Genomic DNA, 54,931 nt, shown 5'->3' on the forward strand with positions numbered 1-54,931 from the left:
AGACCAGCACGCCGCCCGCCAGCGCCGCCGCGACATAACCGGGCCACCGGTTGCCACCCTTGCGCGCGCGCCGTTCCCAGATCAGCTCGACATCCGGCAGAGGCGGCTGCTCGGGCGCACCGCCGCGCGGCGGGAAGCGCTCCTCCAGCCGCCGGATCAGCGCGGGCACACGCAGCAGCGTGTCGGTATCCTGCCTGATGCGGTCGGCAATCGCGCTTTCCGGGCCAAGCTCGTCACGGATCCAGTCGCGGACATAGGGCGCGGCCACGTCCCACATGTTGATCTGCGGGTCGAGCTGGGTGGCGATCCCCTCGACCATCACCATGGTCTTTTGCAGCAGCAGCAGGTGCGGCTGGGTCTGCATGTCGAAATCGCGGGTAATCGCGAACAGCCCGTCGAGCATCTGCCCGACGCTGAGTTCGCTCACCGGCTTGCCGCGCATCGGCTCGCCCACGGCGCGCAGCGCGGTCGCGAACTCGTCGACCGAGTGATAGCTCGGCACATACTGCGCCTCGAAATGGATCTCGGCCACGCGTTTATAATTGCCGGTGGTGAGGCCATAGAGGATCTCGGCCAGCCACTGCCGCGCGCGCCGGTCGATCCTTCCCATGATCCCGAAGTCGATCGCGACGATGGTGCCATCGGCGCGCACGAACAGGTTGCCCTGATGCATGTCGGCATGGAAATAGCCCGCGCTGATCGCCTGGGTGAGGAAAGCCAGCACCAGCCGCCGCGCGAGATCGGGCAGGTCGTGCCCGTCCGCAATCAGCCTGTCGGTCTGCGAAATCTTGATCCCGTCGATCCACTCGATGGTCAGCACCCGGCCATTGGTGCGGTCCCAGTCGATGGCAGGCACTTCATAACGGTCGATGGCGACCATCGCCTCGGCCAGCTCGGAGGCCGAGGCGGCCTCGCGGCGCAGGTCCAGTTCGCGGTTGGTCCAGCGCTTGAAGTTGGCGATGGTGAGCCGCGGACGCAGCCGGTGCGCCTCGCCGCCCATCGCTTCAAGGTGCGCAGCGGCCCATTCGTAGGTGGCGATATCGCGCTCGAACTTCTCGCGGATGCCGGGGCGCAACACCTTGATCGCCACAGTGCGCCCGTCGGTGGTGACGCCCTTGTGAACCTGCGCGATGGAGGCCGCCCCCACCGGCACCGGATCGACCTCGGCGAAGATGTCCTCCAGCCTCCGCTCGAACCCGCGCTCGATCTGTTCGCGGATCTTTTCGAAGGGGACCGGTGGCAGGCTGTCCTGCAAGCTGAGCAGGTTGCGCGCCGCATCCTCGCCCACGAGATCGGGCCGGGTGGCAAGCGTCTGCCCGAGCTTGATCGCGGCCGGGCCGATGGCCTGAAAGGCGGCGGCATAGTCGGGCTCGCGCGGTTGCACCGTGCCGAAGCGGGCGAGGCGGCACAAACGCTTGACCGGCGCAGGCGTGTTGGGATCGGCCTCGATCCCGCGCAGCGCGCCATGCCGCGCGAGCGTGCGGCCCCACTTGAGCAGGCGCCAGATATGCGTGGCGGGTTTGGTCATGCCGCGCACTCCCCTCCCGCTTGCGGGAGGGGCAGCGAGACTTGGCGAACCGCAGGTGAGCCTGGTCGCAGCGGGGTGGGCTCTGGCGAGCCCATGCCCACCCCCGGCCCCTCCCGCAGGCGGGAGGGGAGAACGGTCTCAACCATCACACCTTCCACCCCGAATGGATGTTCACCGCCCCGCCGAGAATCGTCTCGACCCGTGTGCGCACGAAGCCTGCCGCCTTGATCATCGCCTCGAACTCGGCCGGACGGGGGAAGCGACGGATCGATTCGGCGAGGTAGCGGTAGCTTTCCTCGTCATCGGCGATCAGCTTGCCCATCAGCGGCATCAGCCGGTGCGAATAGAGGTCGTAAACCTCCTTGAAGCCGGGCCAGTCGGTGCTGGAGAACTCCATGCAATAGAAGCGCCCGCCGTATTTGAGCACGCGGTGCGCCTCGGCCAGCGCCTTGTCGATATGGGTCACGTTACGAATGCCGAACACGATGGTGTAGGCATCGAACTGACGGTTGGAGAAGGTCAGCTCCTCGGCGTTCTGGCACGACCACACGAGGCCATCGATGCCGCGTTCCATCGCCCGTTCCACGCCCACGTCGAGCATGTCCTGGTTGATGTCGGAGACGATCACGTCGGCGCCGCAATCGGCCATGCGGAAGGCGATGTCGCCGGTGCCGCCGGCCATGTCGAGGATATGCTCGCCCGGCTGCGGCTTCACCCGCTTCACAAAGCGGTCCTTCCACAAACGGTGCATGCCGCCAGACATCGCATCGTTCATGATGTCGTACTTCTTCGCCACGCTGGAGAAGACCGCGCCGACGCGCTTGGTCTTTTCTGCGGGATCGACGTCTTCGTAGCCGAAGGATACCTGCTCGCTCATGCCTTGCCCTCTAGCGGTGCCGGACGCGGTGCGCCACCGGCTTGTTGCCGCCTCAGCGCCGCAAGGCCCAGCGCGATCCCGAGGCCGATCAGCGCGATGCCCACTGCATGATACCAGTGCAGCACCTCGCCCAGCAGCAGCGCCGAGAGAAAGGCCCCGAACACCGGCAGCATGGTGATCGACTGCCCGGCCCGCGCCGCACCGAGATGCGCGGCCGCATAGTTGTAGATGAAGTAGCTCACCAGCGAGGGGAACAGCGCCACATAGACCAGCGCCAGAACGGTGCCGGTGTTCCAGACGATGCGCAGCCCCTCGTGCCATTCCCATAGCGCCATCGGTGCATTCGCCAGCGCGCCGATGGCAAAAGTTACTGCCACAAAGCTCACCGGGGCGACCTGCGGGCGAAGCTTCAGGAACACCGTGTACAGCGACCAGACCAGCACCGAGACGAGCACCAGCGTATCGCCCCTGCCCAGATGCAGCGCCAGCGCACGCACCGGATCGCCCTCGAACACGATGAACACAACGCCCACCATCGTGGCCAGCGTGCCGACGATCTGCACCGCCCCGCTGCGCAGGCCGAACAGCAGCCGGTCAAGCACCAGCACCACGCCGGGCACCGCCGCCTGCAACAGCAGCGCGTTTGTCGCCGTGGTGAACTGAAGCCCGGAATAGAGCAGCGAGTTGAAAACGCCGATACCGAGCAGGCCCAGCAGCAGCACCGGCTTCCAGGCCCGTTTCAGTTCCGGCCAGTCGCGCCGCAGCGGCTTCACGGCAAACGGCGCGAGCAGCAGCAGCGCGCCGGTCCAGCGGATGAAGGCCAGGGTCAGCGGCGGGATCTGCCCGGCCACCGCCCGCCCGACAATCGAGTTGCCCGCCCAGAACACCATGACCAGCGCCAGCAGCGCCATCGCGCGATAGTTCGAATTGGATGCCATGGCGCTCTGTTTGGGGCTCGCCGGTAACGCTAGCAAGGCTTGGCGATGACAGAATGGCTTGGCCGCAGTAAATCAATACCATGCCCGAACTGCCCGAAGTCGAAACCACCGTGCGCGGCCTCGCCCGCTTCCTCGAAGGCGCGCGAATCGAGAGCGTGCGTCTCAACCGCCCCGATATGCGGTTCCCGTTTCCGCCCGATCTGGTGCAGATGCTGACCGGGGCGACCGTCTCATCGCTCGGGCGGCGGGCGAAATATGGCCTGCTCCACACCGACCGCGATTCGACCATGGTCTTCCACCTCGGCATGAGCGGGCGTTGGCGAATCGACCCCGAGACCGACGAGAAGCACGATCACCTCGTGCTCGAAACGCCGGGACACCGCTTTGCCCTCAACGATCCGCGCCGATTCGGCTTCGTCGATCTGGTGCAGACCGACCGGCTCGAAGGCTGGCGCGCCTTTGCCGCGATGGGACCCGAACCGCTCGGCAGCGAGCTGACCGCTGCCCACCTCAAGGCCGCGCTGGCGGGGCGCAAACAGGCAATCAAGCTGTGCCTGCTCGATCAGGCGATCGTGGCCGGGCTCGGCAATATCTATGTCTGCGAAGCGCTGTTCCGGGCGCGAATCGATCCGCGCAAAGCCGGCGGCACGGTTGCGAAGGCGGCGCTCGAACGGCTCGTCCCGGCCATCCGCGAGGTGCTCGAACAGAGCATTGCCGACGGTGGCTCCTCCTTGCGTGACTATGCCGCGCCAAACGGCGAACTGGGCTATTTCGCCACCCGTTTTGCCGTCTATGGCCGCGAGGGCGAGCCGTGTCTGCGCGAGGACGGCGGCACCATCGTGCGGATCGTCCAGGGCGGGCGCAGCACATGGTATTGCCCGAGGTGCCAGCGATAGGCGCTCGGGTTAGCGCCTTTGCTTGACCGAATCTCTCCATAGAGCTATGGGCCGCGCTTTCCAGCGGGCAGCCGCCTGCTTCCGCACGTTTACAACAAGAGACATCCGGGCGCGCTCCAGCGTTCGTGGAGACGAAGGACAGACATGGCCAATTCGCCGCAAGCCAAAAAGCGCATCCGTCGCAACAACAAGCGCGCCGAGATCAACGGCGCGCGCATGAGCCGCATCCGCAGCTTCGTGAAGAAGGTCGAACTGGCCTGCACCGAAGGTGACAAGGAAGCCGCTTCGACCGCCCTCAAGGCCGCCCAGCCCGAGCTGGCGCGCGGCGTTGCTCGCGGCGTGCTGCACAAGAACACTGCCTCGCGCAAGCTGAGCCGTCTGACCAAGCGCGTCTCGGCACTCTGATTCGCATTTCCGGCGGCGATGATTCGCTGTCGAAACGCATCAAAATCAGAACAAATTTGGAACGGGCCGGTGATCCTTTCACCGGCCTTTTTTTGTGCCTAGGGCTTTGCACTTATTGGCACTCGACAAAAGAGCGCGATTCCAACGATTCGCATTCCTGTCATATAACTATTGTTTGATATCAATATCTTAGACGGACGCCTGCGGGACCCCAAGGTGTCAAGCCAGTATATTTAGGATTTTTTACAGGCCCGCACTTGCCCCTCCCGCCAAGTCGTCCAATAGTCCTTTTGCGGTCAGCGCGGGGTCACCCCGGGCCGCTTACAGATCCAAATGCAACACGACCGGCGGCGCAGCATACGTCCGCGCCGTGCGGGGAGGTCGTGCCTGCGTATGGGGCAGCATCTGTCGGTTGGGCATTTTGAACAGGAATGACATGACAATGATACGGATGGGGCCACAGGCAGGACGCGTGCGCAAAGACAAGAACGGGAACAACGTGGAAAATATCGAGGAGAGCGAAGCCCTGGACCTCGCGGCGGACTGGGCTGACATCAGCCAGGGCCTGCGCAAGGACCTCGGCCACCAGCTCCACCAGCAGTGGATCAAGCCGATCCAGCTCGGCAAGCTCGACAAGGCCACCGGCACACTCGAGCTGTTCCTGCCGAGCGAATTTCTCGCCAACTGGGTGCGCAAGAACTATCTCGACCGCCTCTCGCTCGCCTGGAAGATCATCCGCGGCGGCGTGCGTCAGGTCGAGGTGAAGGTGCACCCCGGCCGTCGGCGGATGTCGGACATCAGCCTCAAGAGCCAGGACCACTTCGGCAATGTCGCCGCCAACGATCCGTCGCTGGCGATGGAATCGATCGGCGACGATGGCTTCACCTCCAGCGTCGGCCTCGACCCGACCCAGACCTTCGCCGCCTTCGTCACCGGCACCGGCAACGTGCTGGCCAAGAACGCTGCCGAGCGTATGGCGCAGGCCGAAAAGCCGCAGTTCTCGCCGCTTTACCTCAAGGCCGCCACCGGCCAGGGCAAGACGCATCTGCTGCACGCCATCGGCCACCAGTATCTGCGCACCTTCCCGCGCGCCCGCATTTTCTACTGCTCGGCCGAGCGCTTCATGGTCGAGTTCGTGCAGGCGCTGAAGTCGAACGAGATGATCGAGTTCAAGGGCCGTCTGCGGGGCTTCGACCTGCTGCTGGTCGACGACATCCAGTTCATCATCGGCAAGGCCAGCGCGCAGGAAGAGTTGCTTTACACCATCGACGCGCTGCTTAACGAGGGCAAGCGGCTGGTCTTCGCCGCCGACCGCGCGCCGCAGGCGCTCGACGGGGTCGAGCCGCGCCTGCTCAGCCGCCTGTCGATGGGTCTGGTCGCCGATATCCAGCCAGCCGACATCGAACTGCGCCGCTCGATTCTCGAATCGAAGCTGACCAAGTTCGCCCCGCTCGCGGTGCCCGAGGACGTGATCGACTTCCTTGCCCGCACCGTCAGCCGCAATGTGCGCGAGCTGGTCGGCGGGCTCAACAAGCTGATCGCCTATGCCCAGCTTACGGGTCAGGAAGTGTCGCTTCAGCTTGCCGAGGAGCAGCTGACCGACATTCTCTCGGCCAACCGCAAGCGCATCACGATCGACGAGATCCAGCGCACCGTCTGCCAGTTCTACCGCATCGACCGCGCGGAAATGAGCAGCAAGCGCCGCGCCCGCGCGGTGGTGCGTCCGCGGCAGGTGGCGATGTATCTCTCGAAGGTGCTGACCCCGCGCAGCTATCCCGAGATCGGACGCAAGTTCGGCGGCCGCGATCACTCGACCGTGATCCACGCCGTGCGCCTGATCGAAGACCTGCGCACCCGCGACGCCGATATGGACGGCGACGTGCGCAGCCTGCTGCGCCAGCTGGAGAGCTGATCCAGCCACAAACGCCCGTTCAGGCAGGCTGAGCCCCTCCCCCGCTCGTCCTGAGCCTGTCGAAGGACAGCCACCGCATCAGCCCAACTGTGGGGCGAACCTTGGTGCCTAGCCTTCGACAGGCTCAGGCTGAGCGGAAGGGCGGTTATTCCACCGCCTTTCCCGCGCTTCCCCACAAGCTTGCCCACAGCCGCGCCGCTCCGGTTTTCCCGGCGCGGTGCACAGGTTTGCCCACAAGCCATCCACAGAGCTACCCACAGCGCGCAAAGGTGACGGAGTTGACACCCCGTCACCCGCGCCGCGCCCACGCAAACCCCCAGAAATACGCGCCTTTCGAACGCATAGGCAAAGTTGACAGTGCCGCGCACTGAAACGCAACGCGCACCGTTATCCACACTATCAAAGATCGAGCACGCCTCCTGCCATTATCCACCAGCTGTAGGAAAGCTCTTCCCCGCCTTCTCCCGGCCACCTAGGGATGCGCCCATGAACTTCGATGCCGCCCGTCTCGACCGGTTTGCCCGCCATATCGTCCTGCCCGAACTGGGCGGCACCGGGCAGGTGCTGCTCAATCAGGCCCATGTGCTGGTGATGGGGCTCGGCGGGATCGGCTCGCCCGCGCTGCAATATCTCGCCGGGGCCGGGATCGGCACGCTGACGCTGGTCGACGACGACGATGTCGACATGTCGAACCTCCAGCGCCAGACCATTTACACCGAGCGCGACGTGGGCCACGGCAAGGCCGTTTCCGCGCGGCGCTGGGTGGCCAATTTCGACAAGGAGCTGGCGGTCACCATCTCCGACCGCCGGATCACGCCCGAGAATGCCCCCGCCATTCTCGAAGGGGTCGACCTCGTGCTCGACGGGACCGACAACTTCGCCACCCGCCTTGCCGTGTCCGACGCCTGCGTGGCCGCCGGGGTGCCGCTGCTCGCCGCTGCCGTGGGCCGGTTTCAGGGGCAGGTCGGGGCCTTTGCCGGGCATTTGGAAGGCGAGGCCTGCTACCGCTGCTTCGTCGGCGATGCCTTCGACGCCGAGGATTGCGACACCTGCGCCGAGGATGGCATGCTTGGCGCGATGGCGGGCTGGGCCGGCACCTTCGCCGCCATGCAGGCGATCCGCGTGCTGGTCGCGCCGCAGATGGGCGAACCGCTGTGGAGCAAGCTGCACCTGATGGACGGCCTCGCCCCCTCGCTGCGCACCCTCACCATCGCCAAGGACCCGGCCTGCAAGGGCTGTTCGGCCACGAGAGACTGATATGACCACCCTTCCCGCCAGCCACACCCCGCCTGCCCCCGCATGGACGCTCGTGATCCACGGCGGCGCGGGCACGATTCTGCGCCCCGACCTCACGCCCGAGCGCGAGGAGCGCACCCGCGCCGCACTCACCCGCGCGCTGGCCGATGGCAGCGCTATTCTCGAACAAGGCGGCAGCGCGCTCGATGCGGTGCAGGCCGCGGTGCAGGCGCTGGAGAACGACCCCGCCTTCAATGCGGGCCACGGCGCGGTGTTCACCGCCGAGGGCGAAATCGAACTCGATTCGGCCATCATGGAGGGCACCCAGCGCCGCGCCGGGGCCGTTTGCGGCGTGACCCGCACGCGCAGTCCGGTGTCGCTTGCGCGCAAGGTGCTCGACGATGGCCGCTACGTGCTGCTGGCAAGCGCCGGGGCGGACCGGTTCTCGCGCGAACAGGGCCTCGAACAGGCCGAGCCCGCCTATTTCGCCACCGATCGCGCGCGGGCACAGCTGGCCCGCTGGCACGAGCGCGAGGCGGCAGGCCTGCCCCATATCAACGACGAGAAGCACGGCACCGTCGGCGCGGTGGCGCGTGACCGGAGCGGCGCGCTCGCCGCCGCCACCTCGACCGGCGGCCACCCCGGCAAGCGCTTTGGCCGCGTGGGCGACAGCCCGCTGATCGGCGCAGGCACCTATGCCGACGATCGCGCCTGCGCGGTCTCGGCCACCGGCGCGGGCGAGTTCTATATCCGCGAAGGCCTCGCGCACGAGATCGCCGCGCGGATGCGCTTCCTCGGCGAGAACGCGCAGGAAGCCGCCGACACGGTGCAGGCCGAAACGCTGGCGCTCGGCGGCACGGGCGGCGTGATCGTGGTCGGGGCCGATGGCACCCCCGCATGGAGCTTCAACACCGAGGGCATGTATCGCGGCGTGGCCGCTGCCGGGGCCGAGCCGGTCGTGGCACTTTTTGGCGACGAATAGCAGGTTCCTGTCACCTGCCGGGTGACAATGCACGTGGGAGTTCCCAAATAGAGGCGAGCGCCCTCTCGCGCTCCCCTGCCTCTTCGTGCAATAATCGGATCACATGCCTAACGTCTTGACGCTTCTCACATGGCTTTCCCCATTGCTCGCCTGGGCGATGCTCGCGCTTGGCGCTCTGTTTCCCGTTCCTGTTACGCTGGTGGTGCTGGTGCTGGGTGCATCGGTGATCGCAGCGGTGCACCACGCCGAGGTTATCGCCCACCGCATCGGCGAGCCTTACGGCACCCTCACCCTCGCGCTTGCCGTCACCTTTATCGAAGTCGGCCTGATCGTCTCGCTGATGGCGGGCGCGGGTGAAGAAGCGGCCACGCTGGCGCGCGATACCGTGATCGCGGCGGTGATGATCATCTTGAACGGTATAGTGGGCATCTGCCTCCTGATCGGCGGCCTGCGCCATCACGAGCAGACATTCCAGCAATCGGGTGTGAGCGCCGCGCTGGCCACACTGTCGAGCCTGACCGTGCTCAGCCTCGTGCTCCCCAACTTCACCGTGACCGAGCCGGGCCCGGTCTATTCCTCGGGCCAGCTGGCCTTCGTCGCGATCACCTCGCTGCTGCTTTATGGCACCTTCGTCACCGTGCAGACCGTGCGGCACCGCGAATATTTCCTCACGCCGTCGGGCTCGGGGGATAGCGATGGCCCGGCGTCGATCCACGATACGCGGCCCTCGAAGCGGCAGGCACTGATCTCGGCGGGGCTGTTGGTGGCCTCGCTCGGTGCGGTGGTGCTGCTGGCGAAAGACCTGTCGGAGCCGGTCAGCGAACTGGTGGCGAGCCTCGGCGCTCCGCGCGCCACGGTCGGCGTGGTGATCGCGGCGCTGGTGCTGCTGCCCGAAAGCGTTGCCGCCGTGCGCGCGGCGCTCGCCAACCGGGTGCAGACCAGCCTCAACCTCGCGATGGGCTCGGCGCTGGCGACCATCGGCCTCACCATCCCGACCGTCGCCGCACTGTCGCTGATTGTCGATCTGCCGATCATGCTCGGCCTGTCGAGCAAGGGCATCGTGTTGCTGCTGCTGAGCCTGCTGGTGGCGACGCAATCGCTCGGCACGGGCCGGACCACGATCCTGCAGGGGATGGTGCATCTGGTCATCTTCGGCGTCTATCTGTTCACCACGGTTGTTCCCTGAGCAATCACCCGCCTGCGAACACCGGAAGGATCTGACACATGGCGCGCAAACGCCGCGACGACTGGGACATCGACGAGCCCGAAGAACAGGCCCCGCCGCCGACCTGCTGGCTGTGCGGCCGGCCCACGGGTGCTACGCTGGTCTGGCACCACCCCGTGCCCAAGAGCCGCGGCGGGCGCGAAACCGTGCCGATGCACGCGATCTGCCAGAACGCGCTGATGACGAACTTCACCAATTCGCAGCTTGAGCGGATCGGGATGGATGTCGATCAGCTGCTGGCTGAGCCGGTGATCGACAAGTTCGTGAAATGGGTGGCGAAGAAAGACCCCGACTTCCACGCGGCACCGGCCAAGAAGGGTCGCTAGGGCGCAGGGCGGAACGGGCAGCCTTGCGGAGCGTAGGAAGGATAGACCTTTCCAGCGCAGGATGCCCCCATGAGCAAGAACACCAACCGCCCCACCACCACCGATGCCGGCATTCCGGTGCAGAGCGACGAGCATTCGCTGACGCTCGGCCGCGATGGCCCCATCGTGCTCAACGATCATTACCTGATCGAGCAGATGGCCAACTTCAACCGCGAGCGCATTCCCGAGCGCCAGCCCCATGCCAAGGGCTCGGGCGCTTTCGGCCATTTCGAGACCACCGCCGATGTCTCGAAATACACGAAGGCCAAGGTTTTCCAGCAGGGCGCGAAGACCGATGTGGCGATGCGCTTTTCCACCGTGGCCGGCGAGCGCGGCAGCCCCGACACCTGGCGCGATCCGCGCGGCTTCTCGGTCAAGTTCTACACCGAGGATGGCAATTTCGACATGGTCGGCAACAACACGCCGATCTTCTTCATCCGCGATCCGCTGAAGTTCCAGCACTTCATCCGCAGCCAGAAGCGCCGCGCCGACAACGGCCTGCGCGATCACGATATGCAGTGGGACTTCTGGACCCTCTCGCCCGAAAGCGCGCATCAGGTCACCTATCTGATGGGCGACCGCGGCGTGCCGAAAAACTGGCGCGAGATGAACGGATACGGCAGCCACACCTACATGCTGATCAACGAGGCGGGCGAGAAGTTCTGGGTGAAGTTCCACTTCCACACCGACCTTGGCGACGGCAACGCTCACTTCACGCAGGACGAAGCCGACACCATGGCCGGGCAGGACGGCGACTATCACCGCCGCGACCTGTTCGACGCGATCGATCAGGGCAATTTCCCCAGCTGGACACTCAAGTGGCAGATCATGCCTTACGAGGATGCCAGGACCTACCGCATCAACCCGTTCGACCTGACCAAGACGTGGCCGCACGCCGATTACCCGCTGATCGAAGTGGGCAAGCTGGTGCTGAACGAGAACCCGGTCGACTGGGATACCCAGATCGAGCAGCTCGCTTTCGAGCCCAACAACATGGTGCCCGGCATCGGCCTGTCGCCCGACAAGATGCTGCTGGCGCGCGGTTTCTCCTATGCCGATGCGCACCGCCACCGGCTTGGCGTCAACTACAAGCAGATCCCGGTCAATTCGGCGCGCAATGCCGAGGTTCACTCCTACTCGCGCGCCGGGGCCATGCGCACGGTGAATGCGGTCGACCCGGTCTATGCGCCCAATTCCTACGGCGGGCCCTCGGCCCAGCCGCAGGTCGGCGGCGAGGCGACATGGTATGCCGATGGCGACATGGTGCGCGAGGCCTATACCCTGCGCGAAGACGATAACGACTGGAGCCAGGCCCGCGCTCTCGTAACCGAGGTGATGGACGATGCTGCGCGCGACCGTTTCGTCAGCAACGTCGCTGGCCATCTGTGCGATGGCGTCAGCGAAAAGGTCCTGTTGCGCGCGTTCGTCTACTGGAAGAACGTGGATACCGAGATCGGCGAGCGGATCGAAAAGGCCGTGCGCGACAAGCTCGGCGGCAAGTCGAAAGCTCCCGGCATGGCCTCGGCCAGGTCGACGACGGACGAACAGATCAGCCTGTCCGAAGCCGCCGAATAGGCGAGCAGGATCAGTTGCACCTGACGATGCGACTGCCCCGCCCGTTCACCCCGCTGCCACCTCCCGTGTAGCTCTCTGTGCAGGTCTGCTGGCGTGGCGGCGGCGTGTAGGTGCTGCTGCGGCTGCTCGAACTGGTGCTGCTGGGCCAGCTGGAGCTGTTCGAGCGCGAATTGCCCTGCGCATATTGGCGCGCGCGTCGGTCCATTTCCGAGCGCGCCGCCCGCGCAGCAGATGTGTTGCCCAGCATCCTGACGATCACCGGCAGGTCCTGCTGGCGGATATCGGCCATCCGCCCGGCGTCGGCTAGTCGGCCAACCGTGTAGTCGACCACGCTGGCAGTGCGTGCGTCTTCCAGCGCGTACATCACCGAGCCGCCCCAGTTACCCTCGGCGAGCCCGTTGTCGACCACCAGCATGTGCATGGCGGTGGCGGCACCGAAACGCCCGGCGCGCTCCTGCATGAGGCGGGCACGCGGCACCTCGCTGCAGGCGCGCGTTTCGCCGAGGCGGCAAGCGCGATCGAACGAAAGCAGATACTCGTCCGCATAGGTGCCAAGGGCAGGTTCGGGCAGTTCCTGCACGGCCGACATCAGATGAAAACAGGCGTAGATCACATCGCCCTCGCAAGCCGCGCGCGAGAACGGGATCGAGCTGGCGAGATTCCGATAGGGCGAGGCGGTATTCGCAAGCAACTGCGACATCGAATAGCAGGAGAACAGGTCCCCCTGCGCACAGCCGCGGCGTCCGGGCCCATTCACACTGCCCCAGTCGGTGTAGTCGGTGGCAAGGTCGGACGAACCGGATGCCACCAGTGCGGCATGCCCGCACATCCTGGCACCATCTGGCTCGACGCAGGCCGCGCTCATGATGCGGACAAAGCGCGCAGCGTCATAGCCTGGCCGACCCGGTGTCAGGATCGCCTTCTCCACCACGTCGCAGGCCGCCTCGTTGGCGCGCCGGCACAGCGGCTCGGCAATCTGCATGGCCCCGGCTGGGTCGTTGCGGTCCAGCAGGGCCTGAGCCTGCGCGACATCCTGCGCTTGTCCCGCCTGAGGCAAGGCCGTCAGGCCGATGGCAATAACCAGAAGGCGTGCAAATCTCATCGCGATATCCCCCGAACAGCGGCGTCCCGACACCTCACGCCCCAAATTCGCGCGTCGGCAGCAGGCTGAAGCATAGGCCTGACGGATAGGTCCAAGCCTGAGGCTCGGGCAAGCTCACGGCTCCGGAAGTCAGATTTCTTCAGGCAGCCAACGCCCGCTCTGCGCCCTTAGGCGCCGAGCACCTCGCCAACCCATTGCGGAACAAGCGTGCTGGCCGTGCCGAGCCGCGTCTCGTCGAACCAGTGTGACCCCGCGCTGCGCTCCAGATTGAGTTCGAGCGTACGCGCGCCGTGGTCGGCGGCTTGCTGCACGAAGCCCGCCGCCGGATAGACCGCGCCGCTGGTGCCGATGCTCACGAACAGGTCCGCCTCGGCCAGCGCTGCGAAGATGCGCTCCATCTGATAGGGCATCTCGCCGAACCACACGATATCGGGCCGCATGGCCGCCTCCCCGCAAGTGGGGCAGGCAGGCCCGTCGCGCAGCGTGCCCTGCCAGAGGTGCCGCGCGTCGCAGGCCCGGCACCATGCGCTCAGGGCCTCGCCATGCATATGCAACACGCTTGAGGCCCCGCCGCGTTCGTGCAGGTCGTCGATGTTCTGGGTGACGAGCAGCAGCTCGCCAGTGAACTCCCGCTCCAGCCGCCCGAGCGCCCGATGCGCGGCGTTGGGCTCGGCCGCCAGCACCTGCGCGCGGCGCTCGTCGTAGAAGCGCTGCACGAGGTCGGGATCACGCGCGAAACCTTCGGGGGTGGCGACCTCCTCGACCGGGTGGTCTTCCCACAATCCATCGTCGGCGCGAAAGGTGCGCAGGCCCGATTCGGCGCTGATCCCCGCGCCGGTGAGGATCACGATGTTGCGATAAACTGCCATCGCGCCACTATGAACCATCGCATCATGCAGGCAAAGGCAGCGCGACAGGAACGGGACGCACGATGACAGATACGCAAACAGCCCGGCTCACCACCCGCTGGGCCACAATGGACGACCTGCCCGCGCTCAAGGCGGTGATGCAGCGCGCCATCGACAGCCTTCAATCCGATGTCCTGACGCCCGAACAGGTTATCGCCAGCCATGCGGTGATGGGCCTAGATACGCAGCTGATCCGCGATGGCACCTACCTGATCGCCGAGCGCAAAGGAGAGATCGCCGGCTGCGGCGGCTGGAGCAACCGCGCCACGCTGTTCGGCGGCGATCACAGCACCGACCTCCGCAACCCCGAGCTGCTCGATCCCGCGCGCGATCCGGCCAAGATCCGGGCCATGTACACCGACCCGGCGCATGTGCGGCAGGGCGTGGGCAAGCTGGTGCTAAAGACCTGCGAAGAGGCCGCTGCCGCCGCCGGGTTCACCAGCGTCGAGATGATGGCCACGCTGGCGGGCGAGCGGCTCTATGCGGTGGCGGGCTATCACGCGATCGAGCGGGTCGAGGTGATGGCGGGCGAGGTTGCGCTGCCCTTGGTGCGGATGCGCAAGGCGTTGTGAGCCTTGTCGAAGGGCTGTCCTTCCTTCTAGACGGGCGCTGAAGGAAAAGCAGTCCTTCGACAGGCTCAGGACAATCGGGGTGCGTGTGGCAAGAATTGGAATCATCGGCAGCGCCGGACGCATGGGGCAGGCAATCGCTGCCGTGCTTGCGGCAAGCACGGAGCATGAGTGCGCAGGCGGGGTCGACAGCGGCGGTGATGTCGCCGCGCTGGCCGATGCGAGCGATGCGCTGGTCGACTTCTCGGCCCCCGGCGCGCTGGAGGCCAATCTCCACGCCGCCATCGGCGCTGGCATTCCGCTGCTGATCGGCACCACGGGCCTTGGCGAGGGCGAGATGACCGCCATCGACAACGCCGCCCGCGCCATCCCCATCCTGCAAACGGGCAACACCTCGCTCGGCGTTACGCTGCTCGCGCACCTCGTCGAGGAGGCCGCCAGCAAATTGGGGCCGGACTGGGACATCGAGATTGTCGAGATGCACCACCGGATGAAGGTCGATGCGCCCTCGGGCACCGCGCTGTTGCTCGGAGAAGCCGCAGCCAAGGGACGCGGGATCGATCTTGCGAGCAACACGGAGAGTGGCCGCCACGGCCACACCGGCAAGCGCGCCGAGGGTGCCATCGGCTTTGCCGCACTGCGTGGTGGCACCGTGGCGGGCGAACACATGGTCTATCTCGCGGGCGAGAAGGAGCGGCTCACCTTCACTCACCTGGCGGAGGACCGCGCGATCTTCGCCCACGGCGCGGTGAAGGGCGCGACATGGCTGATCGGCAAGGCACCGGGCCGCTATTCGATGAAGGACGTGCTCGGGATCTGATGACCAAAGACCAGATTTTCGAGTTCTTCCGCCGCCTCGCCGAAGACAACCCCGATCCGCAGACCGAGCTGGAATATGGCAATGCCTACCAGCTGGTGGTGTCCGTGGCGCTTTCGGCGCAGGCGACCGACGTGGGGGTGAACAAGGCCACCCGCGCGCTGTTCGCCAAGGTCGAGACGCCGCAGGCCATGCTTGATCTGGGCGAAGAGGGGCTGAAGGAGCACATCAAGACCATCGGCCTGTTCAACTCCAAGGCCAGGAACGTCATCCTGCTTTCGCAGCTGCTGGTCGATGAATACGGCGGCGAGGTGCCCGACACGCGCGAGGATCTGGTGCGCCTGCCCGGCGTGGGCCGCAAGACCGCGAACGTGGTGCTCAACTGCTGGTTCGGGCAGGAGACCTTCGCGGTCGACACGCATATCTTCCGGGTCGGCAACCGGACGGGGCTCGCCAAGGGCAAGACGCCCGAGCAGGTCGAGGCGAAGCTGGAGAAGCGCGTGCCGCAGCCGTTTCGCCTGGGCGCGCATCACTGGCTGATTTTGCACGGGCGCTATGTGTGCAAGGCAAGGACGCCCGAGTGCTGGCGCTGCCAGGTCGAGGACCTGTGCAGTTTCCGGAAGAAGGTGCTGGAGAAGCCGAAGGGGCGGTGAGCGCTACTACTTGGAGAATCCTATATGTCGATTGGAAGCTTTCCCGGAGATCAAGTACCCGACGTTCGTGAGTACGAAGGGCAAATTCTAATTTGGTCAGGAGACCATAATGACGCAAATGGTGTGCTTTTTTCAGCGCGTGCGGGCCTAGATGTTGGACTCAATTGCCTAAATATTGCATCAAAACTGCTCAAAAATCCAATCACACCTTTAAAAACAGAACTGAGAATCGAAGACGCAAAAAACCCAACAGAAGATATAGCCGGAAGACTCTTAATAAACATCGAGGACGCTCCGTTCGAAGTTGTTCTAACGGGCACGCAAATTTGCGAATTCGCAGCAACTTTTAATGCAATGGCTAAAAATTTAGATTGAACCCCTAAGCCGGCACAATGTTCGTAATTTTCTAGCGCACGCTAAACAATTTTCTAGCGCACGCTAAACATCGTCCGCCGAAATCATCTCTTCGCGATCGATCTCGCCCGTCATCACCGCCACCGTAGTCGCGACAGCAGCATCGCCGGTGACGTTGGTGGTGGTGCGCATCATGTCCATGATCCGGTCGACGCCCGCCACGAAGGCGATCGTCTCCAGCGGCACGCCCACCGCGCCGAACACCAGCGCCATCATGATCAGCCCTGCCCCCGGAATCCCCGCCGCGCCCACCGCGCCCAGCGTGGCGAGAATCGAGATCGTGAAATAGTCGCCCCACGACAGATCGACCCCGAAAATCTGCGCCCCGAACAGTGTCGCCAGCCCGAGGTACATCGCCGTGCCATTCATATTGATCGTCGCGCCCAGCGAAATGACGAAACTCGCCACCGAGTTCGAAATGCCGAGGTTACGCTCGGCGCAGCGCAGCGTCACCGGCAGCGTGGCGTTGGAGGAGGCGGTCGAATAGCTCACCGCAATGGCATCGACCATGCCGCGGAAAAAATCGCCCACCGGCAGCTTGGCCAGGAACTTGATCATCGCGCCATAGATCAGGCCGATGATGAGGAAGCAGCCGAGGTAGTTGAGGAATACCAGCTTGCCGAGCGCCTCCAGCGCATCGAACCCCAGGGTGCCCGCCACCCAGGCCATCAGCGCGAAGACGCCGAACGGGGTGAGTTCCATCACCACCATCGTCACCTTCTGCATCACCACCGCGCCGCTATCGAAAAGTTTCAGGACCGGCACGCCCTCTTCCCTGGCCATCAGGATGCCCGCCCCGATCAGCACCGAGAAGATGATCAGCGGCAGCACATTGACATCGGCCATCACCTGCACCGGGCTCTGCGGCACCATCGAGAGCACCATCGAACGCCAGTCGGCCTCGCGCGGTTCGGGCACCGCGCCCATCTCGATCATCGAGGTATCGACGCCCACACCCGGCTGCACGAAGGTGCCCAGCGCCAGCCCCAGCCACACCGCGATCTGCCCCGTCACCACGAACAGCAGCATCGCCCGCCAGCCGACCGAGCCGAGCTTGCGCAGGTCGCCGATCGAGGCGATCCCGGCCACCAGGCTGAAGAAGATCAGCGGCACCACCAGCATCTTGATGAAGGCGACGAACACGTCGCCCACGATCTTGATCGCTTCTGCCCCCGGCCCCCACAGGTGCCCGACGAGAATGCCGAGCACCAGAGCGGCAATCACGCGCTGCCAGAGCGGGGTGGCAAACCAGAAGCGCATGCACAAATCTCCTAGGAATTGAGGGCGGAGGTTAGAATCCTTCTGTAGATTGCCGTGAGTTTGTGCAGATCGTCAACCGCTACGGCCTCATCGGTCTTGTGCATCGTCGCGTTGACGAGGCCGAATTCGATCACCGGCGCGAGATCCTTGAGGAAGCGCGCATCCGAAGTGCCGCCACTGGTGGAAGCCTCGGGCACGATGCCGGTCTCGGCCTCGATCGCCTTGGCCATCATGTCGGAGAAGCTCCCCGGCGGAGTGAGGAAGCTCTCGCCCGAGATCACGGGCCGCGCCGCTCCGCCATGCCGCTCGGCGATGGCGCTGACCCGTTCACTGAGCGAGGCGCCCGTGTGCAGGTCGTTGAAGCGTATCGAGATGCGCGCTGAGGCCTTGCCGGGGATCACGTTGTGCGCCTTGTTCGGCACGTTGATCTCGGTGATTTCGAGGTTGCTGGGCTGGAACCAGTCGGTCCCCTCGTCGAGCACCAGCGCGTCCAGTTCGGCCAGCATCGCGACGAGTTTCGGCAGCGGATTGTCGGCCAGGTGCGGATAGGCGACGTGCCCCTGCGCGCCCTCCACCTCAAGCCAGATGTTGACCGAGCCGCGCCGCCCGATCTTCATCATGTCGCCGAGCCGGTTCACGCTGGTCGGCTCACCGACGAGGATCAGATCGGGAATGGTCTGGCGCGCAACCATAAAATCGATCAGCGCGCGGGTGCCGTGAAGCGCCGGACCTTCCTCGTCGCCGGTGATGATGAGGCTCACGGTGCCTGCCTCGGCGGGGATGTCGGCCATTGCGGCGATGAAGCAGGCCACCGCCCCCTTCATATCGACCGCGCCGCGCCCATAAAGCAGTTCGCCGCCCGGCACCTGCCGCAACTCGGGTTCGAACGGATCGCAAGACCAGCCCTCTCCCGGCGGCACCACGTCGACATGCCCGGCAAAGGCGAAGTGCTTGCTGCCCTCTGGCCCGTGCCGAATGGCGAACAGGTTTTCGACCGGTTCCTCGTCGCTGCCTTCCGCGCCCTCGCCGCGGATGAACCGCTCGACCGTGAAGCCAAGAGGCACGAGCATGGCCTCAAGCACGTCGAACACCTGCCCGCGCGCCGGGGTCACACTGGGGGCGGCGAGCAGCGCCCGCGTCAGGGCAACAGGATCGGCGCTCATGCGGTGGCTCCCACGTCGAAGGCGGAAATCGTCCATTCCTCGGCCTCGGCTGCCGCCCGCCATTCCTGCATCCAGTCGTGCTCCCAGATCGCCTCGATATAGGCCTGCGCGAAGCCGGGAACGGGAATGCCGTAGGTCAGGAAGCGGCTGACCACCGGGGCATAGAAGATGTCGGCAGCGCTGAAGGTGCCGAACAGAAACGGTCCGCCCGTGCCGAACCGCGCCCGCGCCTCGGCCCAAAGGCCGAGAATCCGCACGATGTCGCCCTTCGCATCGTTACCCAGCTTGACCTGCCCCCGTGCGCGCAGGTTCATCGGGCACTGATGGCGCAGTGCATGGTAGGAGCTGTGCATCTCGGCCACCATGGCACGGGCCATGGCGCGCGGCTCGTCGGCCTTGGGCCAGAACCGGTCGCGTCCGACCTTGTCGGCAAGGTATTCGAGGATGGCGAGGCTGTCCCACACCACTACGTCGCCGTCCCACAGCAAGGGCACCTTGCCGCCCGAGGGCTGGAACTCGCCTTGCTGGCGTTTGGTCGCCTCCCACTCCTCGCCATAGAGCGCCACGGTCAGCTCCTCGAAGGCGAGCCCGCTCTGCTTGGCGGCGAGCCAGCCGCGCAGCGACCAGCTCGAATAGTTCTTGTTCCCGATAATGAGCTTCATCTGTCGCGCCTGGCCCCCTGTTGCGGCGCAACTAGCTAATCGTTCAGAATCAAACTGTCTAGCATGAACGAGCCCGGCAGAAAGCCGCGTGAATACGGGGTGCTACATAGTTACGAGAATGTAACCATCAGACATTTTTAACCACAGCCTGTCATGACAGGACCCGCAAAGCCGAAGGTGTGCACGCCAGAAGGTGAACGGGTGGTCAGAACGAACACGAGAACAAAGCCCAGGAAGGGGTACAGGGAACGGCTGAGACATCTCGTCTGGGCCGGCCTGATCGCACTTATCCTGCAGTTCTCTACCTTGCTCGTTCCGCTCGACCAGCTTTTCAATCTTGCCCAGTACCGGCAGGGTGGTTTCCAGGCCTCGGGACAGATTGCTTTCATCGGCACTCAGAATGACCTGACAGACCCCGCCAATCCTCGCAGACGCGAAGACCTCGCCCGCTTCATAAGCGATCTCGATCGCGCCGGTGCCAAGGAAATCTACGTTGATCTGGTGTTCGACCGCGCCTCGGCAGCGGGGAGCGATGCGGCCCTGCGCGAAGCCCTGCTCGCCACCAGAGGCCGTGCGGTGCTGGTCGACAAGGGACGGACAACGCTCGACGGCACTGCCGAGGTCATGACGAGCATACCAGCCATCAGCAGCGGTGTGGATCAGGTCGGGTCGGTTATATGGACCGATTACATTTACGGTATCGTTTGGATTGCCTATCCAATGCGCTTCTTCCTTGAAGAAGAACCTGATGCGAACACGACATCGACATCGCAAATCCACGGAGACCTTGCGGCCCGTTTGGCTGGTACGTCGGACACCATCGAAAAGCCGTTCTGGATCAGCTACTTCTTCGACCTCGAAACAATCCCGATCTACCGCTTGGAGCGTTTGCTCGACCAGCCCGGGAACTTGAGGCAGTTGGCAGGCAAGAAAGTCATAATTGGAGCCATCGCATCGACCGACGCGATTAAGGCGAATGTACCCGGCCAGCTTGGCGTTCCGCCTTCGATCGTTGATATCTTTGCCGCCGAAACGCTGATGTCAGGCCACACTGGCGGGTTTGACGGCATGGAAATACTAGTTGTTGCGCTGGTACTGATGATCGCCGCTGCACTCGTGCCCAATCGACGCTGGCGCTACGGGGTCTATGCTACGGTCGCACTTTCCTTGCCGCTGGCATATTTCGTGGCAACGCAGTTCGCTATTCGAATGAATGGCGCAAGCGTTCTGATCTTGCTGCTTGCCTACTGCGCCTTCCGCGCGCGCTCGACCTGGAAGAGCAGCTTTACACTAATCGATGCTGACACCGATCTTCCCACCTTCATCGCATTCGAAGGCAATAAGGACATAGCCGAGGCAGTCCCCACGATCATTGTCGCCAAGGTTCATCGGTTCGAAGAGGTGCGCCGCACCCTCCCGCCCGAGCTGCAGTCGGAGTATATCCTGCGCATCATCGCCCGGCTCAAGGCCGCGACGCAGGACGCCACACTCTATATCGGTCAGGGCAACCTGATCGCCTGGACGATGGAGGAGAAAGAGCCGACACTGCTGCGCGACCATCTGGAAGGTCTGCGCGCGCTGTTCGCCTCGCCGCTGATGGTCGGCGACAATGCCATCGACGTCAGCGTCACCTTCGGTGTCGATGTCACTGCCAGCCCCAACGTGGCACGTCGTCTCGCCTCTGCCATTGCCGCCGCGGAGAAAACCAACGAGACTTTCGAGCCCATCGCCATTGCCGATGCCGCCAGCGACGAAGACCTGATCTGGAACATTTCGCTTCAGGCCCGAATCGACGCAGCGCTGGCCAGCGGCGAGATCTACCTGGTCTTCCAGCCCAAGGTCGATGTCGCCACCGGTGCGCTGATCGGAGTCGAGGCCTTGGTGCGCTGGAACGATCCCGCACGCGGCCATATCGCACCGGACCAGTTCATTCGCCAGTGCGAGAATGCCGGTCGCATGAGCCACCTCACGCGTCACGTGCTCACTCACGGCTGTCTCGCGGGACAGGAACTGCAACGCGCCTGCGGCCCGGTGCCAGTGGCGGTGAACATTTCCGCCACGCTGCTGCACGAGCGATCGATCGTGCGGATGGTGCGCGAAGTTCTCTCCGCAACGGGCTACGATCCACGCCTGCTCGTCCTTGAGATCACCGAGACCTACCGCATCGCCGATCTGGACCGCGCGGGGGCAATCCTCGCCGAACTCAAAGCACTGGGCACCAAGATCTCGATGGACGACTTCGGCGTGGGTGCGGCCAGCCTCGAGGCGCTGATGCACCTGCCGTTCTCCGAACTGAAGATCGACCGTCTGTTCATCAGCCGGATGGGCAGCGACCCCAAGGCAATGGGGATTGTGACCAACGTTCTTCACTTGGGCAAAGACCTGGGAATCACCGTCGTTGCAGAGGGGGTGGAAGACCAGAAAACCCTGCAGATGCTACGCGATTCGCAGTGCCCAGTGGCGCAGGGCTACGGAATCGCCCGCCCATCCAGCCTTGAGGACGTCATTATATTTCAGGGACTTGCGTCCCAGAGCGCAGCCTGAATATAGTTAAAACTTTACAAAGATCTATGGTTAACGCTACATAGCCCTTCGCTAAACGAAGGAGTATTAATCATGGGTGCCAGTGTCTGGGACCGCCTTTTCGGTGGCAAAGCAATCGGCTGATTGGCCGACAATCATAAATTTCGAAAAGGGGCGCTCCGGCGCCCCTTTTCTTTTGCACGCATCCCTGAGAGGAAGCGCCCAGCGCAGCCTTAGCTGCGCACGTCCGCCAGCACTGCCGCGCGCAGTTCGTCCAGGCCCAGTCCCTTCTCCGAACTCGTCAGGTGCAGCTGCGGATGCGCCGCCGGATGGCGCCGCATCTCTTCGGACACTGCCTGCGCCACCGCCTCCAGCTCGCTCGCCTTGATCTTGTCGGCCTTGGTCAGCACGACGCGATAGCCAACGGCGGTCTCGTCGAGCATCTTCATCATCTCGCGGTCGACATCCTTCAGCCCGTGGCGGCTGTCGACGAGCACCAGCGTGCGCTTCAGCACCGCCCGGCCCTTGAGGAAGGTCCGCACCAGCGCGCGCCACTTTTCGACCACCTTCACCGGCGCCTTGGCAAAGCCATAGCCCGGCATATCGACGAGGCGGAACTGGGTCGGCTCGCCCACCTCGAAGAAGTTAAGCTCCTGCGTGCGCCCCGGCGTGACCGATGTGCGCGCAATCGCCCGCCGCCCGGTCAGCGCATTCAGCAGCGACGACTTGCCGACGTTCGAGCGCCCGCAAAAGGCGACCTCGGGAAAGTCGCCAGCGGGCAGGAACTTGAGCTGCGGCGCGCTGAGCAGAAACTCCACCCGGCCCGAAAACAGCTTCGACGCCTCGCGGGCGAGGTCTTGTTCTTCCGGGGTCACCCTTTGGCCTTTTCGCGTTCGGCCGCCTTGGCTGCCGCTTCCTTCTCCGCCATCTCGCGCATCTGCGGGTTCTTCGCGTAGAGATACTTCTGCTGCGCGATGGTGAGAATGTTCGAGGTACACCAGTAGATCAGCAAGCCAGCTGCGAACGGCGCCATCACGAACATCATGATCCACGGCATAAAGGCGAATATCTGCTGCTGCGTCGGGTCCATCGCACTGGGGTTGAGCTTGAACTGGAAGTACATCGTGCAGCCCAGCAGCAGCGCCAGCGGGCCAATCGCGAGGAAGCCCGGCGGCGTGAAGTCGAGCAGCCCGAACAGGTTCAGGAAGTGCAGCGGATCGGGCGCCGACAGGTCCTTGATCCAGCCGATGAACGGCTCGTGCCGCATCTCGATGGAAAGAAGCAGCGTCTTGTAGAGCGCGAAGAAGATCGGGATCTGCAGGAAGATCGGCAGACAGCCCGCGAGCGGATTGACCTTCTCTTCCTTGTAGAGCTTGGCCATCTCCTCCTGCAGCTTGGCCTTGTCGTCCTTGTAGCGTTCCTGCAGCGCCTTCATCTTGGGCTGCACGACACGCATCTGCGCCATCGACTTGAACTGCTTCTGCGCAATCGGGAACATGATCCCGCGCACGATCAGCGTCAGCAGGATGATCGCCACGCCGAAGTTCTTGGTCAGATCGAACAGCGCGATCAGCACCTGCCAGATCGGCCAGGCGATAAAGCGGAACCAGCCCCAGTCGATCGCGAGGCCGAACTTGGTCACGCCCTGGTCCTGATACATGTCGAGCACGGCGCTTTCCTTGGCGCCCGCAAACAGCCGGGTGGTGCGCGACAGCTGCTGGCCCGCAGGCAGGTTGACCGGCGCATAGAGCAACTCGGCGCGATAGACGCCCCTGTGCTCCTGATATTCGCCGCGGGTCTGGCTGCGGAAGGTGCTGGTGGCGCTTTCGCCGTCCGTCGGGATCAGCGCGCTCATCCAGTAGATGTCGGTGAAGCCGACCCAGTTCGTGCGCCCCTCAACGGTGACCGAACCGGCGTTGGCGACGTCCTTGTAGTTGGTCCCGAAGTCGACCGCGTTATCGTGCGCGCTGATCGGGCCGGAGTGGACGTTGAAGGTGTCCTTGCTGGCATTGGCGTCGGTGCGCACGATCATCGCATAGGGACGCAGCGCGAGGGTGCTGCCGCTGGTGTTGGCGACCGTCTGGGTAACGTTGATCATGTAGTGATCGTCGATGGTGAACTTCTGGCGGAAGCTGAGCCCCGCGCCGTTGTTCCAGCCGAGCGTGACCGGGGTCTTCTGCGTCAGCTTGTCGCCTTCGATCACCTGCCAGCGGGTTTCGGCATCGGGCAGGCTCACGCCATCGCCCAGCCAGCGGAACTGCGCATACTGCTGCCCCGGTGTGCCGGCAGGCGCGAACAGGCGGACGGGGCCCGAATCCTTCTCCACCGCCTGCCGGTGCGTGGTGAGGTCGATATCGTCGATCCGCGCGCCGACCGGATTGATCGAACCGACCACCTCGGCTGCCTCGATCGGAATACGGCCCGGCGCGGCAATCGCCTCGTCGAGATCGACCGTCACGGCGATATCGCTCACCGCGTCGCCTGCGATCCGCTCCTGCGGCACGTCCTCGCGCGAGGCCATGTTGGCGGGCACGTCCTTCTCGGGCTCGGGGAAATAGTGCCGCATGGCAAAGTCCCAGCCGAACAGCAGGACCGCGCTCAGCACCACGGCGAGAATCAGGTTACGTTGATTGTCCAAGGTCTCGTCAATTCCGTCGCTATATCTTGGTCATGGCACAGGATCGTGCCCATGCCCGCCCCAGGGATGGCAGCGCATTAGCCGCGAAATCGTCAGCCATCCACCCCTCAAGGCACCATGCTTCTCCAGCGCCTCGATCGCGTACTGGCTGCACGAAGGCTGAAAGCGGCAGGAGGGCGGCAAAATCCGGCTCGGCCCGAGCTGCCAGCCGCGCGCGATAAGGATAAACAGGCGCTTCACTTGCGCGCGCCCCGGCCAGTGCTGCGGTTGCCCTGACGCGGCCTGCGCGGCGGATCGCCCTTGCCGGCGGCGGCACGGGCAAGCGCCTCCTCCAGCTCTGCGCCCAGGCGCACAAAATCGCGCTCGACCCCGCCGTCGCGGCCGATCAGCACATGATCGTGGTCGGCCAGCCCATGCGCGGGCAGCGCCGCACGCAGCAGCTCGCGGAAGCGGCGCTTCATGCGGTTGCGCACCACGGCATTGCCAATCTTCTTGGTGACCGTGATGCCATAGCGCTTCCCCTCACCGCCATTGGGCCGCGCAAGCAGCACAAAGCCGGGCCGCGCCACGCGCAGCCCCTTGTTGGCGGCAAGAAAATCCGCCCGGCGGGTGAGGACCGAAATGGTCATGACAGGAAAGATAGGATGCGCCCGATCAAGAGTCACGAATCGGTAGCGCAAACCAAAACGGGCCCGATGGGGCCCGCAAGGTCGACCGACCGCCCGCAGGCGCCCCGAAGCGGAGCGAAGGGGGCGGCGCCGAGGATGTGCGCCCGGATGGGCGCACGCAGGAAAATCAGGCCGAAAGCTTGTTGCGACCGCGACGACGGCGGGCGCGCAGGACCTTGCGGCCACCGACAGTAGCCTTGCGGGCGAAGAAACCGTGGCGGCGAGCACGCACGAGGTTGCTCGGCTGGAAAGTGCGCTTCATCGTAACTTACCTCGAAAAACGAAAAGAAAAGGGCCGCCAAGCCCTGATTGCTCCGGGGGCGGCCTCTCAATGACAAGGGCGCTTACTGAACGGGCACCCCCGAGTCAAGACGGGCAATGTGCGGAACCGCAGGCAGCGCCAGCATCGGAGCCGGACTATCGGCGACGTCCTGCCCGATCCACTGCGCCATTTCCACCCCGTCGAGCCACAGGGCATCCTCGAACGGCACAGAATTGGTCATGGCGTAGAAGCGCGCGGCCTCTTCGCGGGTCATGCCCATTTCGGTGTAGTAGTCGAGGTAGCGCTGGTGCTCGGGCGAACCGACCGGATAGTCGGCCGCGCCGCGCCCGTTGTAGTCGAGCCAGCCGTGGACGGCGAACTCGGCCCCACGCGCGATGGTGCGGCGGGCACCGGCAAGAAACAGCTCCACCGCGCCCGAACGCACCGATCCACCCGCACTCACACTGGTGGAGATACCGCACGCGCGCAGCAGGCGACCCATCTTGAGGTTGGCAAGATCGTCGAGCGTGCCGGGAGCCTCGACGAAATCGAGCCGCTCGATCTGCGGAAAGGCGGCGAGCATCGCAGCCAGATGCGCGGGCGAGCGGCTGTCGGTGGTGCCGACCAGCGCGGCGGTGTGCGCATCGATCACACGGAAAGGGCCATAGGAGGCGACCGCCTCGTGCTCGACCTGTGCCTGCAACGGCGAGACGAAGCGCGAGGCGCTGACGGGCACCTGCTCGACCCATTCCTCTTCATAGACAGTGGCCCAGCTCTCCGCCTGTCCGGGCGTCGCGACCGTCAGGGCGGTCAAACCGAGAAGTGCGGCAAGAGCGGAGCGGATCATGGCCGCGATGATCGCGCTTTTTCCCCTTACCCATTGCAAAGGGAGAAGGTTGCCGGGCTTTTAACCACGATCCGCTCGACACCTGAGAAACGGGCGTTATCACTTTGAGCACTGGGGGTTGCATGGTCGCATTGGTATCGACGGTCGCCTATCTCGGGCTGGAGGCGCGCAGCGTCGAGGTGCAGTGTCAGCTGGCTGCCGGACTGCCGCGCTTTTCGGTGGTTGGCCTGGCCGACAAGGCCGTGGCCGAAAGCCGCGAGCGGGTGCAGTCGGCCCTTGCCGCGATGGGTCTGTCGCTGCCGCCCAAGCGGATCACCGTGAACCTCTCGCCCGCCGACCTGCCCAAGGAAGGCAGCCACTACGACTTGCCGATTGCGCTGGCGCTGCTGGGCGCGATGGGCGTGCTCGATGGCGAGGATCTGGCCGAATGGGTGGCGGTGGGCGAACTCGCGCTCGATGGGCGCATCGTGCCCTCGCCCGGTGTCTTGCTGGCAGCGCTGCATGCGAGCGAGCAGGATAAAGGCCTGATCTGCCCCGCCGCGCAAGGGGCGGAAGCGCGCTGGGCGAGCGGGATCGCGGTGTGCGCGGCGCCCGATCTGGTCAGCCTGCTCGCGCATTTCCGGGGCGACAGACAGCTGCCCGAACCCGCGCCCGGCCTCGTGGCAGAGCCCGATCACGGCCCCGACCTCAAGCAGGTGAAGGGGCAGGAGAGCGCCAAGCGCGCGCTCGAAATCGCCGCGGCGGGCGGGCACAACCTGCTGATGAACGGCCCTCCCGGCGCGGGCAAAAGCCTGCTCGCCTCGTGTCTGCCGGGTATCCTCCCCCCGCTCACCCCCGCCGAGGCGCTGGAGGTGAGCATGGTCGCCTCGGTGGCGGGGCTGCTCGAAGGCGGGCGGATCAGCCGCACCCGACCCTTTCGCGCGCCGCACCACTCGGCCTCGATGGCGGCGCTGACCGGCGGCGGGCTGCGGGTGCGTCCGGGCGAGGTGAGTCTCGCGCACCTCGGGGTGCTGTTCCTCGACGAATTGCCCGAGTTCCAGCGCGCTGTGCTCGATTCGCTGCGGCAGCCGCTGGAGACGGGCAAGGTCGATGTGGCGCGGGCCAATGCCCATGTCAGCTATCCGGCGCGGGTGCAGCTGGTGGCGGCGATGAACCCGTGCCGTTGCGGTCATCTCGGCGACCCGGCGCTGGCCTGCTCGCGCGCGCCGAAATGCGCGGCGGACTATCAGTCGAAGGTGTCCGGCCCGATGCTCGACCGGATCGACCTGCATGTGGAGGTGCAGCCGGTGAGCGCGATGGACCTCGCCCTGCCCCCGCCCGCCGAGGGCAGCGCCGAGGTCGCCGCACGGGTAGCGCGGGCGCGCGAGGTGCAGGTGGCGCGCGGGGTGCGCGCCAATGCCGAGCTGGAAGGAGAGATGCTCGAACGTTACGCGACGCCCGACGAGGCCGGGCGGCAATTGCTGATGCAGGCGGCAGAAGCGATGCGACTATCCGCGCGCGGCTACACCCGGATGCTGCGGGTGGCGCGCACCGTGGCCGATCTGGCCGGAGCCGATGCAGTCGGGCGGGTGCATGTGGCCGAGGCGCTCAGCTATCGCCGCGCCGCGCCGCGCGCCTGAGAGCCGCTCAGGCCTTCGCGCAGCATTCCTCCGCCACCGGCGCACCGACATCCTCTGGCTCGGCCCAGGCGAGGTCGCCCCATTCGAGCACCCGGTCATCGTGCGCGCGAATCGTGATCGGCGCGATCGGCTGGCGGTCGCGCGCATCGATCAGCACCAGATTGGGCGCGGCATTGTCGGTGTAGCGCAGCCCCCAGTCGCGCAGGGCAAGGATCGCCGGCAACAGTTCGCGCCCCTTTGCGGTCATCCGGTATTCGACCTTGCGCTTGTCGTGCTCGCACCGCTCGCGCGCCAGCACCCCATGGTCGACCAGCCGCGTCAGCCGGTTGGAGAGAATATTGCGGGCAATGCCCAGTTCGCTCGAAAAGTCCTCGAAATGGACAAAGCCGTTGAAGGCCGCGCGCAGAATCAGGAACGACCAGCGCTCCCCCATCACCTCAAGCGCAGCGGGCAGTCCGCATTCACCAATCACACTCAAGGGTTCGCGCAGTTGTGTCATGAGGCTCCTATATCTGCCGACACGTTGCAAAATAAGCACAATCGTGGCGGAACCCCCAGATTGTGACATAAGTGCGTTGCCCAATGCAACCTTTCACAATAAGTAGCGATCCGCAACTTAGTGACTGGAGCCATGATGACACGTCGCCCTCGCCTGATCGCCCTTTCCGCTCTCACCCTGACTGTCGCCGCCGCACCGCAGGCCGCGCTGATGGCGCAGCCGCAAGGCTCGGGTGCGTTCTATGTGGCCGAGATCGCTACGCCTGCAACGGCACCGCGCATGGCCGCAGGCGGCGTGGCCTGGACCTGCGAGGGCACCAGCTGCGTGGCTCCGCGCAGCACTGCTCGCCCCTTGCGCATCTGCCGCGAGCTGAAGCGCAAGACCGGCGCAATCACACAGTTCACGGTCGATGGCGCGCCGCTGGCCGCCGAAGAGCTGGCCCGCTGCAACGGCTGAGGCCAGCGCTTTTCCTAAAGCAGCCCGTGCGCTGCCAGCTCGGCTTCGAGCGCGGCGGCATTATCGAACTGGTGGGCGTGCCAGCCGCGCGCGCGGGCTCCGGCCACATTGTCGGCCCGGTCGTCGATGAAGAACAGCTCGTGCGGGTCGTGGCCGCTGCGCCGCTCCAGCAGGGCATAGATCGCCGGATCGGGCTTCACGCATAGCTCGCGGCCCGAGACGACCACGTCCTGCATCAGGTCGAAGATCGGCGCGGTGGGGCGGAACATGTCCCAGAATTCGGCTCCGAAGTTGGTCAGGCCATATTGCGGCACTCCGCGCGCGGCCAGCGCCTCGACCAGCTGGTGCGTTCCCGCGACGGGGCCGGGAATCGATTCGACGAACCGCTCGGCATAGGCCGCGATCAGCGCGGCATGGCGCGGGAACTGCGCCTGCCGTTCGGGCACCATCTCGGCCAGCGGACGGCCCGCATCGTGCTGGAAGTGCCATTCCTCGGTCACGACATGGTCGAGGAACCAGTCCAGCTCCGCCGGATCGTCGATCAGGCGCGCGAACAGGTGCCGCAGCTCCCACTCGTAAAGCACGCGGCCCACATCCCAAACGACGGCGAGGGGAGCGGCGACAGGAACCTCAGACATAGAAAAAGCCCCCGCTCACGCGGAGGCCATCTCTGTGCGTCCGATCGAAGACCAGCCGACCGCGAACGAATCGCGGTGCGGCCCGCATCAGCCCTGGCGAGCCTTGAAGCGACGGTTGGTCTTGTTGATCACATAGGTGCGGCCACGACGACGAATCACGCGGTTATCGCGATGGCGGCCCTTCAGCGACTTGAGGCTGTTACGAATCTTCATGGCGATCTTTCCAAATGAAAAGGCACCGGAAACCAGAGATCCGGTGCCGCAAAATCTATGGCGGGCGAAATATGGTCGACAGCAGTGAAAGTCAAGCCCAAGCCTGCTAGCGGGTGACGGAACAAGGGCTCGCACGAAAGGTTTGTCTATCATGATCCGGAGAAGCTGCACAATCGTTCTCGCCTGCGCCGGGCTCGCGGCCTGCGCGGCGCCTGCCTATGTGTCGCCGGTCGAGGTGACGCGGTTCGTCGGTGCGGCCCCGGCGCAGCTGGGCACGGGCACCATCTCGGTGGAGTTCGGCCCCGGCCTTCAGCGCTCCCCCAACGAATCGGTCTATCGCACGGCGGTGGAGCGTGAGCTGGCGAGCCTCGGCTACAGCGTGCGCCCCAGCGGCGGCGCGCAGGTGGCGCAGGTCTCGCTCGAACAGTTCGTCGACGATCCCGATGCGGGTCGTCGTCCGGTCAGCGTTGGCGGCGGGGCTTCGGTCGGCAGCTATGGCTCTGGCGTCGGCCTTGGCATCGGGCTCGACCTTACCCCGCGCGCGGCCGAACGGCTCGACACCCGGCTGGCGGTAGCGATTCGCCCCGGCGCAGGGACTGAGAACCTGTGGGAGGGCCGCGCCCAGATGATCGCCAGCGCCAACAGCAACTATGCCGACCAGACCGCCGCCGCCGCGCGGCTGGCCGCTGCCCTGTTCAGCAACTTCCCCGGAATCTCCGGCGAAACCATCCAGGTAGACTAAGCATGACCGACATTCATATCGACGCCGCCTTCGACAGCGGCAACATCGAAGTGCTCGCCATCGACGGCGCCAAGGCCCGTCTGGCGATCAGGCGCGATCATCAGAGCGAGTTCGCCCAGTGGTTCCACTTCCGCGTTGCGGGCTGCGCGGGCCGCGAACTGGTGCTGCGGATCGAGAACCTTGCGACCAGCGCCTATCCCGATGGCTGGCCCGGCTACCGCGCCTGCGTTTCGGAAGACCGCGAATACTGGGGCCGCGCCGATTCGTCCTACGACAAGGCCGATGCCAACGGCACGCTGACCATTCGCTACACACCCGCCAGCGACCTCGTCTCCTTCGCCTATTTCGCGCCCTATTCGCTTGAGCGCCATTTCGACCTCGTCGCCGAGGCCGCCGCCAGCGAGGGCGTGAGCCATCGCCGTCTCGGCACCACGCTCGACGGGCGCGCGCTCGATTGCCTCGAAATGGGCGAGGGCGATTGTCAGGTGTGGCTCTATGCCCGCCAGCATCCGGGCGAATCGATGGCCGAATGGTGGATGGAAGGCGCGCTCGACCTGCTGACCGACCCGGCCGACCCGGTCGCGCGCAAGCTGCGCCAGCTGTGCCGCTTGCACGTCGTTCCCAACTGCAACCCGGATGGCAGCACGCGCGGACACCTGCGCACCAATGCGGCGGGCGTGAACCTCAACCGCGAGTGGGACAACCCGACCGCCGAGCGCGCGCCCGAGGTGCTGGCGATCCGCAATGCGATGGACGCAAGCGGCGTCGACTTCGCGATGGACGTCCATGGCGACGAGGCTATTCCCGCCAACTTCATCGCCGGGTTCGAGGGCATTCCCTCGTGGACCGACAAGCTCGGTGCCGACTACGAGCGCTATCGCGAGCTGCTCGACCGGCGCACGCCCGATTTCCAGCGCAGGCTCGGCTATGAAACCGCGCGCCCCGGTCGGGCCAACCTGTCGATGAGCACCAATCAGGTCGCCGAGCGCTTCGGTGCGGTGTCGATGACGCTCGAAATGCCGTTCAAGGACAACGACGACCTGCCCGACCCCGCCCAAGGCTGGAGCCCCGAGCGCAGCCGCCTGCTGGCGCGCGATTGCCTCGGTACGCTGCTACAATGGCTTGAGGAGCGCGCGTGATTCGATTCGCGCCGCTGGCCGCACTGCTGCTGAGCGCCTGCGCGACCATGCCTGACGCCGCCCCTGCGGTCGAACAGATCGCCTACGAGACCAACAGCTGGGGCCGCGTGGTCTCCGGCTGGGTGGTCGGGCCGGGGGAACAGGGCACCTGGTACGAACGCGTGAACGACAGCGGACAGCCGGGCCCGGTCGGGCCTTACGAGCTGCGCTACCATATGTTCGCCGTCAGCCCGGTGCAGAAGGCCGAGCTGGAGGCTCTGCTGGCGGGCCTGCCCGATCCGGCTCCGAACCCGCGCGACTGCAAGCAGTTCCGCACCGACGATCTCTACGGCACCCTGCGGCGAACCCGTGGCGCGACCACCGAGGAGATCGCCTATAATCAGGGCTGCCGCGACGCTTCGTACCAGCGCTTCATGGCGCAGCTGCTGGCCGCCGATACGCTGGTGGCGAAATGGGGCAAGGCCGCGCCGGTTGCCCGCACCGAGCACTATGCCAGCGACGGGACGCTGGTCGCGCAATAGCCCTCCGCTCCGTTCGCCCTGAAGAGGGCACGAGCGGAAAGCACGCTTGTCGCTGGAGCGGGATGACATAGAAGCCCTTCCCCTTGGGGAAGGGTTGGGATGGGGGTTCCGCCCCAGCCAGCGTCGAACCCCCACCCCCGGCCCCTCCCCAAGGGGAGGGGGGAGCAAAGGGGATCAGAACCCTAAAGCTCCGAGAACGCCTCGGGCAGCAGCTGCGACAGCCGAAATTCGCGCACGCCGCCCGGCCCATCGCACCACACCAGCGGATCGCTGCCATCGAGCATGGCCAGTTCGACCAGCACCTGACGGCAGCGTCCGCACGGAGTGATCGCGTGGGCTTTCGGCCCGCTCACCGCCACGGCAACCAGCCCGCCACGCCGCCCCTCGGACATCGCCTTGCCCGCCGCCACCGTCTCGGCGCAGAGCGACAGGCCGTAGCTCACATTCTCGACATTGGCCCCGCTCACCACGCTGCCATCGGCAAAGGCCAGCGCTGCGCCAACGAGAAACTTCGAATAGGGCGCATAGGCCCCCTCCGCCGCCGCCCGCGCCGCTGCCATCAGGTCATCGCGCGAGACGCTCATGGCTGCACCACCACCCAGCGCAGCGGCTCGGCGGCAAGCGCGCTGTGGAGATGCGCATTGGCGGTCCACAAGGTCCACGGCCTCCCGGCGTAGTCGGGCTGGAACCAGTCGCGCGTCAGCCACAGGTTGCGCTCGATCCGCCTGGATATGCCGTATTTCGCCTCGAAGGCAGACGGCACCAGCAGCACCACCGGCTGGCCGGTATGGTTCTCGACCTGATTGATGAAGGTGGTCAGCTCGCTTTCGAGCCCCGCCTCGATGGCCGGATTGCCGCAAGCACTGGGCAGCTTGCCCAGCGCGATCACCGGCGGCAGCATCCGCGCATCGCGCGGCACGATGGTGACGAAATTGGCCGATTGCCGCTCGGCCGGAACGCAGGGGTCGTACTCGTGGACCGCGCCATAGGGCATGTCCTTGCCCGCCAGCGCCTCAAGATTGCGGCTGAACTGCGCGTCGCGCCCGTTGTCGCCCGCGCTCGCTTCGAGATAGACGAAATCCGCCCCCGCCGCATCGAGCGCGCCGAAATCGACCACCCCGTCACGCTCGCCGATCAATGCGCCCTGCACCGGATAGTCGGTGCGTTCGGGCCGCCAGGTGCGCGACTGCCACCAGAGCCAGCCGCCCGCCGCCAGCGCGACCAGCAACAGCGCCGCCAATGCGCGCAGGCGCCAGGGTCTCTTCCGCTTTCTGGCCAAGTCGGCCCCCTCTTGCTCGTCTCAGGCCCTGATATGCAGCACGCAGATCAGCGTGAACAGGCGGCGCGCGGTGGTGAAGTCGGTCTCGACCTTGCCTTCGAGCGATTCGAGCAACTGGCGTGTGCCGCGGTCGTGAATCGCCCGGCGCGCCATGTCGATGGTCTCGATCTCCTGCGCCGAGTTGCGGCGCAGCGCCTTGTAGTAGCTGTCGCAGATGGCGAAGTAGTCGCGCACATGGCGCTTCATCCGCGCGAGGCCCAGCCCGATGGTGCCCGCCGATTCGTTCGCCCCGTCGGTGAGGTTCCAGGCCAGCATCCCGTCGACCACCGACAGATGCACCTGCCACGGCCCCTGCTGCCCGTTCTCGCTGGCCCGCAAGGGGCGGAACAGGTTGTCCTCCACCAGATCGCGCAGGGCCACCTGCCGCTCACGTTCGACATCCTCGCTGCGCGCGATCACCGAGGCCTCGTCGAGCGAGATGCTGGCAATACGGTTGATGGCAGGGTCGTTCATGGTCGCGCCTCTGTGCCTCTCTCAAGGCTTTATGGCAATTGCGAAAGGGCGCGGGAGCGATTCATCCCCGCTATCCACAAGGGGGCACCTCTTGCCGCAGCGGTCATCAGGCCGCATGAGGAGGCCATGTCCGACGAAGATCTGCTCATCCGCTCCGCCGGCCCTGCCGCCGCCAGCGCCCAGACGCCCGCGGGGCGCGCGCTGCCGGCCAACCCCGAGGCGGAGGCCGCCTTCCTCGGCGCGCTGCTGATCGACAACCGTCTGCTCGAAGAAATGACCGTGCCGATCCGGCCCGATCATTTCTTCATCCCGGTCCATGGCAAGATCATGGACCGCATCCAGAACCAGCTCGACCGCCAGATGGTGGTGACGCCGGTGACGCTGAAGCCCTTGTTCGAAAACGACGAGGCGCTGGCCGAACTGGGCGGCACCGCCTACCTCGCGCAGCTGACCGCCGACGGGCAAGGCCTGCTCGCCCCGCGCGAACTGGCCCAGCAGATTTACGACCTCGCCCTGCTGCGCGAACTGGTCAGCGTAGGGCGCGATCTGGTGGAGGGCGCGCTCGACACCAGCGAGGAAGTCGAGCCGCTGAACCAGATCTCGCGGGCCGAGGCACGCCTGTTCGAGGTGGCCGAAGGCGCGTCCACCGGCTCGGAGGCGACCAGCTTCAAGGAAGCCGCGCTCACCGCGATCAAGATGGCCGAGGCCGCGATGAACTCGGGCGGCGGGCTCTCGGGCAAGACCACCGGCCTCGATTCGGTCGACCGCAAGACTGCGGGCCTGCACAATTCCGACCTTATCATCCTCGCCGGACGCCCCGGCATGGGCAAGACCTCACTCGCCACCAACATCGCCTTCAACTGCGCGGAAGAGCACCTGCGCTGGCAGGCCGAGGGCGGCGAGCACAATTTCGGCGGCCCGGTCGCCTTCTTCAGCCTCGAAATGAGCGCCGACCAGCTGGCCACGCGTATTCTCGCCGAACAGGCGGAGATTTCGTCCGAAGCGCTGCGCTCGGGTAAGCTCAACCGCGACGACTTCCAGCGGCTTGCCAATGCCAGCCGCCGGCTTTCGGAGCTGCCGCTCTATATCGACGATACCCCCGGCCTCACCATCGGCGCGCTGCGCACCCGCGCGCGGCGCTTGAAGCGGCGGCACGATATCGGGCTGATCGTGGTCGATTACCTGCAACTGCTGCAAGGCTCGGGCCGCGCCAGCGACAACCGCGTGAACGAGATTTCGGAGATTTCGCGCGGGCTGAAGACGCTGGCCAAGGAGCTGAGCGTGCCGGTGATCGCGCTGTCGCAGCTCAGCCGTGCGGTCGAACAGCGCGAGGACAAGAAGCCGATGCTGTCGGACCTGCGCGAATCGGGCTCGATCGAGCAGGACGCCGACATGGTCTGGTTCATCTTCCGCGGCGACTACTATCATGAGGCGGTGCGCCCCGAGGTGCCGACCGAGACCAGCTCGGCCGACATTCAGGAGAAGTATCGTCTGTGGGAGGAGCGCTATCTGGAACTGCGCAACAAGGCGACGCTGATCGTGGCCAAGCAGCGCCACGGCTCGACCGGCAACGTGCCGCTGCACTTCCAGGCCGAGATCACCAAGTTCACCTCGCCCAATATGAAGGACTATTCGGACTACGGGTACGAATAGTTTCGGCGGGTTCCGCTCGCCTCAATCGTCACCCCGGATTTGATGCGGGGGCCAGCTTATGCGGTGCGAGCGCAGGAAAGCGTCATCCCGGACAAGCCCGGGATGACGAGTGGTGGGGAGAGGATGACTTCTTGGCGCGAGTTGCGTCGAAAAGCGGAAAGGCAGCAGACGAACCCATAGCGGCCACTCGCTTATCGATGTAGATCAATTGCATGCGTCCCTTGTTCGCTTCATTTGTCTTGCTCATTGCTACAAGCTGCGCGTCCGACAGCCGCGGCGAGGAAATAGAGCGGCTCGAGATGCGGCTGTCTGGCTGGTCTTCTCTCGAGGTTGTGATCGATGCAGGAGGTAATGGGACCTACAAGGATAGCGAGCCACATCCTGACGGGACGACGGGCGGTTTCAAACTCACTCGAGCCGAACTGTTTGAACTGCTTGCAGAACTACAGCCATATCGCAAACAGGCGGTGCCATTCTCTGAAGAGAGCGCGATGAGGTTCATCGAGCGAGCCTGCCCGAAAGGCGTGCCCGAAGTAACGGACGCAGGCGCATTTTATATACGCTGGCAGTCAGCCAACGACGATGTCCATTATCTTGCCGATTTTGGCTGCGACTACGAGCGATTGGCAGATAGGAATGGCCAACTGCGCGAAATCGTCAAAGGCCTTCCTATACCCTCAGTTCGGTGATCGACTTATCCGCTAACCACCCCATCCCCGCCGTTCACTACGCCTTCCGCAGTTCCCGAAAGCAGACGTAGCCTCTAGCCCATAGGCTAGCCCTCGGCGCTCACGGCCCGCACGCGTAAAACCCGTCGATCACGATCTGGCGGGTGCCGCGCGCGATAGTCAACCGCGCGGTCTTGAGCGGACTCTCGCTCGGCGCCGCGCCGGGATCGGCATCACCCGTCACCTCGACCCGGGCGCTGACCGCGCCGTTGGTGAACGAGGCACCATCGGGCATGTCGCCAAATCCGCCCTTGCCCTCCTTGGCGAGGCGCATCACCGTCCCGTCGATCTTCACCGCGCCCATGGCCTGGCTCTGGCTATCGACCACGCCCTTTGCCACCAGTAGCGGGTCGTCTGTGCGGCTGAAGCTGAACGCACAGCCCAGCTCGCCCGCCAACGGCTCGGCCGCGAGATCCTCGGGCAGGATCACGTCGAGCATGATCGGCGCGCTCTGGCCCTGGGCCATGTTCGCGCCGGAGGTAGCAGGCGTGGCAGGCCCGTCGCTGGCGGCTAGTTGCTCGGGCGTGCTCTGGTTGCAGGCTGCGAGCATCAAGGGGGCGAACAGAAGCGGGAGGGTGCGGATCATGGGGTTCCAATGGCTTGGGCGCGGTAGGGTTCCAGCGCTAGCACGCCCGCGCGGCAATGCGAATTCTTGACTCCTGGCGCTTGCGTCCGTATCTGAACGCACTTTCCGAACAACCCGCTTGATTGGAGTGCCCTATGGCGCGCGTTACCGTCGAAGATTGCGTCGACAAAGTTCCCAACCGTTTCGATCTCGTCCTGCTTGCCGCCCAGCGTGCGCGGGAGATTTCTGGCGGTGCCGAACTGACCGTCGACCGCGACCGTGACAAGAACCCGGTCGTCGCCCTGCGCGAGATCGCCGAGCAGACCGTCAAGCCCAAGCACCTGCAGGAATCGCTGACCCAGTCGCTCCAGCGCGTGCTCCCCGACGAGGAAGACGAAGCGGACGATATCGGTTCGCTGAGCCAGTCGGCCGAAGCCATGCGCCTTTCGGCCGCGGCCCCGGCCCGCTCGACCTCGATCGGCGGCGACTACGAAGGCTGATCGAAAACGACAGATTTCTCGTCCCGGCGAGACAGCGAAAGGGCTGCGGCGCGAGCTGCGGCCCTTTTCTTATGTCCGGCGCTGGGTTGCGATTGATCGCCGGCCGCTTTGACGCTCTAACCTTTGCACGAAAGGAGCGTCGATGGCGGTCATTGCAGTCTACAGCGTGAAAGGCGGCGTGGGGAAGACCACCATCGCGGCGAACCTCGCGTGGTACTCGGCCACGGTATCGCGTCGGCGCACGCTGCTGTGGGATCTCGATGCGGCGGGCGGATCGGGTTTTCTGTTCGGGATCGATGCGCAGAAGCGCGCCGCCGCCGGCGCGATCTTCGACCGCGATACCGAACCCTCCAGCCTGATCTGGCAGAGCGGCTACGACCGCCTCGATGTCCTGCCTGCCGACGAATCGATCCGCGATCTCGATGGCCTGTTCGGCCGCATCGGCAAAAAGAAGCGGCTGGCGAAGCTCGCTGAAACGCTCAGCCGCGACTACGAGCGGATCGTGCTCGACTGCCCCCCGGTGCTGAACGAGATCAGTGCGCAGGTGGTGCGTGCGGCGACCTGCGTGATCGTGCCGCTGCCGCCCTCGCCGCTATCGGCCCGCGCGCTGGAGATCGTGGCGAGGGAAATCCGCGCCAACACCAAGAGCCACCCGCCGATCCTCCCCGTGCTGTCGATGGTCGACCGCCGCCGCGCGCTGCATCTTGAGGCGTTGGAAGCCAATCCGAACTGGCCGGTGATCCCGCAGGCAAGCGCGATCGAGCAATGCGCGGTGCGGCAGCAGCCGGTGGGTGCCTTCGCCCCCAACTCGCCCGCCGCGCGCGGTTTCGGGCAGCTCTGGACTGCTATCGAGCGGCGGCTGGCGCAGGGTTAGAGCAGGAGACGCACGCGCGCCTCTGCTTCATGCTGTTTCTCTTAAGTGCCACTCGTCATCATCCGCTCGCCCTGAGCTTGTCGAAGGGCAGGCAAGCGGCCTGACCTGCGCGTGGCCTTCGACAAGCTCAGGCTGAACGGATTTGCGCCTGCTCAGGCCCCCTGCGGCGCCTCGCCCGAGCCGCCGAAGCGCTTGCCTGCCTTGGGCACCGAAGACCCATGCGACGGCGGCAGGATAGCCGGGCCGGTGGGCTGGTCGGGGCGGTCGATCTTACCGTCTTCCATCAGCCGGTTGATCTCCTCGCCGCTCAGCGTCTCGTATTCGAGCAGGGCCTGGGCCAGCAGGTGGAGCTTGTCCTCTTGTTCGGTCAGCACCTCGGTCGCGCGCTTGAGCCCGCCTTCGACCAGATCCTTGATCTCGGCGTCGATCAGCTTGTTGGTTTCCGAGCCCGCCATGGTGCGCGTGGTCTGCCCCATGCCGAGATAGCCTTCCTGGCTCGCCTCGTACTGGAGCGGGCCGAGCTTGTCGCTCATGCCCCACTTGGTGACCATGTTGCGCGCCAGATCGGTCGCATACTGGATGTCGCCCGAGGCGCCCGAGCTGACCTTGTCGTGCCCGAAAATGATCTCCTCGGCCACGCGCCCGCCCATCGCAACGGCGAGGTTCGCATGCATCTTGTCGCGGTGGTACGAATAGTTGTCGCGCTCGGGCAGGCGCATCACCATGCCCAGCGCCCGGCCGCGCGGGATGATCGTGGCCTTGTGGATCGGGTCCGACGCCGGCTCGTTCAGCGAGACGAGCGCGTGGCCCGCCTCGTGATAGGCGGTCATCTTCTTCTCGTCCTCGGTCATGACCATGGACTTCCTTTCGGTGCCCATCATGACCTTGTCCTTGGCGTCCTCGAACTCCTGCATCGCGACCAGACGCTTGTTGCGCCGCGCTGCCAGCAGCGCCGCCTCGTTGACGAGGTTGGCCAGATCCGCGCCCGAGAAGCCGGGGGTGCCGCGCGCGATGGTGCGCGCGTTGACGTCGGGCGCCAGCGGCACCTTCTTCATGTGCACCGAGAGGATCTTCTCGCGCCCGTCGATATCGGGGATCGGCACCACCACCTGACGGTCGAAGCGGCCGGGGCGCAGCAGCGCCGGGTCCAGCACGTCGGGCCGGTTGGTGGCGGCGATGATGATGATGCCTTCGTTGGCCTCGAAGCCGTCCATCTCGACCAGGAGCTGGTTCAGCGTCTGCTCGCGTTCGTCATTCGAGTTGCCGATGCCGTTGCCGCGATGGCGGCCGACGGCGTCGATTTCGTCGATGAAGACGATGCACGGCGCGTTCTTCTTGGCCTGCTCGAACATGTCGCGCACCCGGCTCGCGCCGACGCCGACGAACATCTCGACGAAGTCCGAACCCGAGATGGTGAAGAACGGCACGCGCGCCTCGCCCGCGATGGCGCGGGCCAGCAGCGTCTTACCGGTACCCGGCGAGCCGACCAGCAGCGCGCCCTTCGGAATCTGTCCACCCAGCTTGGAGAAACGCGAGGGGTCTTTCAGAAACTCGACGATTTCCTGCAATTCCTCGCGCGCCTCGTCGATGCCGGCGACATCGTCAAAGGTCACGCGGCCCTGCTTTTCGGTCAGCAGCTTGGCCTTGGACTTGCCAAAGCCCATCGCGCCCGAACCGCCGCCCTTCTGCACCTGCCGCAGCGCGAAGAACGCCACGCCGAGGATCAGCAGGAACGGCAGCGCCTGCACGAGGATCACCCACAGGATATTCATCTGCTCGGGCGCGGCGCCGGTGAACTGCACACCGGCCCGCTCGAGCTGGCTGGTCAGGTCGACATCGCCCTGCACCGGAACAGTGGAGAAGCGCTCGTCATTCTTCATCTGCCCGACGATCAGATCGGGCGAGATTTCGACGCTCTTCACGCTGCCCTCGGCGACCTTCTGCTTGAAGTCGGAATAGAGGATCGGCGCCCCGCCTGCTTCACGCGGGCCGGAGAACATCGAGATGACCAGCAGCAGGGCAACGAAGATGCCGCCCCAGATCATGAGGCTCTTCATCCAGGGGTTGCCGCCACCGCCTTCGGGCTCGCGATTGTCACTCATGTGCTTAGGAGTCCTTTCGGGGGCCAATGTAGGCGCGCGCGGGGGAATCGCAAGATAACCTGCCGCCACATGCGACAGGCGGGCTCAACGCCGCGTGCGGGCGAGGATCAGCCGGTCGGACAGGTCCGCGCCTTGCTGCCCCGTCACCTGCCACAGCGCCTCGAACGGGGCATCGCCCCCGGCCACCTTCGCCACCTCGTCGGGCAACGTGGCCTTGGCGACAATCGGCCCCAGCGCACGCAGGCCGGTTTCGCGCTCGCTGGCCACGACCATCACCTTCGCTCCGCCCGGCGCGGTGAAGCGCGCGAGATAGGCATAGTCGCGGTAAAACACCGGCGCGGCGATACGGCGAGCCTCGTCGGTGGCGTAGATTTGTCGCGAATCGCGGTCGATCAGTTCGTCGTAAGTCTCGCCAAGGCGGAAGCCCGAGCCAGCGAACACCTGCTGTTCGAGCGACCCCAGCCCGCTCAGCAAACCGACATAGACAATATCGAACCGGCTGAGCATTTCGGGCATCAGTTCGGAGGCGGCGATGACATTCGCGCTCTTGCCATTGCCCACCAGCAACGGCGAAACCGAGGTCAGCGCATAAGAGCTGGAGAACGGCAGGTAATTGAGGCCAAAGTCCTCCGCCATCGCGTAGCGTTTCGGTTCGGCCTCCTGCAGGCGGAGCAGATCTTCCGAACTGTTGACGCGGAAATCGCGGATCAGGCGGCCCTCTTCGGGCGCGAGCGGGTCGATTTCACCGAACAGATAATAGTCGCCGAGCACGAGGAGCACCGGTCGCTCCGATTGCAGCAGGGGCTGCCACAAGACATTGGCCGCGCCCGGCCGCTCCAGCGACCGCCCCAGCCCGAAAGCGCCCGCGCACAGCACCACCAGCGCCACCAGAGCCAGAATCAGCAGTCGACGAGACAGCGGAGGCGCGGCTGTCTCCTCGGAGGGATTGGCAGCCCCGGCCCGGTGAATCGGACGCAACCCGTAAATGCCGGAGGGAATCTCCAGCCGCATCTCATCGGACGAAGGCTCATGCCGCGCATAATAATCGTCAATTTTTTTGCGCAGGCGATGGACATAGACGCGCACTGTCGCGTCATCGGCATCGTTCTGGGCCTCGCCGAACACCGCCACGGCGATATCCGCCTGGCTGGCTGATTCGGCCTCCGGGCCGCGCTCGGCGAGGTAGTCGAACAGGTCGCGCAGGCGTCCGTTACGTCCCGCAACACCTGCTTCACGCAGGCGCTCGACCTCCTGCTTGTAACCCCCGTTACAGTCCGACATGGGGTCGGTCATAGCCCGTTCCTCGTCCAGATTGGGTGCTGTAACGCACCTGTTACGAGCCGATTACCGTAATAGGGCTGGTGGCAGCAAGAGCCTCACGGCAAGTCATGCTGCATGAGGAGAGAGGGCATTTCCACCAGCATCAAGGCGCTTGCCGCCAGCGCATCGCTGATCGCACTGGGCGTGCCCGTTGTGGCTTTCGCCAGCGACGACGAGCGACCCACCCGCGACGTCGAGGCCAACGAGGGCAACGTCGTGCGCGACACCACGACCGGCGACATCATCTATGTCTACGGGCGCGGCGAAAGGCGCATCGGCACGGCAGGCGCGGCCAGCGAAGGCGGGGTGGCCGGGGCGGACATCGAAGTGCGCCCGTTTCTGCGCCCCGGCGAACTGCTGGAGGCGACCCCGGGCCTGATCGCCACCCAGCACTCGGGCGGGGGCAAGGCCAACCAGTTCTTCCTGCGCGGGTTCAACCTCGATCATGGCACCGACCTGTCGGTCTATATCGACGATATGCCGATGAACTTCCGGACCCACGGCCACGGTCAGGGCTATCTCGACGTCAACGGCCTGATCCCCGAAACCGTCCGGCGGGTCGACTATCGCAAGGGCCCCTACCGCGCCGACACCGGCGACTTCAGCTTCGTCGGCACGACGATGATCACCACCCACGACCGGTTGCAGCCCTTCGCCACCGCCGAAGTCGGGTCCTACGGATACCGCCGTTTCGTCGCGGGCGGCTCAGTGCCGCTGGCGGGCGGCGACCTGCTGATGGTCGGACAGGTCAAGCTCAACGACGGGCCATGGGAACTGCCGGAAGACTTCACCGGCGTGTCGGGCCTGATCAAATATTCGCGCCCGCTTGGCGATGGCGAGTTCAAGCTCTCGCTCAACCTCTATGACGCAAGCTGGAACCCGACCGAGCAACTGCCCGAGCGGCTGATTGGCACGCCGCTGTGCGAAGACCGTTTCTGCAGCCTCGAAGACAGCCTCACCGGCTTCACCGAGCGGCAGATCCTCACCGCCAACTACCAGTCCGACAGCTGGAAGATCACCGGCTATGTCCAGCACTACAACTGGAGCCTGCTGTCGAACTTCACCTATTTCCTCGAAGACCCGGTCAACGGCGACCAGCTGCGCCAGTACGATGCGCTGTGGACCTATGGCGGGCGGATCGAACACACCGCGCAGCTGTCGGACTGGCTCTCGCTCCGCGTCGGGGCCGAGGGGCGCTACGACGACATCTCGCGCGTGGGGCTCGACGAGACCATCGCGGGTGAGAAGGAATTCACCGTTGGGGCCTTCGCGGTCGATGAAAAGTCGGCGGGGTTCTACGCCGAAGCCATCGCCCGCCCCGTCGATGGCCTGATGCTCATCGGCGGCCTGCGGCAGGACTTCTACAACTTTCGCACCAAGGCGCTCGAAGGCGCGGCGAGCTGGAGCGGAGACGTGTCGGACGAGGCTTTCGGCGTGAAGTTCGGCGCGAACTACGAGGTGGTGCCCGGCATCGCCCTCTTCGCCAACTACGGCGAGGGCTTCCATTCGAACGACGCGCGCGGCGTCACCGCTCCGACCGACCCGGCCCCAGGCCTCGTCGAGGGTGATTTCGAGGAGGTGGGCCTGCGCTTCGAACGCGGCGGGCTGATCTTCTCGGGCGTCTACTGGTGGTCGAGCATCGAGAGCGAGCTGATCTACGTCGGCGATGCGGGTGCGGTCGAACCCTCCGACCCGAGCGAGCGGCGCGGCTATGAGCTGACCGCTTTCTACAAGCCCGTCAATTGGCTGGCGCTTGATGCGGTGTGGACCGGCAGCCATGCCCGTATCGTCGGCCTGCCCGAGGGCGAGAACTATGTGCCCGGCGCGCTCGAAAGCTCGGGCGAACTGGGCGTCTCGGCGATCTTCCCCGAGTTCAACGCCGCCGCGCGGCTGCGCTATCTCGGCCCGCACGCGCTGATCGAGGACAATAGCCAGCGCGGCGCATCGACGCTGCTGCTGAACCTGCGCACCGCCTGGACCCCGCGCAATCTGGCAGGCTTCGAAGTCTATGCCGAGCTGCTTAATGCGCTCGATTCAGACGACGACGACATCGACTATTACTACGAGACGCGTTTCCCCGGCGAACCGGCGGAAGGCGTGCTCGGTCGCAACAGCCGCATCGTGGAGCCGCGCCAGCTGCGCGTGGGTGTTACCAAGCGGTTTTGATTCAGTCCCCGGGTGAAGCTCCCGATTGCGGTGGGAGCTTCTCCAACCAATGCCCGCCCGTCCTCATCCCCCCCAGGACGGGCGGGCTTCTTTTTCCTCACGAGAGGCTGCCGATCACCTCGGGCAAGGCTGCGGCATAGCGCTGCACATCGGGCAGCAACCCGGTGCTGACGCGCGAATATTGCGTCCACTGGCCGTAGGCACCGCGGATCAGGATGCCGCGCGCGGCCATGGCGGCGCGCACCTTTTCCGCATCGGGCACCTCGACGAAAACGAAGTTGGTCTGGCTTGGCAAGGCGGTCAGCCCCGCCGCGGCGACGGCATCGAGGATCATCTCGCGGCCTTCGAGGATCATGGCCTTGCTGCGATCGAGGAAGCCCTGATCGTCATAGCTGGCAATGGCGGCGGAAAGCCCCGAGACATTGCCGCCGAAGCTCATCAGATAGCCGGAAATGCGCTCGGCATTGGCTTCGCTGGTGATGGCATAACCCACGCGCATCCCGGCCATGCCGTAGATCTTCGAGAAGGTGCGGCAGACAATCACGTCATGCCCCTCACGCACGAGATCGATCACCGAGTTGCCTGCGGGGTCGTCGGTCAGCTCGTTGTAGGCCTCGTCGATCAGCAGCGTGGCATGGGGCGTGACCTGCGCCGCCAGCGCGCGCAGCTCGGGTTGCGGCACGACCATGCCGGTGGGGTTGTTGGGGTTGCAGATCTGCACCAGCGATACGCTCTCACCGAAGGCGGCCCCCATTCCGGCCAGATCGACCTGCATGTCGGGCGTCAGCGCGATGCGGGTTGCCGTGGCCCCCTTCTTCTCGCCATACTGCACCGTCGTATCCCAGAACAGGCCGGGGCACAGGATCTTGCCCTCGCCGCCCCATGCCAGTGCAATAGCACAAAGCAGCTCGGTCGAACCACTGCCCAGCACGACCTGCTTCGGGCTCACCCCGTGGCGCTCGGCGATCATGGCGGTGAGGTAGGAGACGCCTCCGTCGGCGTAATAACACCCCTTCACCCCGGTCTCGGTGATCGCCGCCAGCGCACTCGGCGCGGGGCCATAGGGGTTTTCGTTGCGGGCGAGCAGCGCCACCTCGGGCTTGGGTCCGAAATGGCTGACCACTCCGGCCGCGCTCACCGGCAGAACGGCCTGAGCCGAGGTCGCCCCCGCGAGCCCCGTCAGCGCGGCCGATCCGGCCAGAAATCCTCGGCGTGATGCGTGCATGGTCTGTCTCCTGTTAGCGCGTTTACTCCTCGCCTCCTGCGGACATTCAGGCGTGTGTTATCATCGTTACGCCCACGAAAATCAGGTAGATGCCGAAGACCCGCCGCAGCAGCCCCTCGCTCAGCTTGTGCGCCATGGCGACGCCCAGCGGCGCGCACAGCACCGAGGTGACGATCACCACGGCGGCGGCGGCCCAGTTGACATAGCCGACCGAGCCCCACGGCAGCCCCGGCTCACCCCAGCCGATAATCATGAAGCCGATGGTGCCGGGAATGGCGATGATCGCGCCCATGCCCGAGGCGGTGCCGATGGCGCGGTGAATGCCGTTGCCGCACACGCTCATCACCACGGTGGTGATCGTGCCCCCGCCGATCCCGAGCAGCGCGGAAACAAGCCCCAGCGACCCGGCGAGCCCCGCCCGCGCCGCTCCCTGCGGCATCGCGAGCATCATCGCGCTGGCGCGGATCTTCGGCGCGAGGAAATAGATAGCGAAGGAAAACACCCCCACCGCGAAGATCACCGCCAGCGTTTCCGAAGTAACCCGCCCCGCGATCAGCGCCCCCAGCCCTGTTCCAGCCACGACCCACGGGGCCCAGGTCCTGAGCACCTCGACATCGACTGCACCGCGTGCGGCATGGCTCTTCACAGCGCGCAGTGAGGTGAAGATGATGGTCGCCAGCGAGGTGCCCACCGCGACATGGGTCATCTGGTCGGGCCGTCCGCCAAGCAGAGGGAGGATCAGCACCAGCGCCGGGACCACGACGAAGCCCCCGCCGATCCCGAACAACCCACCGGCGAAGCCCGCTCCCGCTCCCGCTGCGAGCAGGGCGAGAACTGGCAGAAGGAGGTCGGCGGAGAGGATCACGGATGCGACTATATCATTCCAATCACAAAACCGGAAAAGAAAGTGAATAATTCAATGTTATTCGAATCATTTTGCCGTATTTACATCTTAGATAGAAGGATATCATGAATTTCCACCGGAACGAGACGTTAGAGTCGCCGCCAGACGGGCGATTTCAAACCTCGCTCGTGACCGGACCATTGCATCGCTTGCGCTTTCTTGCGCATAGCAGCACCGAAGCGGGCCAGCCGGCCCGGTCCGCGCCGCCGGGGCAACCGAAGGAGAAACACCCCAATGATCCTCCCAATCCGCATGATCGAGAAAGTCTGGGGCCGCGAACATTTACCCGCGCCGTTCTCGGCGCCGGATGGGCAGCGGATCGGTGAGGTCTGGTTCGAGCCGCCCGCCGCGCTCGATCAGCTGCTGGTGAAATATATCTTCACTTCGGAAAAGCTCTCGGTGCAGTGCCATCCGTCCGATGAGCAGACGCAGGCCATGGGGCTCGGCAAGCAGGGCAAGGAAGAGTGCTGGCTGGTGGTCGATGCCGAACCGGGGGCGACGCTGGGGATCGGATTCGATGCACCGCTCGATAGCGAAGCCATGCGCGCCGCCGCCGAGGATGGCAGTATCGTCGACCTGATGACCTGGTACCAGGTAAAGGCGGGCGACTTCTTCTACATCCCCGCCAGCACCGTCCACGCGATCGGGCCGGGCTGCACGATCATCGAGATTCAGCGGAATTCGGACATCACCTATCGCCTTTACGACTATGACCGGCCGCGCGCACTGCATCTGGAAGAGGCCGCGCAGGTGGCCTGCGGCGAGCCCTACGATCTTGCTGCAAACAGCACCTATGTCGGGCACGATTCGGATGTGAACCTCGTCGACGGTCCGCTCTTCCGGCTTGACCAGCTCGCTGGCGGACCCGATGCGGCGATTTCCGCGCGCTATCGCGGGCCGCTGCTGGTGATCCCGCGCGAAGGTTCGGTGGTGGTCGACGGCGAGACGGTCAGCCCCGGCCAGTGCGCGCTGGCCGAAGAAATCGACGCGGTGCAGTTTGCCGAGGCAGGCACCTGCCTGATCGCACAGCCGATGCCGGGCTGACGCTGCGCGGCAAGCGAGGTCACCAGAACCAACCGATGCCCATGCAACATGCTTCGCCTTCTTCGCCCCGCGAGCGTTTCCACGGGCTCGATAGCGCGCGTGCGATCATGCTGCTGCTCGGGATTCCGTTCCACACCGCCGCCATGTACAGCATGAAAGGCGGCTGGCTGGTCGACGCGCATCAGCCCTCGTTCCTCGCCAGCCTGATTTCGGCGCTGGTCCATTCGTTTCGGATGCCCGGCTTCTTCATACTCGCGGGGTTCTTTGCCGCCATGCTGCTGGCGCGGCGGCCTGCCGGACAATGGCTGTCGAGCCGGGTCAAACGCCTGCTCGTGCCCTTTGCCACCTCGCTGCTGCTGCTCGGCGGCTGGGAGGTCTTCTGGATGGGCGCAAGCGCGGGCCTCGAACCGGCGGCGGCGCTCCGCTGGACGCTCGACCAGTTTCCGGGGCGCTGGGTCAACCATCGCTGGTTCCTGATCGTGCTTTTCGCCTTTTGCGTGATGAGCGCGGCCCTGCACGCGGCTCCTGCCGTTGCCTCGCGGTTGCGCGCGGCGTGGCGCTGGCTCGGTCCTGCGCAGCTGCCGTTGCTGCTGGTGGTGGTGCCAATCGCCTCCCAGTTTCTCACCGCCGAGCTGGCGGCACTGCTTCCGCGCGGAGAGACGCGAGTGAACCTCCAGCGGATCGTGATGTTCGCGCCCTATTTCCTGATCGGCGCGCTCGCCTTTGGGGACCGCCGCCTCGCGCAGATCGTGTTCCGCCCCGGCCTTCTCGTCAGGATCGTGGGAGCCTTGCTGCTGCTGACCTATTGCATCTTCGCGCTGACCCTGCGCGACTTCCTCTCCTTTACCGAGATCCCGCACACGGTCATGCGGCCGCTGGCCTTTTCAGTTACGGCGCTGTCGGGCGTATTCGTCTCGGCCCTGTTCTACTATTATGTCGGCAAGGTCTTCGCGCAGGGGCACGCGGTGGTGCGCTATTTCGTCGCCGCCTCGCTGGTGATCTACCTGTTCCACGAGGTGTTCCTGCTCCCGCTCGGCGTCGCCTTCCGTCAGGTGCACTGGCCGGCAGAACTCGAAATGCTGGCCATCGCTGGCGCGACTCTGGCTGGTGCTGTACTGATGTTCGAGGCAGTACGACGTTCGGCATGGCTGAGCCTGCTGTTCAACGGCGGCCCCGCGAGCCCCGCACAGCCTCGCGCCTTCGTGCTCTCCCGCCGGTTCCGCAGCGAGCTGGAGAGCGAGGATTGCGTGGCTCCGGCAACGCCGCCGCGCCTAGGCTGAAACCACCTGCTCCCATTATTGTTAATTTCACTAGTTGCAAAATACATTTCGCCGTGGAACGGTTGGTTCATGTCAGGAGTCAAACGGAGTGAGTGATCTGGACTGGGGACTACTCTCGAACTCGGTCGGCCCACGGGTCCGGCTGCTGCGCAACAATCTGAACGCGCGATCCATCGCCGCTTCGGACCCTTTCGGGCTGCCGACGGGGTCGCTCACGATCATGTCGCTGATCGCCCAGAATCCGGGCAGCTCGCAGAAAGAGCTGGCGGACAAGGCGGGCATCACCGGGCCCGGCCTCGTCAGTCTGGTTGACGATCTCGAGCGGCACGGGCTGGTCCGGCGCGATCGCTCGACCACCGACCGCCGCCGCAACATGCTCGTCCTCACCGACAAGGGCGAAAAGACCGTGGCGGAGATGTTCAAGGTGGTATCGCAGATCGAGGCACCGATCCGCGAAGAGCTGAGCGCGAAAGAGCTGGACCAGCTGATCGGCCTGATCGACCGCGTGCTCAAGGCGCTCGGCGAAAGCTGACCGAATCGGTGCAGCAATGGCCGCAGACGACAGCCGGACGAGCTATGCTCAGCCGATCGGGCCTGGCCCGACCAGCCAGCGCTTCCTGTCATATGACTATTCCAAATAACTATTAGCATTTCATCTATCTGACGGTTATTGCTACCAGACCCGTCAAGGCCTGCTCTTGCGGGGACGCCGGGTGGCGGGTAAGCGCCTGGGCTCGGCAGCCCGCGCTAACGGCAGCCCGTTCCAGCCTTGCCGGTCAGTTCGAGGATTATCAGTGCCGCATCGCCAATCCAGCACATCGTTCGAGGTCTACAAGCAGGGGGGCACCACCCGCGAGATCCGCATGATGATCGATTTCGTCCTGCTGGTGCGCGGCTTCCGCAACAAGCTCGACGAGGAACTGCGCAAGATCGGCCAGAGCGCGGCGCGGATGGAAACGCTCGCCGCGATCCTCAACATGCAGGGCGACAAGTCGCAGAGCGACGTCGCCCGGCGGCTGCGAATCGAGGGGGCCACGGTCACGCGCATGGTCGATATCCTGAGCAAGGAAGGGCTGGTCGAACGCACCCCCGACGCGCGCGACCGCCGCGTCAACCTGTTGTCGCTGACGCCGGCAGGCGTGGACACGGTGGAGCGGATCTTCACCATCTACGACCGCGTGCGCGGGCATATGCTCGAAGGCATGGACGCCGACCAGATCGACGAGATGACGCTCGTGCTCGAAAGCATGATCGGGCGGCTCGATATGCCCTACAGCGACGAACCCGCAGACGAGCCCGTCAGCCCGCAATAAGCTCGGCCGCTTTCTCCGCGATCACCACGGCGGGGGCATGGGTGTTGCCGCGAATGATGGTGGGCATGATCGAGGCATCGGCCACGCGCAGGCCCGAAACGCCCTTCACCCGCAATTCGCTGTCGACCACCGAGCCCATCGCGCAGGTGCCGACCGGATGGCCCGCGCTGATCAGCGAGCTTTTGAGCCAGCCTGCAATCGCCTCGTCGCTTTCGGCATCGGGGCCCGGCGCCAGTTCGAACGCCGCGACCTTGCGCGCCGCCTCGGTGGCGAAGAAGCGGCGGATAAAGCGGAAGCCGCGCAGCAGCCGCTCGCGGTCGCCCTCGGCGGTCATGAAATTGAACTGCACTTTAGGCAGCGCCGCCGGATCACCGCTCGCCAGCGTAACCTCGCCCCGGCTCTCAGGGTCAAGCAGGATCGCGCCGCAGCTGAACATCGGTGTCGGAGCCTTGCGCCACAGCGGGAACCATGGCCGCGCATCATAACCCGAATGGACGATCTGGAACTGGATATCGGGCCGCGCCTGATCCGCGCCCGAGCGCACGAACCCCTGCACCGACATCGGGCTCTGGCTGAGCTGGCCACTGCCGCCGAGTTCCCACTTCAGGTAGTTGAGCACCAGCCGGTCGAGCCGGATCTGGCGGTTGAAGTCGATATCGACCGAGGCCTTGTACAGCGCCATCGCAATCGGGTGATCCTGCAGGTTCTGCCCCACCCCCGGCAGATCCAGCGCCACGGCAATGCCCTGCGCCTGCAAGGCAGCCGCTGGACCGATCCCTGACAGCATCAGCAATTGCGGACTGCCGAAAGCCCCCGCGCTGAGGATCACCTCGCGCCGCGCACCGATGCGGACGGCCTCCCCGCCGCGCATGACCTCCAGCCCGGTCACGCGGCCTTGTTCGATCACCACCCGCTGCGCCGGACAGCCCGAGATCACACTAAGGTTCGCACGTCCCGCCACCGGGTCGATAAAGGCGCGCACCGTACTCGCGCGGCGGCCCTTGCGGATCGTGCAATCGGGCATGCCGAAGCCCTCGGGCGCGGGCACGTTGAAATCGGGGCACTCACCCAATCCCAACTCACGCGCCGCGCCGAGGAAGGCGGGTGTCAGCGTGGGATCGGGCCGCATCGGCGAGACCGCCATCTGGCCCTCGTCGCCGTGGATCGCGCTCGCCCCGCGCCAGTTCGCCTCCGAGCGTTTGAACAGCGGCAAAAGCTCGTCATAGCCCCAACCGGGATTGCCCGCATCGCGCCACTGGTCGTAGTCGGCGGCGGCGCCGCGGATATACATCGTGCCGTTGATCGAAGAGCAGCCCCCCATCACTCGCCCGCGCGGGATCGGTTGGGTGCGGCCATCGAGACCGGGATCGGGCTCGGCCTCGAAACCCCAGCCAAAACGCGGATCAGCCGCCGCCTGCATCCAGGTGAGCGGGCTTTCGATGAGCAGGTCGCGCGTGTCGCCGCCCGCTTCGATCAGCGCCACCCGGCAGGCCGGATCGGCGCTCAGCCGGTTGGCCAGCACACAGCCCGCACTGCCCGCGCCCACGATGATATAGTCGAACTGTTCCACCTGTCCTGCCGCCCGTTCAGCCTCTCACACCGGCAGACCTAGCGCATTGTAACGATCGTGAGAATAGGGTGCCGCGACCTCAGCCTTCGAGCGCGACCATTTCCCCGCTGTTGCCCGGCAGCACCAGATCGTGGAGCCGGCGGCGCAGCGCCTCAAGCCGCACATCGCCCAGCGCGGCAGCAGGATTGTCCGACCCTACCAGCATCGCCAGCTGGCGGGCGGTCTGGGCGATAAGGTCGATCCCCTGCAACTGGTCCATATGCCGCACGATAACATCGGGGTCGGCGCAGAGGCTCTCGCCGAGGCATTCGACTTCACCCGCCAGTTCCTCAAGTATCTCCGCCACCCCGCCGAGCAGACGCAGGGAGGCTTGCGAGGTTTGGCTCATGCGGCCATTTCCAGCCGGTCGTCGGCCATCAGGCTCTTGAGGTCGAGCACCATGACCATCTCCTCGCCCATCGGCGCGAGGCCGGCGATGAAGCTGGTGATGCCATCGTTCGCAGCCGCTTCGGGCTGCTGGATGGTGTCGGTGTCGATCGAGACGATGTCGTTCACCGCATGGACGATCAGTCCGCGCGACTGGCCCTCGTGCTCGACCACGATGATCGGGTTGCGCGGGGTCGCATCGGTGCTCTGCCAGCCGAGGCGGACCGACAGATCGAGCACCGGTAGCACCGCTCCACGCAGGTTCACCACCCCCGAGACATAGCGCGGCACCCCCGGCAGAACGGTCACGGGCGACCAGGCGCGGATCTCGCGGATCGACATGATGTCGATGCCGAACAGCTGACCCGAAATCTCGAAGGTGATCATTTCAGCAAGCATGGTGCTTCCCTTTCCCTGTTCGCTCAGTGCGCCACGCGGCGCACGGCGGTGGCGAGCTTTTCCGCGTCGAACGGCTTGACGATCCAGCCCGTCGCCCCGGCGTCGCGCGCGCGGCGCTTCTTCTCGTCGGAGCTTTCGGTGGTGAGGACGAGGATCGGACGATCCGCGTGGCGGGCCGTTTCACGCAGCTGTTCGATCAGGCCGAACCCATCGAGACGCGGCATGTTGATATCGGTGATGACCACGTCGACCTCGTTGGTGGCCAGCCATTCGAAGGCTTGCTGGCCATCTTCGGCCTGCTCCACCTCGAAGCCCTGTGTGGTCAGCGCGTGCAGCAGCAGCGCGCGCATGCTGGCGCTGTCGTCTACGGTCAGGATGCGTGTCGGTCTCATGTCGTTCCTCGGCTTTAGAATAGTTCAACATCACCACTGGCCGATTGCGGTCGGACTAGCGGTTTATCCATAGGTGCAGATTCAATCGGTGCGGTGCGGCAGCGGACCATCCCGCTGGCAGGCATGAAGTGGATGCGCCGCGCCGCGCGCCCCCCCAGATCCTCGAAAGCGACGGGAATACCCTCGTTTTGCAGGAACTTGTGGGCAAAGGCCCCATTGGCGGTGCCGATCGGGCTCATCGCCGGGTTCAGATTTGCCCCACCATAGATCCGCGCTTTCAGCCGCGACTTGAACGCCCCGAGGCCGAGCATCTTGTTTACGAGCAATTCCATAAGAAACAGGCCATAGTGCTCGTCGAAGGTCTCGCGCGACCGGGTGCTGGGCGGCTCGGCCAGCAGAAAGTGGTTCATCCCCCCGATCCGCGCCACCGGATCGTAGAGGCAGGTCGCCACACAGCTGCCGAGCACGGTGGACAGCTCCACCTTCGGATCGGCGCTGGCATGGGCCTCGCCCTGCATGACGGTCACGCGCTCCAGCCCTGCACTGGCGACACTGGCTGACAGCATGCTCACGATGCCATGGCCTCGCGCGCCAGTTCACCGGGCGCGAAGATGTTGCCGGTGATATGTTCCAGCGGGAGTACCTTGCTCACCGCGCCCAGCTCGACCGCCGCGCGCGGCATCCCGTAGACGACGCAGCTTTCGGCATCCTGCGCGATGGTGTGGGCACCCTTCCGGTGCATCTTCAGCAGGCCGCGCGCACCGTCCTGCCCCATGCCGGTGAGCAGCGCGCCCACCGCCTCGGCTCCGAACACCTCGGCGACCGAGCCGAACAGCACATCGACGCTGGGCCTGTGCCCCGACACCTCGGGCCCCTGCCGCAGCACCACCCGATGGCCGAGCGTGCCCGCCGTCGCCACCAGCATATGGCGGTCGCCGCCGGGGGCGAGATAGACCGTGCCCTGCTCCAGCCGCATATCGGTTTCAGCGAGCACCACGCGCGCCGGGCACGCCGCGTCGAGCGACTGCGCGATGGCGGGAGCAAAGCGGGCGTTGACGTGCTGCACGATCACCGTCGGCGGACAATTGCGCGGGAATTGCGCCAGCAGCTTGCACAGCGCCTCGACCCCGCCAGTCGAGGCACCGAGCGCGACCAGCCGAGGCGGTTCGCGGCGCGCCGCAGCGGGCGTGACAGACGGGGCATTGGACGGGGCAGTGGACGGGGCAATCGCAGCGGGTTTGCGGAACGACACCTGCGCGGCCTCGCGCACGAGGTCGGCCAGTTGCCCGCCGTCGTCGCCCGGCCCGCCGCTATGGTGATCGGCCTTGGCATAGCAGCTGATCGCGCCCAGTTGCAGCGCCCGCACGGTGTTGCGATCGCCTTCGCGGGTAGTGCCCGACACGATGATCACCGGGGTCGGGCGCAGCTGCATGATCTTTTCGAGGAACGACAGCCCGTCCATCCCCGGCATCTCGATATCGAGCGTCACCACATCGGGATTGAGCGCCTTGATCAGACTGCGCGCTTCCTGCGCATCGCAGGCAAGGCCAACCACCTCGATATCTTCTTCACGGCCCAGCCGGGCCTGCAACAACTTGCGCATCAGCGCGGAATCGTCGACGATCAGAACCCTGATAGCCATCAGGCCCTCCTGCGATAGACTGTGGGTCCGACCAGTTCGAGCAGCTCTTCAGCCTGCCCCGATACGCGTTCGGAATGCCCGATGTAGAGATAGCCGCCCGGCCTGAGCTGCTCGGCAAAGCGCCAGACCAGCTTTTCCTTCGTCGGGGTGTCGAAATAGATCATCACGTTGCGGCAGAAGATCACGTCGAAAGCGCCCTTGATGGGCCAGGGCCCCAAGAGGTTGAGCTGGCGGAACCGCACCAGACTGCGCGGTTCCGGGCCGATTGTGACCTTCCCGCCCTCGGTGGTGGTCCAGGCCTTGCGCAAGGCTTCGGGCACGGCTTCGAGCGCAGCGGCCTCGTAAGTCGCTGCCATTCCGGCGTTGACCGCGTGGCTGGCAAGGTCGCTCGCCAGCGCGACGATGTCCTGCCTGGCGATCCGCTTGCCTTCCTGCTGCGACGGCCCGAGCAGCACCATCATCAGCGTCCAGATTTCCTCACCGCTCGAACAGCCTGCCGACCAGATCCGCACCGGCTCGCTCTGGTTCAGCCGATGCAGCAGTTCGGGCCGCAAGGTGTGGGCAAAGTGATCGTAGTGATGCGATTCGCGGTTGAAATAGGTGTGGTTGGTGGTCAGCGCCTCAATCATCCGCGTCGCCAGCGCCGGATCGTGTTCGACCTGATCGAGAAACTCGCCGAAGCTCTGGCTGTTGGTCCGTCGCAGCAGCGGAGCGAGCCGCGAATAGACCAGCATCCGCTTCTTGTCCGACAGCACGATCCCGGCCTGCGCGTGGACCTGAGCCG

The 54,931-nt window shown here is 65.3% G+C and carries 59 protein-coding genes (1 of these 59 cut by a window edge); 27 read left to right on the forward strand and 32 right to left on the reverse strand.

All coding sequences use genetic code 11. The annotated features are described in order from the left end of the window. The 3 genes from ubiB to D2V17_RS00760 form a co-directional block, all read right to left on the reverse strand. A partial coding sequence (gene ubiB, locus D2V17_RS00750) for a 2-polyprenylphenol 6-hydroxylase (RefSeq protein WP_119591240.1) occupies positions 1-1,528 on the reverse strand: 1,528 nt, incomplete at its 3' end. 145 nt (positions 1,529-1,673) lie between these two features. Continuing rightward, positions 1,674-2,405, reverse strand: a complete 732-nt coding sequence (locus tag D2V17_RS00755; RefSeq protein ID WP_119591241.1) for a class I SAM-dependent methyltransferase — start codon at positions 2,403-2,405, stop codon at positions 1,674-1,676. Continuing rightward, a complete protein-coding gene (locus tag D2V17_RS00760; protein WP_119591242.1) occupies positions 2,402-3,343 on the reverse strand; it encodes a DMT family transporter in 942 nt (313 codons plus the stop codon). The genes D2V17_RS00755 and D2V17_RS00760 overlap by 4 nt, the downstream gene beginning before the upstream one ends. Before the next feature lie 80 nt (positions 3,344-3,423). On the opposite strand from D2V17_RS00760, the gene mutM reads away from it, so the two are divergent. The 8 genes from mutM to D2V17_RS00800 all read left to right on the forward strand — a co-directional run bounded on the left by mutM (position 3,424) and on the right by D2V17_RS00800 (position 11,939). Then, positions 3,424-4,239, forward strand: a complete 816-nt coding sequence (gene mutM / locus D2V17_RS00765) for a bifunctional DNA-formamidopyrimidine glycosylase/DNA-(apurinic or apyrimidinic site) lyase (protein ID WP_119591243.1) — start codon at positions 3,424-3,426, stop codon at positions 4,237-4,239. 144 nt (positions 4,240-4,383) lie between these two features. Next, complete coding sequence (gene rpsT, locus D2V17_RS00770) at positions 4,384-4,644, forward strand: 30S ribosomal protein S20 (RefSeq protein WP_119591244.1); 261 nt, start codon at positions 4,384-4,386, stop codon at positions 4,642-4,644. 451 nt (positions 4,645-5,095) lie between these two features. Further along, positions 5,096-6,556, forward strand: coding sequence for a chromosomal replication initiator protein DnaA (gene dnaA, locus D2V17_RS00775; RefSeq protein WP_119591245.1), 1,461 nt, complete (start codon positions 5,096-5,098; stop codon positions 6,554-6,556). 486 nt (positions 6,557-7,042) lie between these two features. Continuing rightward, entirely contained in the window at positions 7,043-7,813 is a 771-nt protein-coding gene (locus D2V17_RS00780; protein WP_119591246.1) for a HesA/MoeB/ThiF family protein, read from the forward strand. A 1-nt stretch (position 7,814) separates the two neighbouring features. Then, positions 7,815-8,774, forward strand: coding sequence for an isoaspartyl peptidase/L-asparaginase family protein (locus D2V17_RS00785; RefSeq protein WP_119591247.1), 960 nt, complete (start codon positions 7,815-7,817; stop codon positions 8,772-8,774). A 103-nt stretch (positions 8,775-8,877) separates the two neighbouring features. Further along, positions 8,878-9,960: a calcium:cation antiporter gene (locus D2V17_RS00790; RefSeq protein WP_119591248.1), complete on the forward strand. Its 1,083-nt coding sequence runs from the start codon at positions 8,878-8,880 to the stop codon at positions 9,958-9,960. Positions 9,961-9,998: 38 nt separating this feature from the next. Further along, on the forward strand, positions 9,999-10,325 hold the full coding sequence (locus tag D2V17_RS00795; protein WP_119591249.1) for a hypothetical protein: 327 nt from the start codon (positions 9,999-10,001) through the stop codon (positions 10,323-10,325). 69 nt (positions 10,326-10,394) lie between these two features. Then, positions 10,395-11,939: a catalase gene (locus D2V17_RS00800; protein WP_119591250.1), complete on the forward strand. Its 1,545-nt coding sequence runs from the start codon at positions 10,395-10,397 to the stop codon at positions 11,937-11,939. A gap of 10 nt (positions 11,940-11,949) precedes the next feature. Here D2V17_RS00800 and D2V17_RS00805 read toward each other — a convergent pair whose 3' ends face one another. Further along, complete coding sequence (locus D2V17_RS00805; protein WP_191229006.1) at positions 11,950-13,041, reverse strand: hypothetical protein; 1,092 nt, start codon at positions 13,039-13,041, stop codon at positions 11,950-11,952. A gap of 167 nt (positions 13,042-13,208) precedes the next feature. Next, the gene (locus D2V17_RS00810) at positions 13,209-13,910 is read right to left on the reverse strand and encodes an NAD-dependent deacylase (protein ID WP_119591252.1); all 702 of its coding nucleotides are present in this window, start codon (positions 13,908-13,910) and stop codon (positions 13,209-13,211) included. A 62-nt stretch (positions 13,911-13,972) separates the two neighbouring features. Here D2V17_RS00810 and D2V17_RS00815 point away from each other — a divergent pair, with 62 nt between their 5' ends. The 4 genes from D2V17_RS00815 (at position 13,973) to D2V17_RS20875 (ending at position 16,363) form a co-directional block, all read left to right on the forward strand. Further along, on the forward strand, positions 13,973-14,521 hold the full coding sequence (locus tag D2V17_RS00815; protein WP_119591253.1) for a GNAT family N-acetyltransferase: 549 nt from the start codon (positions 13,973-13,975) through the stop codon (positions 14,519-14,521). Between the two features lie 85 nt (positions 14,522-14,606). Next, positions 14,607-15,338, forward strand: coding sequence for a 4-hydroxy-tetrahydrodipicolinate reductase (gene dapB, locus D2V17_RS00820; protein ID WP_119591300.1), 732 nt, complete (start codon positions 14,607-14,609; stop codon positions 15,336-15,338). Next, the gene (gene nth, locus D2V17_RS00825) at positions 15,338-15,988 is read left to right on the forward strand and encodes an endonuclease III (RefSeq protein WP_119591254.1); all 651 of its coding nucleotides are present in this window, start codon (positions 15,338-15,340) and stop codon (positions 15,986-15,988) included. Before dapB ends, nth begins: the two co-directional genes overlap by 1 nt. A 24-nt stretch (positions 15,989-16,012) precedes the next feature. Then, entirely contained in the window at positions 16,013-16,363 is a 351-nt protein-coding gene (locus D2V17_RS20875) for a hypothetical protein (RefSeq protein ID WP_147367149.1), read from the forward strand. Positions 16,364-16,426: 63 nt separating this feature from the next. Here the strand turns inward: D2V17_RS20875 and D2V17_RS00830 are convergent, their stop codons facing one another. The 3 genes from D2V17_RS00830 to D2V17_RS00840 are packed head-to-tail and all read right to left on the reverse strand — an operon-like array spanning position 16,427 to position 19,487. Continuing rightward, positions 16,427-17,662: a dicarboxylate/amino acid:cation symporter gene (locus tag D2V17_RS00830; RefSeq protein ID WP_119591255.1), complete on the reverse strand. Its 1,236-nt coding sequence runs from the start codon at positions 17,660-17,662 to the stop codon at positions 16,427-16,429. A gap of 11 nt (positions 17,663-17,673) precedes the next feature. Further along, positions 17,674-18,825 (reverse strand): succinyl-diaminopimelate desuccinylase, encoded by a 1,152-nt coding sequence (dapE, locus tag D2V17_RS00835; protein ID WP_119591256.1) that lies wholly within the window; start codon positions 18,823-18,825, stop codon positions 17,674-17,676. Continuing rightward, complete coding sequence (locus D2V17_RS00840) at positions 18,822-19,487, reverse strand: glutathione S-transferase family protein (RefSeq protein WP_119591257.1); 666 nt, start codon at positions 19,485-19,487, stop codon at positions 18,822-18,824. The genes dapE and D2V17_RS00840 overlap by 4 nt, the downstream gene beginning before the upstream one ends. A 153-nt stretch (positions 19,488-19,640) precedes the next feature. Here D2V17_RS00840 and D2V17_RS00845 point away from each other — a divergent pair, with 153 nt between their 5' ends. Next, entirely contained in the window at positions 19,641-22,031 is a 2,391-nt protein-coding gene (locus tag D2V17_RS00845) for an EAL domain-containing protein (protein WP_119591258.1), read from the forward strand. Between the two features lie 212 nt (positions 22,032-22,243). Here D2V17_RS00845 and yihA read toward each other — a convergent pair whose 3' ends face one another. The 6 genes from yihA to D2V17_RS00875 form a co-directional block, all read right to left on the reverse strand. Next, positions 22,244-22,885: a ribosome biogenesis GTP-binding protein YihA/YsxC gene (gene yihA, locus D2V17_RS00850; RefSeq protein ID WP_119591259.1), complete on the reverse strand. Its 642-nt coding sequence runs from the start codon at positions 22,883-22,885 to the stop codon at positions 22,244-22,246. After that, entirely contained in the window at positions 22,882-24,648 is a 1,767-nt protein-coding gene (gene yidC / locus D2V17_RS00855; RefSeq protein WP_119591260.1) for a membrane protein insertase YidC, read from the reverse strand. Before yidC ends, yihA begins: the two co-directional genes overlap by 4 nt. A 30-nt stretch (positions 24,649-24,678) precedes the next feature. Further along, on the reverse strand, positions 24,679-24,888 hold the full coding sequence (yidD, locus tag D2V17_RS00860) for a membrane protein insertion efficiency factor YidD (RefSeq protein WP_119591261.1): 210 nt from the start codon (positions 24,886-24,888) through the stop codon (positions 24,679-24,681). Beyond that, positions 24,885-25,277 (reverse strand): ribonuclease P protein component, encoded by a 393-nt coding sequence (gene rnpA / locus D2V17_RS00865; RefSeq protein ID WP_119591262.1) that lies wholly within the window; start codon positions 25,275-25,277, stop codon positions 24,885-24,887. The genes yidD and rnpA overlap by 4 nt, the downstream gene beginning before the upstream one ends. 166 nt (positions 25,278-25,443) lie before the next feature. Beyond that, a complete protein-coding gene (gene rpmH, locus D2V17_RS00870; protein ID WP_119591263.1) occupies positions 25,444-25,578 on the reverse strand; it encodes a 50S ribosomal protein L34 in 135 nt (44 codons plus the stop codon). A gap of 82 nt (positions 25,579-25,660) precedes the next feature. Next, positions 25,661-26,425, reverse strand: a complete 765-nt coding sequence (locus D2V17_RS00875) for an alpha/beta hydrolase (RefSeq protein ID WP_191229007.1) — start codon at positions 26,423-26,425, stop codon at positions 25,661-25,663. 122 nt (positions 26,426-26,547) lie between these two features. On the opposite strand from D2V17_RS00875, the gene D2V17_RS00880 reads away from it, so the two are divergent. Further along, complete coding sequence (locus D2V17_RS00880; RefSeq protein WP_119591264.1) at positions 26,548-28,044, forward strand: YifB family Mg chelatase-like AAA ATPase; 1,497 nt, start codon at positions 26,548-26,550, stop codon at positions 28,042-28,044. Between the two features lie 7 nt (positions 28,045-28,051). Here D2V17_RS00880 and D2V17_RS00885 read toward each other — a convergent pair whose 3' ends face one another. Beyond that, entirely contained in the window at positions 28,052-28,543 is a 492-nt protein-coding gene (locus D2V17_RS00885; protein WP_119591265.1) for a winged helix-turn-helix transcriptional regulator, read from the reverse strand. 135 nt (positions 28,544-28,678) lie between these two features. Here D2V17_RS00885 and D2V17_RS00890 point away from each other — a divergent pair, with 135 nt between their 5' ends. Further along, the gene (locus tag D2V17_RS00890; protein WP_147367151.1) at positions 28,679-28,999 is read left to right on the forward strand and encodes a DUF8200 family protein; all 321 of its coding nucleotides are present in this window, start codon (positions 28,679-28,681) and stop codon (positions 28,997-28,999) included. A 14-nt stretch (positions 29,000-29,013) separates the two neighbouring features. On the opposite strand, the gene D2V17_RS00895 is transcribed toward D2V17_RS00890, so the two are convergent. Beyond that, complete coding sequence (locus D2V17_RS00895) at positions 29,014-29,637, reverse strand: HAD family hydrolase (protein WP_119591267.1); 624 nt, start codon at positions 29,635-29,637, stop codon at positions 29,014-29,016. Between the two features lie 87 nt (positions 29,638-29,724). Continuing rightward, positions 29,725-29,850, reverse strand: coding sequence for a type B 50S ribosomal protein L36 (ykgO, locus tag D2V17_RS00900; protein ID WP_004210176.1), 126 nt, complete (start codon positions 29,848-29,850; stop codon positions 29,725-29,727). Positions 29,851-30,001: 151 nt separating this feature from the next. Here ykgO and D2V17_RS00905 point away from each other — a divergent pair, with 151 nt between their 5' ends. The 3 genes from D2V17_RS00905 to D2V17_RS00915 are packed head-to-tail and all read left to right on the forward strand — an operon-like array spanning position 30,002 to position 32,252. After that, on the forward strand, positions 30,002-30,592 hold the full coding sequence (locus D2V17_RS00905; protein WP_119591268.1) for a DUF4136 domain-containing protein: 591 nt from the start codon (positions 30,002-30,004) through the stop codon (positions 30,590-30,592). A gap of 2 nt (positions 30,593-30,594) precedes the next feature. Next, the gene (locus D2V17_RS00910; protein WP_119591269.1) at positions 30,595-31,731 is read left to right on the forward strand and encodes a M14 family metallopeptidase; all 1,137 of its coding nucleotides are present in this window, start codon (positions 30,595-30,597) and stop codon (positions 31,729-31,731) included. Then, positions 31,728-32,252 carry a hypothetical protein gene (locus tag D2V17_RS00915; RefSeq protein WP_119591270.1) on the forward strand — a complete coding sequence of 175 codons (525 nt, stop codon included), beginning with the start codon at positions 31,728-31,730 and terminating at the stop codon, positions 32,250-32,252. Before D2V17_RS00910 ends, D2V17_RS00915 begins: the two co-directional genes overlap by 4 nt. 182 nt (positions 32,253-32,434) lie before the next feature. On the opposite strand, the gene D2V17_RS00920 is transcribed toward D2V17_RS00915, so the two are convergent. From D2V17_RS00920 to D2V17_RS00930, 3 genes are read right to left on the reverse strand one after another with little or no spacing between them, the layout of a single operon-like run. After that, entirely contained in the window at positions 32,435-32,836 is a 402-nt protein-coding gene (locus D2V17_RS00920) for a cytidine deaminase (protein ID WP_119591271.1), read from the reverse strand. Beyond that, a complete protein-coding gene (locus D2V17_RS00925) occupies positions 32,833-33,492 on the reverse strand; it encodes a glycoside hydrolase family 25 protein (protein WP_245978399.1) in 660 nt (219 codons plus the stop codon). The genes D2V17_RS00920 and D2V17_RS00925 overlap by 4 nt, the downstream gene beginning before the upstream one ends. Positions 33,493-33,552: 60 nt before the next feature. After that, the gene (locus D2V17_RS00930; protein ID WP_119591273.1) at positions 33,553-34,044 is read right to left on the reverse strand and encodes a UPF0262 family protein; all 492 of its coding nucleotides are present in this window, start codon (positions 34,042-34,044) and stop codon (positions 33,553-33,555) included. 126 nt (positions 34,045-34,170) lie between these two features. On the opposite strand from D2V17_RS00930, the gene D2V17_RS00935 reads away from it, so the two are divergent. Both D2V17_RS00935 and D2V17_RS00940 read left to right on the forward strand, forming a co-directional pair. Continuing rightward, entirely contained in the window at positions 34,171-35,697 is a 1,527-nt protein-coding gene (locus D2V17_RS00935) for a replicative DNA helicase (RefSeq protein ID WP_119591274.1), read from the forward strand. A 212-nt stretch (positions 35,698-35,909) separates the two neighbouring features. Then, positions 35,910-36,386, forward strand: coding sequence for a hypothetical protein (locus D2V17_RS00940; RefSeq protein WP_147367152.1), 477 nt, complete (start codon positions 35,910-35,912; stop codon positions 36,384-36,386). A gap of 100 nt (positions 36,387-36,486) precedes the next feature. On the opposite strand, the gene D2V17_RS00945 is transcribed toward D2V17_RS00940, so the two are convergent. Then, complete coding sequence (locus tag D2V17_RS00945) at positions 36,487-37,011, reverse strand: hypothetical protein (protein ID WP_119591276.1); 525 nt, start codon at positions 37,009-37,011, stop codon at positions 36,487-36,489. Between the two features lie 134 nt (positions 37,012-37,145). Between D2V17_RS00945 and rpoZ the strand changes: the two genes are divergently transcribed. Next, entirely contained in the window at positions 37,146-37,490 is a 345-nt protein-coding gene (rpoZ, locus tag D2V17_RS00950) for a DNA-directed RNA polymerase subunit omega (RefSeq protein ID WP_119591277.1), read from the forward strand. Positions 37,491-37,632: 142 nt separating this feature from the next. After that, positions 37,633-38,364, forward strand: coding sequence for a ParA family protein (locus tag D2V17_RS00955; RefSeq protein ID WP_119591278.1), 732 nt, complete (start codon positions 37,633-37,635; stop codon positions 38,362-38,364). Between the two features lie 152 nt (positions 38,365-38,516). Here D2V17_RS00955 and ftsH read toward each other — a convergent pair whose 3' ends face one another. Beyond that, entirely contained in the window at positions 38,517-40,466 is a 1,950-nt protein-coding gene (gene ftsH, locus D2V17_RS00960; protein ID WP_119591279.1) for an ATP-dependent zinc metalloprotease FtsH, read from the reverse strand. An 84-nt stretch (positions 40,467-40,550) separates the two neighbouring features. Beyond that, positions 40,551-41,759, reverse strand: coding sequence for a helix-turn-helix domain-containing protein (locus D2V17_RS00965; protein ID WP_119591280.1), 1,209 nt, complete (start codon positions 41,757-41,759; stop codon positions 40,551-40,553). A 102-nt stretch (positions 41,760-41,861) separates the two neighbouring features. On the opposite strand from D2V17_RS00965, the gene D2V17_RS00970 reads away from it, so the two are divergent. Then, positions 41,862-43,952, forward strand: a complete 2,091-nt coding sequence (locus tag D2V17_RS00970; protein ID WP_119591281.1) for a TonB-dependent receptor — start codon at positions 41,862-41,864, stop codon at positions 43,950-43,952. Positions 43,953-44,049: 97 nt separating this feature from the next. Here the strand turns inward: D2V17_RS00970 and D2V17_RS00975 are convergent, their stop codons facing one another. Both D2V17_RS00975 and D2V17_RS00980 read right to left on the reverse strand, forming a co-directional pair. Further along, a complete protein-coding gene (locus D2V17_RS00975) occupies positions 44,050-45,177 on the reverse strand; it encodes a pyridoxal phosphate-dependent aminotransferase (protein WP_119591282.1) in 1,128 nt (375 codons plus the stop codon). Positions 45,178-45,223: 46 nt separating this feature from the next. Beyond that, positions 45,224-46,039 (reverse strand): sulfite exporter TauE/SafE family protein, encoded by an 816-nt coding sequence (locus D2V17_RS00980; protein WP_425453602.1) that lies wholly within the window; start codon positions 46,037-46,039, stop codon positions 45,224-45,226. Positions 46,040-46,315: 276 nt separating this feature from the next. Here D2V17_RS00980 and D2V17_RS00985 point away from each other — a divergent pair, with 276 nt between their 5' ends. The 4 genes from D2V17_RS00985 (at position 46,316) to D2V17_RS01000 (ending at position 49,718) form a co-directional block, all read left to right on the forward strand. Then, entirely contained in the window at positions 46,316-47,125 is an 810-nt protein-coding gene (locus D2V17_RS00985; protein WP_119591284.1) for a class I mannose-6-phosphate isomerase, read from the forward strand. Between the two features lie 35 nt (positions 47,126-47,160). Beyond that, positions 47,161-48,405 carry an acyltransferase family protein gene (locus tag D2V17_RS00990; protein ID WP_119591285.1) on the forward strand — a complete coding sequence of 415 codons (1,245 nt, stop codon included), beginning with the start codon at positions 47,161-47,163 and terminating at the stop codon, positions 48,403-48,405. A gap of 88 nt (positions 48,406-48,493) precedes the next feature. Further along, positions 48,494-48,937 (forward strand): MarR family winged helix-turn-helix transcriptional regulator, encoded by a 444-nt coding sequence (locus D2V17_RS00995; RefSeq protein WP_119591286.1) that lies wholly within the window; start codon positions 48,494-48,496, stop codon positions 48,935-48,937. 262 nt (positions 48,938-49,199) lie between these two features. Then, the gene (locus tag D2V17_RS01000) at positions 49,200-49,718 is read left to right on the forward strand and encodes a MarR family winged helix-turn-helix transcriptional regulator (RefSeq protein WP_119591287.1); all 519 of its coding nucleotides are present in this window, start codon (positions 49,200-49,202) and stop codon (positions 49,716-49,718) included. Here D2V17_RS01000 and D2V17_RS01005 read toward each other — a convergent pair. The 7 genes from D2V17_RS01005 to D2V17_RS01035 all read right to left on the reverse strand — a co-directional run. Then, positions 49,705-51,288: a GMC family oxidoreductase gene (locus D2V17_RS01005; protein ID WP_119591288.1), complete on the reverse strand. Its 1,584-nt coding sequence runs from the start codon at positions 51,286-51,288 to the stop codon at positions 49,705-49,707. The two genes, D2V17_RS01000 and D2V17_RS01005, sit on opposite strands and share 14 nt — an antisense overlap. A gap of 79 nt (positions 51,289-51,367) precedes the next feature. Further along, positions 51,368-51,676 carry a hypothetical protein gene (locus tag D2V17_RS01010; RefSeq protein WP_119591289.1) on the reverse strand — a complete coding sequence of 103 codons (309 nt, stop codon included), beginning with the start codon at positions 51,674-51,676 and terminating at the stop codon, positions 51,368-51,370. Continuing rightward, on the reverse strand, positions 51,673-52,113 hold the full coding sequence (locus tag D2V17_RS01015) for a chemotaxis protein CheW (protein WP_119591290.1): 441 nt from the start codon (positions 52,111-52,113) through the stop codon (positions 51,673-51,675). The genes D2V17_RS01010 and D2V17_RS01015 overlap by 4 nt, the downstream gene beginning before the upstream one ends. A gap of 23 nt (positions 52,114-52,136) precedes the next feature. Beyond that, positions 52,137-52,505: a response regulator gene (locus tag D2V17_RS01020; RefSeq protein WP_119591291.1), complete on the reverse strand. Its 369-nt coding sequence runs from the start codon at positions 52,503-52,505 to the stop codon at positions 52,137-52,139. A 14-nt stretch (positions 52,506-52,519) separates the two neighbouring features. Next, positions 52,520-53,071, reverse strand: coding sequence for a chemotaxis protein CheD (locus D2V17_RS01025; protein ID WP_119591292.1), 552 nt, complete (start codon positions 53,069-53,071; stop codon positions 52,520-52,522). Between the two features lie 2 nt (positions 53,072-53,073). Then, positions 53,074-54,147: a protein-glutamate methylesterase/protein-glutamine glutaminase gene (locus tag D2V17_RS01030; RefSeq protein ID WP_119591293.1), complete on the reverse strand. Its 1,074-nt coding sequence runs from the start codon at positions 54,145-54,147 to the stop codon at positions 53,074-53,076. Further along, positions 54,147-54,931, reverse strand: the 3' portion of a protein-coding gene (locus D2V17_RS01035) for a CheR family methyltransferase (RefSeq protein ID WP_191229008.1). 91 nt of this gene lie beyond the right edge of the window; the window shows 785 of its 876 coding nt (coding positions 92-876); its start codon lies off the right edge, out of view — the gene reads right to left on this strand; it ends in the stop codon at positions 54,147-54,149. The genes D2V17_RS01030 and D2V17_RS01035 overlap by 1 nt, the downstream gene beginning before the upstream one ends.

It is taken from the genome of Aurantiacibacter xanthus (assembly GCF_003584015.1).
Taxonomy (GTDB): Bacteria; Pseudomonadota; Alphaproteobacteria; order Sphingomonadales; family Sphingomonadaceae; genus Alteraurantiacibacter; species Alteraurantiacibacter xanthus.

Bases quoted from the DNA above. Each gene is read 5' to 3' on its own strand.
- D2V17_RS00755 (WP_119591241.1), bottom strand. From the start codon at position 2,405: ATGAGCGAGCAGGTATCCTTCGGCTACGAAGACGTCGATCCCGCAGAA.
- D2V17_RS00760 (WP_119591242.1), bottom strand. From the start codon at position 3,343: ATGGCATCCAATTCGAACTATCGCGCGATGGCGCTGCTGGCGCTGGTC.
- mutM (WP_119591243.1), top strand. From the start codon at position 3,424: ATGCCCGAACTGCCCGAAGTCGAAACCACCGTGCGCGGCCTCGCCCGC.
- rpsT (WP_119591244.1), top strand. From the start codon at position 4,384: ATGGCCAATTCGCCGCAAGCCAAAAAGCGCATCCGTCGCAACAACAAG.
- dnaA (WP_119591245.1), top strand. From the start codon at position 5,096: ATGGGGCCACAGGCAGGACGCGTGCGCAAAGACAAGAACGGGAACAAC.
- D2V17_RS00780 (WP_119591246.1), top strand. From the start codon at position 7,043: ATGAACTTCGATGCCGCCCGTCTCGACCGGTTTGCCCGCCATATCGTC.
- D2V17_RS00785 (WP_119591247.1), top strand. From the start codon at position 7,815: ATGACCACCCTTCCCGCCAGCCACACCCCGCCTGCCCCCGCATGGACG.
- D2V17_RS00790 (WP_119591248.1), top strand. From the start codon at position 8,878: ATGCCTAACGTCTTGACGCTTCTCACATGGCTTTCCCCATTGCTCGCC.
- D2V17_RS00795 (WP_119591249.1), top strand. From the start codon at position 9,999: ATGGCGCGCAAACGCCGCGACGACTGGGACATCGACGAGCCCGAAGAA.
- D2V17_RS00800 (WP_119591250.1), top strand. From the start codon at position 10,395: ATGAGCAAGAACACCAACCGCCCCACCACCACCGATGCCGGCATTCCG.
- D2V17_RS00805 (WP_191229006.1), bottom strand. From the start codon at position 13,041: ATGAGATTTGCACGCCTTCTGGTTATTGCCATCGGCCTGACGGCCTTG.
- D2V17_RS00810 (WP_119591252.1), bottom strand. From the start codon at position 13,910: ATGGCAGTTTATCGCAACATCGTGATCCTCACCGGCGCGGGGATCAGC.
- D2V17_RS00815 (WP_119591253.1), top strand. From the start codon at position 13,973: ATGACAGATACGCAAACAGCCCGGCTCACCACCCGCTGGGCCACAATG.
- nth (WP_119591254.1), top strand. From the start codon at position 15,338: ATGACCAAAGACCAGATTTTCGAGTTCTTCCGCCGCCTCGCCGAAGAC.
- D2V17_RS20875 (WP_147367149.1), top strand. From the start codon at position 16,013: ATGTCGATTGGAAGCTTTCCCGGAGATCAAGTACCCGACGTTCGTGAG.
- D2V17_RS00830 (WP_119591255.1), bottom strand. From the start codon at position 17,662: ATGCGCTTCTGGTTTGCCACCCCGCTCTGGCAGCGCGTGATTGCCGCT.
- dapE (WP_119591256.1), bottom strand. From the start codon at position 18,825: ATGAGCGCCGATCCTGTTGCCCTGACGCGGGCGCTGCTCGCCGCCCCC.
- D2V17_RS00840 (WP_119591257.1), bottom strand. From the start codon at position 19,487: ATGAAGCTCATTATCGGGAACAAGAACTATTCGAGCTGGTCGCTGCGC.
- D2V17_RS00845 (WP_119591258.1), top strand. From the start codon at position 19,641: ATGACAGGACCCGCAAAGCCGAAGGTGTGCACGCCAGAAGGTGAACGG.
- rnpA (WP_119591262.1), bottom strand. From the start codon at position 25,277: ATGACCATTTCGGTCCTCACCCGCCGGGCGGATTTTCTTGCCGCCAAC.
- rpmH (WP_119591263.1), bottom strand. From the start codon at position 25,578: ATGAAGCGCACTTTCCAGCCGAGCAACCTCGTGCGTGCTCGCCGCCAC.
- D2V17_RS00875 (WP_191229007.1), bottom strand. From the start codon at position 26,425: ATGATCCGCTCCGCTCTTGCCGCACTTCTCGGTTTGACCGCCCTGACG.
- D2V17_RS00880 (WP_119591264.1), top strand. From the start codon at position 26,548: ATGGTCGCATTGGTATCGACGGTCGCCTATCTCGGGCTGGAGGCGCGC.
- D2V17_RS00885 (WP_119591265.1), bottom strand. From the start codon at position 28,543: ATGACACAACTGCGCGAACCCTTGAGTGTGATTGGTGAATGCGGACTG.
- D2V17_RS00890 (WP_147367151.1), top strand. From the start codon at position 28,679: ATGACACGTCGCCCTCGCCTGATCGCCCTTTCCGCTCTCACCCTGACT.
- D2V17_RS00895 (WP_119591267.1), bottom strand. From the start codon at position 29,637: ATGTCTGAGGTTCCTGTCGCCGCTCCCCTCGCCGTCGTTTGGGATGTG.
- ykgO (WP_004210176.1), bottom strand. From the start codon at position 29,850: ATGAAGATTCGTAACAGCCTCAAGTCGCTGAAGGGCCGCCATCGCGAT.
- D2V17_RS00905 (WP_119591268.1), top strand. From the start codon at position 30,002: ATGATCCGGAGAAGCTGCACAATCGTTCTCGCCTGCGCCGGGCTCGCG.
- D2V17_RS00910 (WP_119591269.1), top strand. From the start codon at position 30,595: ATGACCGACATTCATATCGACGCCGCCTTCGACAGCGGCAACATCGAA.
- D2V17_RS00920 (WP_119591271.1), bottom strand. From the start codon at position 32,836: ATGAGCGTCTCGCGCGATGACCTGATGGCAGCGGCGCGGGCGGCGGCG.
- D2V17_RS00930 (WP_119591273.1), bottom strand. From the start codon at position 34,044: ATGAACGACCCTGCCATCAACCGTATTGCCAGCATCTCGCTCGACGAG.
- D2V17_RS00935 (WP_119591274.1), top strand. From the start codon at position 34,171: ATGTCCGACGAAGATCTGCTCATCCGCTCCGCCGGCCCTGCCGCCGCC.
- D2V17_RS00940 (WP_147367152.1), top strand. From the start codon at position 35,910: ATGCGTCCCTTGTTCGCTTCATTTGTCTTGCTCATTGCTACAAGCTGC.
- D2V17_RS00945 (WP_119591276.1), bottom strand. From the start codon at position 37,011: ATGATCCGCACCCTCCCGCTTCTGTTCGCCCCCTTGATGCTCGCAGCC.
- rpoZ (WP_119591277.1), top strand. From the start codon at position 37,146: ATGGCGCGCGTTACCGTCGAAGATTGCGTCGACAAAGTTCCCAACCGT.
- D2V17_RS00955 (WP_119591278.1), top strand. From the start codon at position 37,633: ATGGCGGTCATTGCAGTCTACAGCGTGAAAGGCGGCGTGGGGAAGACC.
- ftsH (WP_119591279.1), bottom strand. From the start codon at position 40,466: ATGAGTGACAATCGCGAGCCCGAAGGCGGTGGCGGCAACCCCTGGATG.
- D2V17_RS00965 (WP_119591280.1), bottom strand. From the start codon at position 41,759: ATGACCGACCCCATGTCGGACTGTAACGGGGGTTACAAGCAGGAGGTC.
- D2V17_RS00970 (WP_119591281.1), top strand. From the start codon at position 41,862: ATGAGGAGAGAGGGCATTTCCACCAGCATCAAGGCGCTTGCCGCCAGC.
- D2V17_RS00975 (WP_119591282.1), bottom strand. From the start codon at position 45,177: ATGCACGCATCACGCCGAGGATTTCTGGCCGGATCGGCCGCGCTGACG.
- D2V17_RS00985 (WP_119591284.1), top strand. From the start codon at position 46,316: ATGATCCTCCCAATCCGCATGATCGAGAAAGTCTGGGGCCGCGAACAT.
- D2V17_RS00990 (WP_119591285.1), top strand. From the start codon at position 47,161: ATGCCCATGCAACATGCTTCGCCTTCTTCGCCCCGCGAGCGTTTCCAC.
- D2V17_RS01010 (WP_119591289.1), bottom strand. From the start codon at position 51,676: ATGAGCCAAACCTCGCAAGCCTCCCTGCGTCTGCTCGGCGGGGTGGCG.
- D2V17_RS01015 (WP_119591290.1), bottom strand. From the start codon at position 52,113: ATGCTTGCTGAAATGATCACCTTCGAGATTTCGGGTCAGCTGTTCGGC.
- D2V17_RS01020 (WP_119591291.1), bottom strand. From the start codon at position 52,505: ATGAGACCGACACGCATCCTGACCGTAGACGACAGCGCCAGCATGCGC.
- D2V17_RS01025 (WP_119591292.1), bottom strand. From the start codon at position 53,071: ATGCTGTCAGCCAGTGTCGCCAGTGCAGGGCTGGAGCGCGTGACCGTC.
- D2V17_RS01030 (WP_119591293.1), bottom strand. From the start codon at position 54,147: ATGGCTATCAGGGTTCTGATCGTCGACGATTCCGCGCTGATGCGCAAG.